The 54,706-nt window shown below is 60.9% G+C and carries 56 protein-coding genes and 1 pseudogene (1 of these 57 running past the window's edge); 24 read left to right on the top strand and 33 right to left on the bottom strand.

Annotation, left to right across the window (positions count from 1 at the left end; all coding sequences use genetic code 11):
* From AC1M7R_RS05085 to AC1M7R_RS05065, 5 genes are all read right to left on the bottom strand, one after another.
* On the bottom strand, window positions 1-154 hold the beginning of the coding sequence (locus tag AC1M7R_RS05085) for a glutamate/aspartate ABC transporter substrate-binding protein (protein ID WP_072395052.1). The gene continues 761 nt to the left of window position 1, outside the view; 154 of the gene's 915 nt are visible here — the first part of the coding sequence; it begins with the start codon at window positions 152-154; its stop codon lies beyond the left edge, outside the window.
* 447 nt (window positions 155-601) lie between these two features.
* Window positions 602-2,140, bottom strand: coding sequence for a glycerol-3-phosphate dehydrogenase (gene glpD, locus AC1M7R_RS05080; protein ID WP_072395457.1), 1,539 nt, complete (start codon window positions 2,138-2,140; stop codon window positions 602-604).
* 340 nt (window positions 2,141-2,480) lie between these two features.
* The gene (locus AC1M7R_RS05075; protein WP_072395051.1) at window positions 2,481-3,236 is read right to left on the bottom strand and encodes a DeoR/GlpR family transcriptional regulator; all 756 of its coding nucleotides are present in this window, start codon (window positions 3,234-3,236) and stop codon (window positions 2,481-2,483) included.
* An 83-nt stretch (window positions 3,237-3,319) separates the two neighbouring features.
* Window positions 3,320-4,825: a glycerol kinase GlpK gene (gene glpK, locus AC1M7R_RS05070; protein ID WP_072395049.1), complete on the bottom strand. Its 1,506-nt coding sequence runs from the start codon at window positions 4,823-4,825 to the stop codon at window positions 3,320-3,322.
* A gap of 70 nt (window positions 4,826-4,895) precedes the next feature.
* Entirely contained in the window at window positions 4,896-5,747 is an 852-nt protein-coding gene (locus tag AC1M7R_RS05065) for an MIP/aquaporin family protein (protein ID WP_072395047.1), read from the bottom strand.
* 320 nt (window positions 5,748-6,067) lie between these two features.
* Here AC1M7R_RS05065 and ybaK point away from each other — a divergent pair, with 320 nt between their 5' ends.
* Entirely contained in the window at window positions 6,068-6,538 is a 471-nt protein-coding gene (ybaK, locus tag AC1M7R_RS05060; protein WP_072395045.1) for a Cys-tRNA(Pro) deacylase, read from the top strand.
* 163 nt (window positions 6,539-6,701) lie between these two features.
* Entirely contained in the window at window positions 6,702-7,484 is a 783-nt protein-coding gene (locus AC1M7R_RS05055) for a PhzF family phenazine biosynthesis protein (RefSeq protein WP_072395043.1), read from the top strand.
* 64 nt (window positions 7,485-7,548) lie between these two features.
* Here AC1M7R_RS05055 and AC1M7R_RS05050 read toward each other — a convergent pair whose 3' ends face one another.
* The gene (locus AC1M7R_RS05050) at window positions 7,549-8,658 is read right to left on the bottom strand and encodes an ABC transporter ATP-binding protein (RefSeq protein ID WP_072395041.1); all 1,110 of its coding nucleotides are present in this window, start codon (window positions 8,656-8,658) and stop codon (window positions 7,549-7,551) included.
* Window positions 8,655-9,575, bottom strand: coding sequence for an ornithine carbamoyltransferase (gene argF, locus AC1M7R_RS05045; RefSeq protein ID WP_072395039.1), 921 nt, complete (start codon window positions 9,573-9,575; stop codon window positions 8,655-8,657). The genes AC1M7R_RS05050 and argF overlap by 4 nt, the downstream gene beginning before the upstream one ends.
* A gap of 400 nt (window positions 9,576-9,975) precedes the next feature.
* Here argF and plzR point away from each other — a divergent pair, with 400 nt between their 5' ends.
* The 3 genes from plzR to grxD all read left to right on the top strand — a co-directional run bounded on the left by plzR (window position 9,976) and on the right by grxD (window position 12,942).
* The gene (plzR, locus tag AC1M7R_RS05040; RefSeq protein WP_072395037.1) at window positions 9,976-10,263 is read left to right on the top strand and encodes a PlzR type 4 pili assembly inhibitor; all 288 of its coding nucleotides are present in this window, start codon (window positions 9,976-9,978) and stop codon (window positions 10,261-10,263) included.
* 132 nt (window positions 10,264-10,395) lie between these two features.
* Window positions 10,396-12,504 carry a molybdopterin oxidoreductase family protein gene (locus AC1M7R_RS05035; protein ID WP_072395035.1) on the top strand — a complete coding sequence of 703 codons (2,109 nt, stop codon included), beginning with the start codon at window positions 10,396-10,398 and terminating at the stop codon, window positions 12,502-12,504.
* A gap of 99 nt (window positions 12,505-12,603) precedes the next feature.
* Window positions 12,604-12,942 (top strand): Grx4 family monothiol glutaredoxin, encoded by a 339-nt coding sequence (grxD, locus tag AC1M7R_RS05030; RefSeq protein ID WP_072395033.1) that lies wholly within the window; start codon window positions 12,604-12,606, stop codon window positions 12,940-12,942.
* 165 nt (window positions 12,943-13,107) lie between these two features.
* On the opposite strand, the gene bfr is transcribed toward grxD, so the two are convergent.
* Together bfr and AC1M7R_RS05020 are read right to left on the bottom strand one after the other, a co-directional pair.
* The gene (gene bfr / locus AC1M7R_RS05025) at window positions 13,108-13,581 is read right to left on the bottom strand and encodes a bacterioferritin (RefSeq protein ID WP_072395031.1); all 474 of its coding nucleotides are present in this window, start codon (window positions 13,579-13,581) and stop codon (window positions 13,108-13,110) included.
* Window positions 13,582-13,780: 199 nt separating this feature from the next.
* On the bottom strand, window positions 13,781-13,999 hold the full coding sequence (locus AC1M7R_RS05020; protein WP_003178704.1) for a bacterioferritin-associated ferredoxin: 219 nt from the start codon (window positions 13,997-13,999) through the stop codon (window positions 13,781-13,783).
* Between the two features lie 296 nt (window positions 14,000-14,295).
* Here AC1M7R_RS05020 and AC1M7R_RS05015 point away from each other — a divergent pair, with 296 nt between their 5' ends.
* On the top strand, window positions 14,296-14,898 hold the full coding sequence (locus AC1M7R_RS05015) for a peroxiredoxin (protein WP_072395029.1): 603 nt from the start codon (window positions 14,296-14,298) through the stop codon (window positions 14,896-14,898).
* A gap of 102 nt (window positions 14,899-15,000) precedes the next feature.
* Here the strand turns inward: AC1M7R_RS05015 and rnt are convergent, their stop codons facing one another.
* Together rnt and pyrC are read right to left on the bottom strand one after the other, a co-directional pair.
* Window positions 15,001-15,678, bottom strand: a complete 678-nt coding sequence (rnt, locus tag AC1M7R_RS05010; protein ID WP_072395027.1) for a ribonuclease T — start codon at window positions 15,676-15,678, stop codon at window positions 15,001-15,003.
* Entirely contained in the window at window positions 15,675-16,721 is a 1,047-nt protein-coding gene (gene pyrC / locus AC1M7R_RS05005; RefSeq protein ID WP_490610271.1) for a dihydroorotase, read from the bottom strand. Before pyrC ends, rnt begins: the two co-directional genes overlap by 4 nt.
* Before the next feature lie 190 nt (window positions 16,722-16,911).
* Between pyrC and AC1M7R_RS05000 the strand changes: the two genes are divergently transcribed.
* Together AC1M7R_RS05000 and AC1M7R_RS04995 are read left to right on the top strand one after the other, a co-directional pair.
* Window positions 16,912-17,907, top strand: coding sequence for a flagellar protein MotY (locus tag AC1M7R_RS05000; RefSeq protein WP_072395022.1), 996 nt, complete (start codon window positions 16,912-16,914; stop codon window positions 17,905-17,907).
* 125 nt (window positions 17,908-18,032) lie between these two features.
* Window positions 18,033-19,250: an argininosuccinate synthase gene (locus tag AC1M7R_RS04995; protein WP_072395020.1), complete on the top strand. Its 1,218-nt coding sequence runs from the start codon at window positions 18,033-18,035 to the stop codon at window positions 19,248-19,250.
* A 326-nt stretch (window positions 19,251-19,576) separates the two neighbouring features.
* On the opposite strand, the pseudogene AC1M7R_RS04990 reads toward AC1M7R_RS04995, so the two are convergent.
* Window positions 19,577-19,850, bottom strand: a pseudogene (locus tag AC1M7R_RS04990) (hypothetical protein); the annotation flags it as partial.
* A 475-nt stretch (window positions 19,851-20,325) separates the two neighbouring features.
* On the opposite strand from AC1M7R_RS04990, the gene AC1M7R_RS04985 reads away from it, so the two are divergent.
* Entirely contained in the window at window positions 20,326-20,952 is a 627-nt protein-coding gene (locus tag AC1M7R_RS04985; protein ID WP_072395016.1) for a response regulator transcription factor, read from the top strand.
* A 55-nt stretch (window positions 20,953-21,007) separates the two neighbouring features.
* Here the strand turns inward: AC1M7R_RS04985 and AC1M7R_RS04980 are convergent, their stop codons facing one another.
* From AC1M7R_RS04980 to metG, 8 genes are all read right to left on the bottom strand, one after another.
* Complete coding sequence (locus AC1M7R_RS04980; RefSeq protein ID WP_072395014.1) at window positions 21,008-21,190, bottom strand: PA3496 family putative envelope integrity protein; 183 nt, start codon at window positions 21,188-21,190, stop codon at window positions 21,008-21,010.
* A 107-nt stretch (window positions 21,191-21,297) separates the two neighbouring features.
* On the bottom strand, window positions 21,298-21,936 hold the full coding sequence (nth, locus tag AC1M7R_RS04975) for an endonuclease III (RefSeq protein WP_072431862.1): 639 nt from the start codon (window positions 21,934-21,936) through the stop codon (window positions 21,298-21,300).
* The gene (locus tag AC1M7R_RS04970) at window positions 21,933-22,466 is read right to left on the bottom strand and encodes an Rnf-Nqr domain containing protein (protein WP_337349614.1); all 534 of its coding nucleotides are present in this window, start codon (window positions 22,464-22,466) and stop codon (window positions 21,933-21,935) included. Before AC1M7R_RS04970 ends, nth begins: the two co-directional genes overlap by 4 nt.
* Window positions 22,463-23,071: an RnfABCDGE type electron transport complex subunit G gene (locus AC1M7R_RS04965; RefSeq protein WP_337349615.1), complete on the bottom strand. Its 609-nt coding sequence runs from the start codon at window positions 23,069-23,071 to the stop codon at window positions 22,463-22,465. The genes AC1M7R_RS04970 and AC1M7R_RS04965 overlap by 4 nt, the downstream gene beginning before the upstream one ends.
* Window positions 23,068-24,054 (bottom strand): RnfABCDGE type electron transport complex subunit D, encoded by a 987-nt coding sequence (locus AC1M7R_RS04960; protein WP_337349616.1) that lies wholly within the window; start codon window positions 24,052-24,054, stop codon window positions 23,068-23,070. The genes AC1M7R_RS04965 and AC1M7R_RS04960 overlap by 4 nt, the downstream gene beginning before the upstream one ends.
* Complete coding sequence (rsxB, locus tag AC1M7R_RS04955) at window positions 24,041-25,057, bottom strand: electron transport complex subunit RsxB (RefSeq protein WP_092180377.1); 1,017 nt, start codon at window positions 25,055-25,057, stop codon at window positions 24,041-24,043. Before rsxB ends, AC1M7R_RS04960 begins: the two co-directional genes overlap by 14 nt.
* A complete protein-coding gene (locus AC1M7R_RS04950) occupies window positions 25,054-25,626 on the bottom strand; it encodes an Rnf-Nqr domain containing protein (protein ID WP_072395000.1) in 573 nt (190 codons plus the stop codon). The genes rsxB and AC1M7R_RS04950 overlap by 4 nt, the downstream gene beginning before the upstream one ends.
* A gap of 120 nt (window positions 25,627-25,746) precedes the next feature.
* Entirely contained in the window at window positions 25,747-27,792 is a 2,046-nt protein-coding gene (gene metG, locus AC1M7R_RS04945) for a methionine--tRNA ligase (protein WP_072431858.1), read from the bottom strand.
* Between the two features lie 354 nt (window positions 27,793-28,146).
* Here metG and apbC point away from each other — a divergent pair, with 354 nt between their 5' ends.
* Window positions 28,147-29,241, top strand: a complete 1,095-nt coding sequence (gene apbC, locus AC1M7R_RS04940; RefSeq protein WP_072394996.1) for an iron-sulfur cluster carrier protein ApbC — start codon at window positions 28,147-28,149, stop codon at window positions 29,239-29,241.
* A gap of 59 nt (window positions 29,242-29,300) precedes the next feature.
* Here apbC and AC1M7R_RS04935 read toward each other — a convergent pair whose 3' ends face one another.
* The gene (locus tag AC1M7R_RS04935; protein WP_072394994.1) at window positions 29,301-30,059 is read right to left on the bottom strand and encodes an SDR family oxidoreductase; all 759 of its coding nucleotides are present in this window, start codon (window positions 30,057-30,059) and stop codon (window positions 29,301-29,303) included.
* Window positions 30,060-30,217: 158 nt separating this feature from the next.
* Between AC1M7R_RS04935 and AC1M7R_RS04930 the strand changes: the two genes are divergently transcribed.
* From AC1M7R_RS04930 to groL, 4 genes are all read left to right on the top strand, one after another.
* Entirely contained in the window at window positions 30,218-30,949 is a 732-nt protein-coding gene (locus AC1M7R_RS04930) for a HugZ family pyridoxamine 5'-phosphate oxidase (protein WP_072394992.1), read from the top strand.
* 101 nt (window positions 30,950-31,050) lie between these two features.
* A complete protein-coding gene (locus AC1M7R_RS04925; RefSeq protein WP_072394990.1) occupies window positions 31,051-31,527 on the top strand; it encodes an FxsA family protein in 477 nt (158 codons plus the stop codon).
* 243 nt (window positions 31,528-31,770) lie between these two features.
* Window positions 31,771-32,064 (top strand): co-chaperone GroES, encoded by a 294-nt coding sequence (locus AC1M7R_RS04920; RefSeq protein WP_072394988.1) that lies wholly within the window; start codon window positions 31,771-31,773, stop codon window positions 32,062-32,064.
* 52 nt (window positions 32,065-32,116) lie between these two features.
* Window positions 32,117-33,763, top strand: a complete 1,647-nt coding sequence (groL, locus tag AC1M7R_RS04915) for a chaperonin GroEL (RefSeq protein ID WP_072394986.1) — start codon at window positions 32,117-32,119, stop codon at window positions 33,761-33,763.
* Window positions 33,764-33,866: 103 nt separating this feature from the next.
* Here groL and AC1M7R_RS04910 read toward each other — a convergent pair whose 3' ends face one another.
* Window positions 33,867-34,610, bottom strand: coding sequence for a phosphatase PAP2 family protein (locus tag AC1M7R_RS04910; protein WP_072395455.1), 744 nt, complete (start codon window positions 34,608-34,610; stop codon window positions 33,867-33,869).
* Window positions 34,611-34,839: 229 nt separating this feature from the next.
* Here AC1M7R_RS04910 and colR point away from each other — a divergent pair, with 229 nt between their 5' ends.
* The 5 genes from colR to AC1M7R_RS04885 all read left to right on the top strand — a co-directional run bounded on the left by colR (window position 34,840) and on the right by AC1M7R_RS04885 (window position 38,546).
* A complete protein-coding gene (gene colR / locus AC1M7R_RS04905) occupies window positions 34,840-35,523 on the top strand; it encodes a two-component system response regulator ColR (protein ID WP_072394984.1) in 684 nt (227 codons plus the stop codon).
* Window positions 35,513-36,790 (top strand): sensor histidine kinase, encoded by a 1,278-nt coding sequence (locus AC1M7R_RS04900; protein ID WP_072394982.1) that lies wholly within the window; start codon window positions 35,513-35,515, stop codon window positions 36,788-36,790. Before colR ends, AC1M7R_RS04900 begins: the two co-directional genes overlap by 11 nt.
* 142 nt (window positions 36,791-36,932) lie before the next feature.
* Window positions 36,933-37,601: a class I SAM-dependent methyltransferase gene (locus AC1M7R_RS04895; RefSeq protein ID WP_072394980.1), complete on the top strand. Its 669-nt coding sequence runs from the start codon at window positions 36,933-36,935 to the stop codon at window positions 37,599-37,601.
* 4 nt (window positions 37,602-37,605) lie between these two features.
* Complete coding sequence (locus AC1M7R_RS04890; RefSeq protein ID WP_072394978.1) at window positions 37,606-38,316, top strand: lipopolysaccharide kinase InaA family protein; 711 nt, start codon at window positions 37,606-37,608, stop codon at window positions 38,314-38,316.
* A gap of 2 nt (window positions 38,317-38,318) precedes the next feature.
* Window positions 38,319-38,546, top strand: coding sequence for a hypothetical protein (locus AC1M7R_RS04885; RefSeq protein ID WP_072394976.1), 228 nt, complete (start codon window positions 38,319-38,321; stop codon window positions 38,544-38,546).
* Between the two features lie 51 nt (window positions 38,547-38,597).
* On the opposite strand, the gene AC1M7R_RS04880 is transcribed toward AC1M7R_RS04885, so the two are convergent.
* The 11 genes from AC1M7R_RS04880 to AC1M7R_RS04830 all read right to left on the bottom strand — a co-directional run bounded on the left by AC1M7R_RS04880 (window position 38,598) and on the right by AC1M7R_RS04830 (window position 51,091).
* Window positions 38,598-41,627: a multidrug efflux RND transporter permease subunit gene (locus AC1M7R_RS04880; RefSeq protein WP_072394974.1), complete on the bottom strand. Its 3,030-nt coding sequence runs from the start codon at window positions 41,625-41,627 to the stop codon at window positions 38,598-38,600.
* Between the two features lie 13 nt (window positions 41,628-41,640).
* Entirely contained in the window at window positions 41,641-42,789 is a 1,149-nt protein-coding gene (locus AC1M7R_RS04875) for an efflux RND transporter periplasmic adaptor subunit (RefSeq protein WP_072394972.1), read from the bottom strand.
* Window positions 42,790-42,942: 153 nt separating this feature from the next.
* Window positions 42,943-44,040, bottom strand: a complete 1,098-nt coding sequence (locus AC1M7R_RS04870) for a DUF1513 domain-containing protein (protein WP_072394970.1) — start codon at window positions 44,038-44,040, stop codon at window positions 42,943-42,945.
* A 2-nt stretch (window positions 44,041-44,042) separates the two neighbouring features.
* The gene (locus AC1M7R_RS04865) at window positions 44,043-45,107 is read right to left on the bottom strand and encodes an imelysin family protein (RefSeq protein ID WP_072394969.1); all 1,065 of its coding nucleotides are present in this window, start codon (window positions 45,105-45,107) and stop codon (window positions 44,043-44,045) included.
* 30 nt (window positions 45,108-45,137) lie between these two features.
* Entirely contained in the window at window positions 45,138-46,565 is a 1,428-nt protein-coding gene (locus AC1M7R_RS04860; protein ID WP_072394968.1) for a di-heme oxidoreductase family protein, read from the bottom strand.
* Between the two features lie 153 nt (window positions 46,566-46,718).
* Entirely contained in the window at window positions 46,719-48,059 is a 1,341-nt protein-coding gene (locus tag AC1M7R_RS04855) for a sensor histidine kinase (RefSeq protein ID WP_072394967.1), read from the bottom strand.
* A gap of 66 nt (window positions 48,060-48,125) precedes the next feature.
* Window positions 48,126-48,560 carry a Spy/CpxP family protein refolding chaperone gene (locus tag AC1M7R_RS04850; RefSeq protein WP_072394966.1) on the bottom strand — a complete coding sequence of 145 codons (435 nt, stop codon included), beginning with the start codon at window positions 48,558-48,560 and terminating at the stop codon, window positions 48,126-48,128.
* 326 nt (window positions 48,561-48,886) lie between these two features.
* Window positions 48,887-49,564, bottom strand: a complete 678-nt coding sequence (locus AC1M7R_RS04845; protein ID WP_072394964.1) for a response regulator transcription factor — start codon at window positions 49,562-49,564, stop codon at window positions 48,887-48,889.
* 7 nt (window positions 49,565-49,571) lie between these two features.
* Window positions 49,572-49,982, bottom strand: a complete 411-nt coding sequence (locus AC1M7R_RS04840; protein WP_072394962.1) for an SH3 domain-containing protein — start codon at window positions 49,980-49,982, stop codon at window positions 49,572-49,574.
* Window positions 49,983-50,193: 211 nt separating this feature from the next.
* The gene (locus AC1M7R_RS04835) at window positions 50,194-50,493 is read right to left on the bottom strand and encodes a YciI family protein (protein ID WP_072394959.1); all 300 of its coding nucleotides are present in this window, start codon (window positions 50,491-50,493) and stop codon (window positions 50,194-50,196) included.
* A gap of 1 nt (window position 50,494) precedes the next feature.
* Complete coding sequence (locus AC1M7R_RS04830) at window positions 50,495-51,091, bottom strand: septation protein A (protein ID WP_072394957.1); 597 nt, start codon at window positions 51,089-51,091, stop codon at window positions 50,495-50,497.
* A gap of 87 nt (window positions 51,092-51,178) precedes the next feature.
* Between AC1M7R_RS04830 and AC1M7R_RS04825 the strand changes: the two genes are divergently transcribed.
* Genes AC1M7R_RS04825 through AC1M7R_RS04805 form a run of 5 tightly spaced genes read left to right on the top strand, consistent with a single transcriptional unit; the run spans window position 51,179 to window position 54,694 of the window.
* On the top strand, window positions 51,179-52,036 hold the full coding sequence (locus tag AC1M7R_RS04825; RefSeq protein ID WP_072394955.1) for a PHP domain-containing protein: 858 nt from the start codon (window positions 51,179-51,181) through the stop codon (window positions 52,034-52,036).
* Between the two features lie 13 nt (window positions 52,037-52,049).
* Window positions 52,050-52,679 (top strand): L-threonylcarbamoyladenylate synthase, encoded by a 630-nt coding sequence (locus AC1M7R_RS04820; protein ID WP_072395442.1) that lies wholly within the window; start codon window positions 52,050-52,052, stop codon window positions 52,677-52,679.
* A complete protein-coding gene (locus AC1M7R_RS04815; RefSeq protein WP_072394953.1) occupies window positions 52,680-53,510 on the top strand; it encodes a segregation and condensation protein A in 831 nt (276 codons plus the stop codon).
* A gap of 11 nt (window positions 53,511-53,521) precedes the next feature.
* The gene (gene scpB / locus AC1M7R_RS04810; RefSeq protein WP_072394951.1) at window positions 53,522-54,457 is read left to right on the top strand and encodes an SMC-Scp complex subunit ScpB; all 936 of its coding nucleotides are present in this window, start codon (window positions 53,522-53,524) and stop codon (window positions 54,455-54,457) included.
* 45 nt (window positions 54,458-54,502) lie between these two features.
* Entirely contained in the window at window positions 54,503-54,694 is a 192-nt protein-coding gene (locus AC1M7R_RS04805; RefSeq protein WP_072394949.1) for a DUF1289 domain-containing protein, read from the top strand.
* The last annotated feature ends 12 nt before the right edge of the window (window positions 54,695-54,706 follow it).

Raw genomic sequence — 54,706 nt, 5'->3', positions numbered from 1 at the left:
AGGAAAACGGAATGGAAGCGTCGCGATGCCCGAGCGTGATGACGCCGGACTCTTTGATCTTTTTCAGCGTGCCGGTCAGTTCGGCCGCGAAGACTGGAGTGCTGATCAGAGCGGCAGCAATGGCTGCGCCCAGGAGATGGGGAACGATACGCATCGATGTTTCCTCGACATTGTTTTTTTTATTTCGGCCGGTACGTCGGCCCTGAGTACCTCTGATGTCCGGTAGCTCCTGTTGTGCTGGCACCCGGACAATCGTCTCCACGAGTGTAGAGCATGACTCGTGCCAGGCCAGTGATGTATAGCTAACTTGTTGTTTTGAAATGAAATTAATGTTTTGTTTCGGATTTTGTATAGCTTGTTTATCCGGTTAGCCGAATTGACTGTCGGGTCGCGTTCGGAAAACCGAATGCGTTGAACCTGCCCTGAGCTATTGTGGGAGCGAACTTGCTCGCGACAGCGGTGTGTCAATCTCCACAGGGTGTTGAATGTGCAGCTCTCATCGCGAGCAAGCTCGCTCCCACTGGGGGCATCGGTGGACGCCGGATAGCAAAAAGCCCCTGAATCGCTGGATTCAGGGGCTTTAGGTTGTGCGCAATATTCGTCAGGCCGCTTCGATTTTGCGGCGGTTGTGTTCGACCTCGTCCAGGTACTGTTGAAGCTTTTGCTGTTCGGCCGCGCTGGTAAACAAGCCCAGTTTGCTGCGGCGCCACAGGATGTCCTGGGCGCTGATGGCCCATTCATCGCTGCACAGGTAGTCGACTTCCCGGGTGTAGAGGCCGCCACCGATGTGTTCGCCCAGGTCTGCCAGGCTGTGCACGCCTTCGAGCATGCGCCAGGTACGGCTGCCATACGTGGTGGCCCAACGGCGGGCGAGCTCGGTCGGTACCCAGTCGAACTTGTCGCGGATCGAAGAGCACAATGCTTGTGGCGTGGTCATGTTTTCGCCACCGGGCAGCGGGTCGACGGCCGTCCAGCTCGGGCGCATCTGGGTGAAATACGGCGCCAGCTGCGCCATGGCCGATTCGGCCAGTTTGCGGTAGGTGGTCAGCTTGCCACCGAATACCGACAGCAGCGGGGCGTCTTCGCCGCCGCCGGACAGCGCCAGGGTGTAGTCCCGGGTGACTGCCGAGGGGTTGTCCGACTCGTCGTTGCATAGCGGGCGTACGCCGGAATAGCTGTGCAGGATATCGCTGCGGCTGATCTGCTTCTTGAAGTGGGCGTTGACCACATTCAACAGGTAATCGGTTTCGCCGTCGGTAATCGCTACCTTGGCCGGGTCGCCGGTGTATTCGCGGTCGGTGGTGCCGATCAGGGTGAATTGGTTCAGATAGGGAATGGTGAACACGATTCGTTGGTCTTCGTTCTGAAGAATGTGCGCATGTTCGCCTTCGTAGAGTTTTGGCACGATGACATGGCTACCCTGGATCAGCCGGATGCCATAGGGCGATTCCATTTTCAGGTCGTCGCGGATGAACTTGGCGACCCACGGGCCGGCGGCATTCACCAGTGCCTTGGAACGGATCGAGAACAGGCTGCCGTCGGCACGTTCCAGGTTCAAGTGCCACAGCCCCTTGCTGCGACGAGCGTTCACGCAACGGGTGCGTGTATGGATGTGGGCGCCTTTTTCCCGGGCGGCCATGGCATTGAGCACCACCAGCCGCGCGTCATCGACCCAGCAATCGGAATATTCGAAGCCCTTGGTGATTTCGCTTTTCAACGCGCTGTCGGCGCCGAACTTCAGGCTCCTGGAGCCGGCGAGCTGCTCGCGCTTGCCCAGGTGGTCATAGAGGAACAGGCCGGCGCGGATCATCCACGCCGGACGCAGGTGCGGGCGATGGGGCAACACGAAGCGCATCTGCTTGACGATGTGCGGAGCCTTGGTCAGCAACACTTCGCGCTCGGCCAGCGCTTCACGCACCAGGCGGAACTCGTAATGTTCGAGATAGCGCAGGCCGCCATGGATCAGTTTGCTGCTGGCCGACGAAGTGTGGCTGGCCAGGTCGTCCTTTTCGCAAAGGAACACCGAAAGACCGCGACCGGCAGCATCCGCGGCGATCCCCACGCCATTGATGCCGCCACCGATGACGGCGATGTCATAAACTTCGGCGAGAGGGGGCGTAGGCAAGGTAGAAGTGGGCATCGGCTGGCCTCGGGGTCTTTTTGAATATTTGAAATCGAACATTAATGTTCATTTGCGAAAAATACTAGCCCATAAAGACAGCAACAGCCAGCCAACTTCGATTGAAAATACTGATCAAAGGAAGCTGAAAGGAAAATTTTCGAACACGAAGATTGCTTGACGCAGGCAGGAGGTATTTGTGGCAAGGGGATTCATCCCCGTTGGGTTGCGCAGCAACCCTGGATTTGCGCGACTCGGTATACCAGGCAAATTGAGTGACTGTATTGGGATTGTTGCGCAACCCGGCGGGGATGAATCCCCTCGCCACAGAATCCTTTCGCCACAGGGTACCGAGAGGGCGTCAGACCACTTCCAGCCGAATCTTGTGCTGGCTCAGCAATTGCGCCAGGGCCGGCACGGGTTGCTGGTCGGTCACCAGGCAATCGATCAGGCTGATGGGGCCCAGGCGAACCATGGCGTTGCGCCCGAACTTGCTGGAGTCCGCCGCCAGCAGCACCTGCCGGGCGTTGGCGATGATCGCCTGGGAGACGCGCACTTCCTGGTAGTCGAAATCCAGCAGGCTGCCGTCTTCGTCGATACCGCTGATGCCCACCAGGGCGAAGTCCACCTTGAACTGGTTGATGAAGTCGACGCTGGCCTGGCCCACCACGCCACCGTCACGGCGTACGTTGCCGCCGGCGATCAGGACTTCGAAGTCGTCCTTGGCGCTGAGGATCGAGGCCACGTGAAGGTTGTTGGTGATGACCTTGAGATGGTTGTGATTGAGCAGCGCCCGGGCGATGGATTCAGTGGTGGTGCCGATGTTGATGAACAGCGAGGCGTGATCGGGGATCTGGGCGGCGATGGCTTCGGCGATACGTTGCTTCTCGTCGCGCATCTGATCGGCGCGCATGGCGTAGGCGGTGTTTTCCACGCTTGAGTCGTAGGCCGCGCCGCCGTGGTAGCGGCGCAGCAGATTCATTTCCGCCAGTTGATTGATGTCGCGGCGGATGGTCTGCGGAGTCACGACGAATAACTGCGCCATTTCCTCGATACTGACATAGCCGCGCTCGCGGACCAGTTCGAGGATTTGCTGCTGACGGGGAGGCAGATTCATGGGGCTTCCTTTGGGCTGCCATACAAAATTTGCCCATGATGCCGCAGGAATCCACTCCCGGCCAGTTTCAGACCCTCAGGGGCTTATTCGGCGTCTTCGTGGGGCTCCCAATCGCGGGTGCGGCTGACCGCTTTTTTCCAGCCTGCGTAGAGTTTTTCCTTGGCTTGTTCGTCCAGTTGCGGTTCGAATTCGCGCTCGATCATCGCTTTGCCGCGCAGTTCTTCCAGGCTGCCCCAGAAACCGCAGGCCAGGCCGGCCAGGTAGGCAGCGCCCAGGGCGGTGGTTTCGCGCATTTTCGGACGTTCTACCCGGGTTCCCAGGATGTCCGCCTGAAATTGCATCAGGAAGTTGTTCGCCACCGCGCCGCCATCCACGCGCAGCGCTTTGAGACGTTCGCCGGCGTCCTGTTGCATGGCGTCGAGCACATCGCGGGTCTGGTAGGCGATCGACTCCAGTGTCGCGCGAATGATGTGGTCGACCCGCACGCCACGGGTCAGGCCGAACAGCGCACCACGGGCGTAGGGGTCCCAATAGGGAGCGCCCAGGCCGGTGAAGGCCGGCACGAGGTACACGCCGTTGCTGTCCTTGACCTTGTTGGCGAAGTATTCGGTATCGAGGGCGTCATTGATGATCTTCAGCTCATCGCGCAGCCACTGCACGGTGGAGCCGCCGTTGAACACCGCGCCTTCCAGGGCATAGGCCACTTCGCCGCGGGGACCGCAGGCGATGGTGGTGAGCATGCCGTGGCTGGACTTGACGGCCTTGTCGCCGGTGTTCATCAGCAGGAAGCAGCCGGTACCATAGGTGTTCTTGGCCTGGCCCGGTTCCACGCACATCTGGCCGAAAAGGGCGGCCTGCTGGTCACCGGCGATGCCGCCGATGGCGATGCCGCTCTTGGTGCGGCCATAGATCTGCGACGAGGGCTTTACTTCCGGCAGCATTTCCCGGGGGATGTCCAGGATGTCGAGCATCTTCGCGTCCCACTCCAGCGAGTGGATGTTGAACAGCAGGGTGCGCGAGGCGTTGGTGTAGTCGGTGACATGCACCTTGCCGCCGGTAAATTTCCAGATCAGCCAGCTGTCTACGGTGCCGAACAGCAGTTCACCGTTGCGCGCGCGCTCGCGGCTGCCTTCGACATTGTCCAGGATCCACTTGAGCTTGGTGCCGGAGAAATACGGGTCGGTGACCAGGCCGGTGGTGTCGCTGATGTATTGCTCATGGCCGTCGCGCTTGAGCTGCTGGCAGATTTCGGTGCTGCGCCGGCACTGCCAGACGATGGCGTTGTAGATCGGGCGGCCGGTGGTCTTGTCCCAGACCACCGTGGTTTCACGCTGGTTGGTGATGCCGATGGCGGCCACCTGGTCATGGTGCAGGCCGGCCTGGGCCAGGGCTTCGACCATGACGGCGCTCTGGGTGGCGAAGATCTCCATCGGGTCGTGTTCGACCCAGCCGGGCTGCGGGTAGTGCTGGACGAATTCGCGCTGGGCGGTGCCGACCACATTGGCGTCGCGGTCGAAGATGATCGCTCGGGAGCTGGTCGTACCCTGATCGAGGGCAATGATGTAGTTCTTGTTCTGGATATCGGTCATGTCGATTGCCTTGGGACGTAAATGAGGGATAAAGCCCACGGTGCACAGCATGCGATGCGCACCCACTGTTTCAAGAGGTTCTGGCCTTGCCGTCAATGGCCGGTGTGGCGTCCTTTGTAGCATGGGTGGCGCTGGGCAGATGTCGGGCAATCAGCCCTCGATAAGCCGCGGCGCCCAGGCATGCACCGACAATGGGTGCAAAAATCGGAATCAGGAAGTACGGGATATCACGTCCACCGGTAAGGGAAATTTCACCCCAGCCGGCGAAGAAAGTCATCAGCTTGGGGCCGAAGTCCCGTGCCGGGTTCATCGCGAAGCCGGTCAACGGGCCCATCGAGCTGCCGATCACTGCGATCAGCAGGCCGATCAGCAGTGGTGCCAACGGGCCGCGAGGCAGACCGTTGTTGTCGTCCGTCAGGGACATGATCACCCCCATCAGGATGGCGGTGATGATCGTTTCCACCAGGAAGGCCTGGCCGGTGGACAGCGCCGGGTGCGGGTAGGTGGAAAACACCGAGGCCAGTTCGAGGCTGGTCTGGGTGCCGCGAATCATGTGGCGGGATTGTTCGAAATCGAAGAACAGGTTGCTGTACAGCAGGTAGACCAGGAGCGCGCCGCAAAAGGCGCCGGCGACCTGGCAAACAATATAGAAGGGCAATCTGCGTTTTTCGAAGTCGGTGAAGATGCACAGGGCGATGCTGACGGCGGGGTTCAGGTGCGCGCCGGAAACACCCGCGCTGAGGTAGATCGCCATGCTGACACCGACGCCCCAGATGATGCTGATTTCCCACAGGCCGAAACTGGCACCCGCGACCTTGAGCGCTGCAACACAACCGGTTCCAAAAAAGATCAGCAGGGCGGTTCCGAGGAATTCGGCCAGGCACTGGCTGGAAAGGGACGGCTGTTGTAGATCGACTGTCATGCAAACCTCGGTTTTGTTGTTGTCCGCGCATTCGGTAAGGCTTCGATCGCGCGTTTTTCACCGAGGCAGGATCCCCATCCTGGGCTCGGGGTGTTGCTTGTAGACACACGATATGTCTTTCAGTTTCGAAAAAATATAGACAAGAAACGCTACTGTCAAAGGTCGAAAATGAACCAGCAGTCACTTTTCAACTATCAATGATGTGAATGACCATGGTGCCGATATCTCTCCTATAGCGTGGTGCCGTGCCCCGAAGCCTTTTGGATGCCGATCACTTAGAATCCCGTTCACTCTTTTTTGATTTCTCGTCAGGAGCGGTCATGACCCCCGCATTGGATCTGCTGAAAAAGGTGCGCGCCGATCATCGTATCCACAGTTACGAACATGATCCCAAGGCCGCCTCGTACGGTCTGGAAGCTGCAGAAAAACTGGAACTCGATCCGGCGCAAGTGTTCAAGACGTTATTGGCGGCGAGCGAAAAAGGTGAGCTGTTGGTGGCCGTGGTGCCTGTAGCCGGTAGCCTGGACCTGAAGGCGCTGGCTCATGCCGCGGGTGTGAAGAAAGTCGAGATGGCCGATCCGGCGGCCGCGCAACGCTCCACTGGTTACCTGCTCGGAGGTATCAGCCCCTTGGGGCAGAAAAAACGCCTGCGGACGTTCATCGACAGTTCCGCCCAGCCCTTCGCCAGCATCTTTGTCAGCGCGGGACGGCGTGGCCTGGAAGTGGAACTGGCGCCTTCGGTATTGGCCGAACACACCGGGGCGAAGTTCGCGCAGATCGGGCGGGCTTGAAAGAGCCGTTTTCTGCCTTCTCGCGAAGTGGGGCAGCGCGTCCGGCACGATGGGACCTGGATCGTCGGTCCTGTTCTGTCGGGTGAAAAATCCGCCGATCTGTCACTGGATAACCGGTGTCCTCAGCCTTCATGCTGGTGCATCAATAACAAGGAGAAGTGCCATGCAGCTCGCGTTTCATCAAGTCGATGCGTTCAGTGACCGGCCGTTTGGCGGTAACCCGGCGATGGTCTACCGACTCGACGCCTGGCTTGCCGATGACTTGATGCAGAAGATCGCCTCGGAACACAACCTGGCCGAGACGGCTTTTCTGGTACGCGAAGGCCAGCGTTGGCATATCCGTTGGTTTACTCCCACCACTGAAGTGCCCTTATGTGGGCACGCCACCTTGGCCAGTGCCTACGTGTTGTTCGAGATCTATCACGAAACGGTGGAGAGGCTGGACTTTATCTGCAAATCCGGGCCTTTGAGCGTCACTCGCGAAGGGGATCGGCTGTGGCTGGATTTCCCTGCCACCATGCCTGGGGAAGTAGGAGCATCCCTGGCGGTCCAGAGCGCCCTGGGCGTCGAGGCGGTGGATGTGCTGGGCTTCAATGAGCTGTTCGTGGTGCTGGAGTCGGAACAGGCGGTACTCGACTGCAAGCCGGACATGGCGGCCCTGGCGAAATTGCCGTGGCCCGGCGCCATCGTGACCGCACCCGGCAGCCGGCATGACTTCGTCTCACGTTACTTCGCGCCTGCCATTGGCATCAACGAAGACCCGGTGACCGGCTCGACCCATTGCAGCCTGATTCCATACTGGTCCAAGCGTCTGGGCAAGCTAGGGCTGACGGCTTACCAGTGCTCGGCACGGGGCGGGGCGCTGTTCTGCAGGCTGGAGGGCGAGCGCGTGAAGATCGGTGGCAATGCGACGCTGGTAGCCAGCGGGACCCTGATGCTGGGCTGACCACTTTCCATGCGCTTGAGGCGAGGGGGCATTTTCCCTCGCCTCAAAGGCGAACACTTGAACATCAGTTGGCGCTGCTGTATCGGCGCACGCCGCTTTCCACTGGCGGGATATGCGCCGCCGTGCTGCCGGAAGCCTGGAACAGCACCAGGTGTTCAGCCGACACCCGGATGCCGACACTGGCGCCGACCTGATGGTCGGCGTGGCTCGGGAAGATCGATTCCAGCTGTGCACCCGTCGGCAGTTGGAGGCGATACAGGGTTGAAGCCCCCTGGAATGTCTTGCCGACGATCGTGGCGGTGAGCGGGCTATCGGGGGAGTAGACGATATCGTCCGGCCGCAGCAGTACGTCCACTGCGCAGCCGATGGGCCAGGTGTAGGCTCGATTGCCGCGCAGCACCCCCAGTTCGGTCTGGACCGATTCCGGGCTGTCGAGTTGGCCACGAATGAAATAACCCTGGCCGATGAAACTGGCAACGAACGGCGTCAGCGGTTCGTGATAGAGGTTGTAGGGCGTATCCCACTGCTCGAGTCGACCTTCCTTGAATACACCGACATGGTCGCTCACGGCAAAGGCTTCTTCCTGGTCGTGTGTGACCAGGATCGCGCTGGTACCGCGGGCCTTGAGGATGTCGCGCACCTCATGACTGAGCTTGCGTCGCAGCTCGCCGTCGAGATTGGAGAAAGGTTCGTCGAGCAACAACAGTTGTGGCTCCGGGGCCAACGCACGGGCCAGCGCCACGCGTTGTTGCTGGCCGCCAGAGAGCTCATGGGGCAAGCGCTTGCCCAGGTTCTTCAGGTTGACCAGTTCCAGGAGTTCTTCGACCACGCGTTCCTTGTCCGGATGCTTGCGAATGCCGAAGGCAATGTTCTCGGCCACGCTCAGGTGAGGGAACAGTGCGTAATCCTGGAACACCATGCCGATGCGGCGTTTTTCCGGGGCGAGGGTGAAGCCGGCGCGGGAAATGGTTCGCCCGTCCAGTTGGATCTCCCCTGCATGCACCGGTTCGAAACCGGCTATGGCCCGCAGCGTCGTGGTCTTGCCGCACCCGGAGGAGCCGAGCAGGCAACCGATATCGCCGGCATTGAGGTGCAGGTTGAGGTTTTGCACGACCCGCTGGTTCTGGTAACCACAGGCCAGGTCATGCAGGTTCAGGAGCAGGGGATGGCTCATGCGTGGTGGTACGCCGGCTCGACGAGAAACTCCAGCAGGGCCTTCTGCGCATGGAGACGGTTCTCTGCCTGGTCCCACGCTACCGCCCGTGGGTCTTCCAGGACATCGAAGCTGATCTCCTCGCCGCGGTGAGCGGGCAGGCAATGCATGAACAGCACTTCAGGTGTCGCCAGGTCGAGCAGCGCCCGGGTGACCTGGAACGGCGCGAAATCCTTGAGTCGCTTGGCGGTTTCTTCTTCCTGGCCCATGGAGGTCCAGACGTCGGTGCTCACCAGGTGCGCGCCGGGCACTGCCAGTTTCGGATCGCGGACGATGGTGACACGGTCCCCGGCCCTGGCCACCAGTTCAGGGTTAGGGTCGTAGCCTTCGGGACAGGCAATGCGCAGCTGGAAGTCGAGTTGCATCGACGCTTCTATATAGCTGTTGCACATGTTGTTGCCATCACCGACCCAGGCGACGGTCTTGCCCTGGATCGAGCCACGGTGTTCGAGGAACGTCTGCATGTCGGCCAGCAACTGGCAGGGGTGCAGGTCGTCGGACAGGCCGTTGATCACCGGTACGCGGGAGTGGGCCGCAAACTCGGTCAGGGTGCTGTGGGCAAAGGTTCGGATCATCACGACATCGAGCATGCTGGACATGACGATGGCGCAATCGCTGATCGGCTCGCCGCGGCCCAGCTGGGTGTCGCGGGGCGACAGGAAGATCGCCTGGCCGCCGAGCTGGATCATGCCGGCTTCGAACGAAATGCGGGTGCGGGTCGACGACTTCTCGAAGATCATCCCCAGCACGCGGTTTTTCAAGGGCTCGAACAGTACACCGCGGTTACGCAGGTCCTTGAGCTCCACGCCTCGACGGATCACGCCGAGCAACTCATCGGTCGTGAAGTCCATCAGGGAGAGAAAGTGCCTTGCGCTCATCATTGACTACCTTTTTGTAACTGACCGCAGATGCTCAAAGCCTTGTTTAACGAAAAAACGGGCGAGACCTGCGGCAAAAGCCGCACGGGGCGACGAAAATAGGGGAGGGCGCGATATTGACATTAAATGTCGCGTATTACCAATAGTGCCCTGGTTTTTAGGGGAATTCAGCGAGGCCGGCGTACGAATACGGAGGCGATTCGAGGCCGGTTTCCTGACAGCGGCGATCCCTTTGTACACTGGCGGTATACGGCTTGGCAATCAAGCAGGGCGGGGGCGAGGTCGTTGGTGGATGGTTTGCGCTCGCGTTTGAGGATCTGCCTGTCAGTTGTCGGATGTGAGCATTTCCTAAAGCAGGGGGCTGGGTTATAAAAGACCTCTTAGAGGCAGGAGCGTCGAAATGGATTCGAAAGAGCAACAACTGATGGAATTGCTGGGGCTGACGGCACGCTCCCTGACGCACCTTACCGCCTCGATGACGTCCATGTCGTTCGAGTTGTTGCGCAGCGACGATGAAGTCATCAAGGCCGCCGGACGGCGCATGATCGATCGCATGGCCACTATCAGCGGAGGGCTCGACGAGCATTGGCGTCTGATCGGCGAGCTGACCGGCGTGCCGATGGCCCAGGAACAGGTGGAGACTGTCGAGGAGATCCAGCTGCTGGCGCCTCCTGTGGAGCAGCCCTGACGCCAACTTCATCGGCAAGCCTGATGCCCGGCAATTCACAGGACGAACGTCGCTGGCGCGGTGACGGTCCAGGCGCCATAGTTTTGTTCCCGCGGCCAAAAGTGCCCGCCACGAATAAAACAGAGACTGGCCATGACCAAGACTCTTCATCACCGTGCGTGCCATCTGTGTGAAGCCATCTGTGGCTTGACCCTGGAAACCACCGAAACCGAAGGCCAGGGCCTGGCGATCACCTCGATCAAGGGCGATTCGCTGGACAGCTTCAGCCGGGGGCATATCTGCCCCAAGGCAGTGGCCTTGCAGGATATCCAGAACGATCCGGACCGACTGCGCCAACCCATGCAGCGGGTGGGCAGTCAATGGCAGCCCATTGCCTGGGAAGACGCCTTCGCGCTGGTAGCCGAACGCCTGGCGGACATCCAGGCGCGTCACGGCCAGAATGCGGTGGCGGTCTATCAGGGCAACCCCAGCGTGCACAACTACGGGCTGATGACCCACAGCAATTATTTCCTGGGTCTGCTCAAGACCCGCAGCCGTTTCTCTGCGACCTCCGTGGACCAGTTGCCCCATCACCTGACCAGCCACCTGATGTACGGTCATGGCCTGCTGCTGCCGATCCCGGACATCGATCACACCGACTTCATGCTGATCCTGGGCGGCAATCCTCTGGCATCCAATGGCAGCATCATGACCGTGCCAGACGTGGAAAAACGCCTCAAGGCGATCCAGGCCCGCGGCGGCAAAGTGGTGGTGGTCGATCCGCGTCGTAGCGAAACGGCCGCCATCGCGAGCCAGCACCTCTTCGTGCGCCCAGGCGGTGATGCCGCGCTGTTGTTCGGCATGCTCAATACCCTGTTCAGCGAAGGCCTGACCCGTGATAGTCATTTGCCGGTGGATGGGCTGCAAGAGGTGCGCCAGGCTGTGGCCGCCTTCACGGCCGAGGCCATGAGCCCGCTGTGTGCGGTGCCCGCAACGCAGATCCGTCAGTTGGCCCGAGACTTCGCCGCGGCCCCGTCGGCTGTCTGCTACGGGCGGATGGGCGTTTCGACCCAGGCATTCGGTACGCTGTGCCACTGGCTGATCCAGGTGATCAACCTGGTGACCGGTAACCTGGACCGAGTGGGGGGCGCCTTGTGCACCGAACCGGCGGTGGACCTGGTCGCCACCACTTCGGGTGGACATTTCAACCGCTGGCAAAGCCGTGTGTCCGGGCGTCCCGAGTATGCCGGGGAGTTGCCGGTATCGACCCTGGCCGAGGAAATGCTCACCGAGGGTGAAGGACAGATTCGCGCCCTGGTGACGGTGGCCGGCAACCCGGTGCTGTCGACGCCCAACGGGCGACAGCTGGAACAGGCGCTGGACGGTCTGGAGTTCATGGTCAGCGTGGACCTGTACATCAACGAAACCACCCGCTACGCCGACCTGATCCTGCCTTCGACGTCGGCGCTGGAAAATGACCACTATGACACCACGTTCAACCTGTTCGCGGTGCGCAATGTGACCCGTTTCAACCGGGCCATCCTGCCCAAGCCGGAAGGGGCGCTGCACGATTGGGAGATCTTTGTCGGCCTGGCCAAGGCCTTCGCCGCCAGGACCGGCAAGGAGCTCAAGCCCACCATGCCGCCCGCGCAGATGATCGATTTTGGTTTGCGGGCAGGGCCTTATGGAGATGCCTCGTCACACAAACTGTCCCTGGCGACCCTGTTCGACCATCCGCACGGCCTTGACCTCGGTGCGCTCAAGCCCAACCTGGCGTCGCGATTGAAAACCGAAAACCAGCGGATACAGGCTGCTCCCGCCGTGATCCTCGCCGATATCGGGCGGTTCGCCGCGATGCAGGCCCCTCAGCCAGACGAATTGCTGATGATCGGTCGTCGACACGTTCGCAGCAACAATTCCTGGATGCATAATTTCCATCGGCTGGTGAAAGGCAAGTCGCGTCATCACTTGCTGATGCATCCTGACGACCTGGCCAGTCGTGGGCTGGATGATGGGCAGCGAGTGAAGGTCAGCTCGCGGGTGGGCGTGATTGAAGTTGAAGTGCAGGGTTGCTCCGACATGATGAAAGGCGTTGTCAGCCTGCCCCATGGCTGGGGACACGCCCGGCCGGGGGTGCAGATGAGTATCGCCAGTGGGCAACCCGGCTCCAGTGCCAATGACCTGACCGATGAGTGCCAGCTCGATGAATTGTCCGGCAACGCGGCCCTCAACGGTGTGCCTGTGAAGGTGGCGGCTGCGTGAATTTGTCTCTGGCGTAGACCGAGCACCTTGCTCGGGTTTCCGTTACAATGCGCCACCGTGTCGACGACTTGAGTCGCGAAGTTTAAGCCGAGGTGCTCCATGGATATCATCGAAACCATCAAAGAACAGATTGCCAACAACACCGTGCTGCTCTACATGAAAGGCTCGCCGAATGCGCCACAGTGCGGTTTCTCGGCCAAGGCTGCTCAGGCCGTGATGGGATGTGGCGAGAAGTTTGCCTATGTCGACATCCTGCAGAACCCGGAAATCCGCGCCAACCTGCCCAAGTACGCCAACTGGCCAACCTTTCCACAACTGTGGGTTGCCGGTGAGCTGATCGGTGGCAGTGACATCATGGTTGAAATGGCTGCTGACGGTTCCCTGCAGAGCACCATCAAGGAAGCAGTCGCCAACGCGACCAAGAAGACCGAGGCCTGATCCAAGGGCGTCGGTTCACCGCACCGGTTGTGGTAAGCGCCAAACCTTGTGGGGCGAGCCTGCTCCCTCCAGGGTGGATGTCGGTACTGCCTGAAATCCCGGCAACAAAAAGCCCCGCCTCTCACAAGAGGGCGGGGCTTTTTGTTGGTTCGCGTTTGCCGGAGGTTATTCGTCGCCCATCTGCGATTGCAGGTAATTCTCCAGGCCCACTTTGTCGATCAGGCCCAGCTGGGTTTCCAGCCAGTCGATATGCTCTTCCTCGGACTCGAGAATGTCTTCAAGCAGTTCGCGGCTGCCGAAGTCGCCAACGCTTTCGCAGTGGGCGATGGCGGCCTTCAGGTCGGCATGCCCGGTGCGTTCGATACGCAGGTCGCATTCGAGCATTTCGCGGGTGTGTTCGCCGATGTGCAGCTTGCCCAGGTCCTGGACGTTGGGCAGGCCTTCAAGGAACAGGATGCGCTTGATCAGCTTGTCCGCGTGTTTCATCTCGTCGATGGACTCGTGGTACTCGTGCTTGCCCAGCTTGTTCAGGCCCCAATCTTCATACATGCGTGCGTGCAGGAAGTATTGATTGATTGCGACCAGCTCATTGGCAAGGATCTTGTTGAGATGCTGGATGACTGTAATGTCGCCTTTCATGGTGAGGCCTGCCTGTAAAATAGCTGTGTATGAGGCAGAGTTTGAGCCGCGCATTTCCGGGTGTCAAACCTAAGTTATTGAATAATAAATGAAAATTAATCGGAATAAGAATGTTTGTGTTCCGCGTCTGGAAGCTAAGCGTTTGATTTACAGGCATAAAAAAACCGGACATTGAGTCCGGTTCCTTGGAAAGCGGTGTTTACGCGGCGGTAAATTCTACAGGGTAGGGGATCGATGCCTGGGCCGTTTGTACTTTGGCGAGGGTTTCACGAACCACTTCCTTGGCCAGGCATGCGCATTTGCCGCATTGGCTGGCTACGCCGGTGGCCTGGCGGACTTCACGATAGCTGCAGCAACCTTCATAGATCGCTTCGCGGATTTGTCCGTCGGTGACGCCAGTGCAGAGGCAAACATACATAAGTAAGAACCGTCGCGGGTTGTGGCTTAAGTGAGACGGATCTTAATGTTAACGAGAATGATTGTCAAAGTGGTTTCTCGACGCTTCCAGGCCAGAGAGATGCCGGGCTGACGAACGGCTTTCCAAGTCGGGCTGTCGATTTTTCGATATCACCAAAAACCGTTGAGAAGAGCTCAAATGGGCGGTGTATGATGGTCGGTCCTTGCGAAGCGGGTTCGTGTCACAGGGCTGTCGCCTGAGGGTGGCAGGCTGGCGCGGACCTGAGTTTTTCACGTTACTACACCAGGAGATATACAATGAGCGTACTCGTAGGCAAGCAAGCCCCTGACTTCACTGTTCCTGCCGTTCTGGGCAATGGCGAGATCGTCGACAGCTTCACCCTGTCGTCGGCCATCAAAGGCAAATACGGCCTGGTGTTCTTCTACCCGCTGGACTTCACCTTCGTCTGCCCATCCGAGCTGATCGCCCTGGACCACCGCATGGACGACTTCAAGGCTCGCAACGTGGAAGTGATCGCTGTTTCCATCGACTCGCACTTCACTCACAACGCATGGCGTAACACGCCGATCAACGGCGGCGGCATCGGCCCGGTGAAATACACCATGGCTGCCGACATGAAGCACGAAATCGCCAAGGCCTATGATGTCGAGTCCGAAGGCGGCGTGGCTTTCCGTGGCGCGTTCCTGATCGACGACAAAGGCGTGGTCCGTTCGCAGATCGTCAACGACCTGCCGCTGGGTCGTAACATGGAAGAGCTGATCCGTCTGGTCGACGCTCTGCAATTCCACGAAGAGCACGGCGAAGTCTGCCCGGCCAACTGGAAGAAAGGCGACAAAGGCATGACCGCTTCCCCGGAAGGTGTTGCTGCCTACCTGGGCGAGCACGGCGACAAGCTGTAAGCGAATCAGGCATAAAAAAACCGGCCCTTGGTGGCCGGTTTTTTTATGGGTATTTCAAGCCGGATCATCGGCTGAAACACAGAGCTGGGTTGACTCTACTCTCTAGTCGTCGAAATCCTGCCAGCCGCCCAGCTCTTTCCACCGGTTGACGATGCCGCAGAACAGCTCGGCGGTCTTCTCGGTGTCGTAGCGGGCCGAGTGCGCCTCACGACCATCGAAATCGATGTCGGCCGCCTGACAGGCCTTGGCCAGGACGGTCTGGCCGTATGCCAGGCCCGCCAGGGTTGCAGTGTCGAAGCTGGAAAACGGGTGGAACGGATTGCGCTTCATGTCCAGGCGGGCAACGGCTGCGTTGAGGAAACCCAGGTCGAAGCTGCTGTTATGACCCACCAGGATCGCGCGCTTGCAACCATTGGCCTTGAGCGCCTTGCGGACGCCACGGAAGATGTCGGTCAGGGCTGTCTCTTCGCTCACCGCCATGCGCAACGGATGGTCGAGCTTGATCCCGGTGAACTCCAGGGCCGCCGCTTCGATGTTGGCGCCTTCGAACGGTTCGACACGGAAGAAATAGGTGTGGTCAGGGAACACGAACCCTTTTTCGTCCATGCCGATGGTGGTCGCGGCGATTTCCAGCAGCGCATCGGTGGCGGAGTTGAAACCGCCGGTCTCTACGTCAACGACGACAGGCAGATAGCCCCGGAACCGTGCAGCCATGGGGTGACGGATGCCGCCAGAACCACCGTTGCCGTCCAGTTCGTCGTCGAAATGCTCTTCACTCACGGTGTTTCCTCCAGCAGGCGCCAGCGCAGTTTTTCACCGGCGCGCAGCGGGATGACAGTCTGCTCGCCGAAGGGCAGGCTGGCGGGGGCGGTCCACTCGTCGCGGACCAGCGTAATACGATCGGTGTTCACCGGCAGGCCATAGAACCGAGGGCCGTGGAGGCTGGCGAAGCCTTCGAGCCTGTCCAGCGCATTACGCTGTTCGAACGCCTCGGCATATATTTCGATGGCGGCGTAGGCCGTGTAGCAGCCGGCGCAACCGCAAGCGGCTTCCTTGGCGTGACGGGCGTGGGGCGCCGAATCCGTGCCGAGGAAAAACTTGGCGCTGCCACTGGTGGCGGCGTCGAGCAAGGCCTCCTGGTGGGTGTTGCGCTTGAGGATCGGCAGGCAATAGAAATGCGGCCGGATCCCGCCTACCAGCATGTGGTTGCGGTTGTACAACAGGTGATGCGCCGTGATGGTGGCGCCGACGTTGGCCGGCGCTTCCTTGACGAATTGCACGGCATCGGCGGTGGTAATGTGCTCGAACACCACCTTGAGAGTCGGGAAGCGCTCCACGACGCGGCGCATATGCTCGTCGATGAAGATTTTCTCGCGATCGAACACGTCGACATCACCGCGGGTGACTTCTCCGTGGATCAGCAACGGCATCCCGACTTCGGCCATGGCCTCCAGCACCGGGAAGATCCTGTCGATGCTGGTGACGCCGGAATCCGAGTTCGTCGTGGCGCCAGCCGGGTACAACTTGGCGGCATGGACGAAGCCGCTGGCCTTGGCGTCGCGGATTTCCTCGGGCTGGGTACGGTCGGTGAGGTAAAGCACCATCAGCGGTTCGAAGCGGCTGCCGGCCGGCCGCGCGGCCAGGATGCGCTGGCGATAACCATCGGCCTCGGCGGCGTTGCGTACAGGCGGAACCAGGTTGGGCATGATGATTGCGCGCCCGAAGGTACGCGCCACATCGGCGACGGTATGGGTCAACACAGCACCATCGCGAAGATGAATATGCCAGTCGTCGGGACGCAGCAGGGTCAGGCGGTCGGACATTGAGGGGCTTCCAGGCGGGTCAAACTCTGGGGAATGCTACCGGAAAAGACTGTTGCAGGCATCCGCTATCAAGTTTTGCCGCAAGTTACCGATAGCCCCTTCAGGTATGTCCCTGATCCGGGACAATGCCCCGGACCGGCGTCACGCCTCGGCGTGTATCGATTTTTGTATAAAGCCAGTGGAGCCTCCCGTGCGCCAGCGTTATCTAGCCTTGCTCAGTGTGTTTGCCAGCCTTCCCGCCATGGCGCTCACTTTCCAGACCCGTCTGGAGAGCATTGAGTGGACGGTCGAAGGCGACAAGTTCGAGTGTCGGCTGAGCCAGCCGATCACCGATTTCGGCAGTGGCGAGTTCGTGCGACGCGCGGGTGAGCAGGCGACGTTCCGGCTCAAGGCCTATAACCCGATGCTCGGCGGTGGCTCCGCGACCTTGCTGGCCGCCGCGGCGCCGTGGCAGCCGGGACGAGGCGATATCAACCTGGGTTCGGTCAGGCTCGGCAGTGGCGATGTGCTGTTCAACAGCTCCCAGGTCCAGGCGGGCCGTTTGATCAGCGGGTTGATGGAGGGGCGCAGCCCGGTGGTGCGACGCAATACCGAGGATGGCCGGGTCTCGGAGGTGCGACTGCTGCCCGTGCGCTTCAGCAAGGCCTTCAACGACTATCAAGGCTGCGTGGCGAAGCTGCTGCCCAAGAACTTCGAGCAGATCAAGCAGACCCAGATTGCCTTCCCTGGGGAAGGGATCGAACTCGACGCCCGGGCCAAGGCCCAGTTGCAAGTGATGCTCGACTTCATCAAGGCTGACCCGAGCGTCAATCACGTCGAGCTGGATGGCCATTCCGATAACAGCGGCAACCGTTTGACCAACCGTGAACTGTCCCGTCGCCGGGCATTGGCGGTCATGGACTTCTTCAAGGCCAATGGTTTCCAGGAGTCGCAGATCACCTTGCGTTTCCATGGCGAGCGTTATCCCCTGGTGGCGAACACCAACGCGGCCAACCGGGCCAGGAACCGTCGGGTGGTGGTGCAGTTGTCGCGTGTCGAGCCCACCGAAGCACCGGCACCGGCACCGCAACCGGCAACCCCGCCGTCACCACCCGCCGCGGCTCCGGCCAGGGCGCCTGCGCCCGCTCCGGCACCTGCCTCGGCTCCAGGCAAGCCTGTGGCGACCACGGCGGCGCGGACATCCTGAAGGGCTGATCGTCGCGCGCTCGACATAATCTGTCGCTTCGTCGTCATAAGCTGTCGCGCCTCTGTAAATTATCCGCGCCGGACGTTAGACTTCACGGCTTTCCGTACAACCCGTGGAGTGATGGCATGGCGGACGTAAACAAGGTCGTTCTGGCGTATTCCGGCGGCCTGGACACTTCGGTGATCCTCAAGTGGCTGCAGGACACTTATAACTGCGAAGTGGTGACCTTCACCGCTGACCTGGGGCAGGGCGAAGAAGTCGAACCTGCACGCGCCAAGGCTCAGGCCATGGGCGTCAAAGAGATCTACATCGATGACCTGCGCGAAGAGTTTGTCCGCGACTTCGTGTTCCCGATGTTCCGCGCCAATACCGTCTACGAAGGCGAGTACCTGCTGGGTACCTCCATTGCTCGTCCGCTGATTGCCAAGCGCCTGATCGAAATCGCCAACGAAACCGGTGCCGACGCCATTTCCCACGGCGCCACCGGCAAAGGCAACGACCAGGTACGTTTCGAACTGGGTGCCTATGCCCTCAAGCCTGGCGTGAAAGTCATCGCCCCATGGCGCGAGTGGGACTTGCTGTCCCGTGAAAAACTGATGGACTACGCCGAGAAGCACGGGATTCCGATCGAGCGCCACGGCAAGAAGAAATCCCCGTATTCGATGGATGCCAACCTGCTGCACATCTCCTATGAGGGCGGCGTGCTGGAAGACACCTGGACCGAACACGAAGAAGACATGTGGCGCTGGACCGTTTCCCCGGAAAAGGCACCCGATACCCCGCAGTATCTGGAACTGACCTATCGCAACGGTGACATCGTCGCGCTGGACGGCGTGGAAATGAGCCCGGCCACTGTGCTGGCGACCTTGAACCGTATCGGTGGCGCACACGGTATCGGTCGTCTCGATATCGTCGAGAACCGCTACGTGGGCATGAAGTCCCGTGGTTGCTACGAAACCCCGGGCGGCACCATCATGCTGCGTGCTCACCGGGCGATCGAATCGATTACCCTGGACCGCGAAGTGGCTCATCTTAAGGACGAGCTGATGGCCAAGTATGCCAGCCTGATCTACACCGGCTACTGGTGGAGCCCGGAGCGTCTGATGCTGCAGCAGATGATCGACGCTTCCCAGGTCAACGTGAACGGTGTCGTACGCTTGAAGCTGTACAAGGGCAATGTGATCGTCACCGGGCGCAAGTCTGACGACTCGCTGTTCGATGCCAATATCGCGACGTTCGAAGAAGACGGTGGTGCCTACAACCAGGCCGACGCGGCCGGCTTCATCAAGCTCAACGCCCTGCGCATGCGCATTGCGGCGAACAAGGGTCGCAAGCTGTTCTGATCCCGATCAAAAAAAGAGGCCTGCCATGTGCAGGCCTTTTTTTTTGCCCATATCTTGCTGGTTGCTCGCGTTCTCGTCGCGGTACGGTCCTCGTGTCGCTTACCCATCCGGCCCATCCAGGGGGACCTGCGCCTCATCGCGGCTGTAAATGATATACACAGTGATTTCACCGGGCCTTGCGGCCCGCTTGGGACCTTTGGATCGAGTGACCTCGCACAGAGGCTCCGGGAGTCCGGACACGAAAAGGACCCCTCGTCGTGGAGCGGGCCCTTCCCGATGCAGATGTATCAGCCAACCCCTGACCTTGCGAGGGCGATGCAATACGCGTTTATGTCTACGGGTTGCGTCATCCATGGTCTTGACGAAGTGCTTGTTCTTGCGAAAGTCCGAGGGAGAGTACAACGAGCGATAGTTGAAGTTGAGCGTCACGAAGAAGAGCAATAGTAGATAGAAGGGGAAGCTGATCAGGAACCACAGGTAATACTCTCGATCCTGGTCATCCAGGAACGGCAATGAAATGGCCGCGGAGGTTTCGGATAAAGTCGCAAATATGGCAATCAGGGTCATCGGGTTGGTTATTGTCTTCAGAGGTTTGTTCATGGTGGATGCTCATATGTTGTTCGGGCTCGATAATGAATGTTGAGTGAAGTTTTATTGGGTTTGAAGTTCATGTGGGAGTGACTGGAAGACCTGTGTCTGATGTATTTTCTGGATTAACTTTGGCTGGTCTTCTTATATAAATCCAGGCGTCTTGATGCGCAATGCGCGCTGTTTTATTGGCAAATAATTCAGTTACTTTTTATGAGCGGAAGGCTTCAATTCCTGTGTGGCGACGTGCTTTTAACAAGTAAAAGCCGTGCTGTTCATGGGGTTGCTACGCTGTCAGAAAAGCGTTCTGCTCTTGCTGGACAAATTCATGGCACATTATTTCCAGGCTAATTTGTAGGAATTTTCTGTATTGCTTGTAGGTTGCGTCTTTCGGTGTGAGCGGTCAGGGGGGGCAGCATGCCAAGGTAGAAATGACTAGGCTATTGTGCGTGCTCTAAAAATTCGAACAGCGAAGTTGGATTTGCCCATGAATAAAGTGCTGATCGTGGATGATCATCCCGTCATTCGTCTTGCTGTACGTTTGCTGATGGAGCGTCATGGATATGAAGTTGTTGCCGAAACGGATAATGGCGTCGATGCGTTACAACTTGCCCGGGAACTGTCACCGGATATCGTTATCTTGGATATCGGTATTCCGAAACTGGATGGGTTGGAGGTTATCGCGCGACTGACCTCCAACCCATCGCCATTGAAAGTGCTGGTATTGACCTCCCAATCGCCGGGGCATTTTTCCATGCGTTGCATGCAGACGGGCGCCGCCGGTTACGTGTGCAAGCAACAGGACCTTACCGAATTATTGAGTGCGATAAAGGCGGTATTGTCCGGCTACAGTTATTTTCCCAACCAGGCATTGCATACGGTTCGCTCGAGTCTTGGCAATGCCAGCGAGTCGGACATGGTGGACCGCCTGTCAGGACGGGAAATGATGGTGCTGCAGCAACTGGCGCGTGGAAAAACCAATAAGGAAATTGCAGATGGAATGTTCTTGAGCAACAAGACCGTCAGTACCTACAAGACCCGGTTGTTGCTCAAGCTCAATGCCCGTTCGCTGGTCGATCTGATCGAGCTGGCGCAACGTAACGGGTTGGTGTGAGGCAGGCGGTGACGCGTACTCAGTAAAAAGCCTCCATCAGGGAGGCTTTTACGTGTCAGAGGTCAAAGTCGTAATCGGCCAATTGCTTCTGCAAGCGACGCTCTTCCAGCAGGTTATCGATGGTGCGCCGTTTGCTCAGGTTGGTCTTGGGCACTTCCACCACCACCGGTTCGACGTCTTCGGCTTCAGCGGTGATGAAATCGTCTTCTACATCCAGTTGTTCTTTACCAGTACTCATGGGTTCGACTCCAGGCTAAGACTGCCTTTGGCGCTCCTTATATCGATAAACCACGAGCGGGTAAAAAAGATTTTTTCAATCGAAGGATCAATAAAAGCAATAGCGCTTCAATCGTCAGAGGTCTTGTGCTTGTACTCGCACAGGTCCTCGATCCTGCAGCTGCCACAGCGCGGCTTTCGGGCCAGGCAGACGTAGCGTCCATGAAGAATCAGCCAGTGATGGGAGTCGAGAAGGTACTCCTTGGGCACGAACTTCATCAGTTTCTTCTCGACCTCCACCACGTTTTTACCGGGGGCCAATCCGGTCCGGTTACTGACCCGGAAAATGTGGGTATCGACCGCCATGGTCAACTGGCGAAACGCCGTATTGAGCACCACGTTGGCAGTCTTGCGGCCGACGCCTGGCAGGGCTTCCAGCGCTTCTCGGGTCTGGGGCACGACACTGCCGTGACGCTCGATCAGCAGGCGGCAGGTTTCGATCACGTTCTTTGCCTTGCTGTTGTACAGCCCGATGGTCTTGATGTATTCGGACAACCCCTCGACGCCAAGGGCATAGATCGCTTCCGGAGTATTGGCCACCGGGAACAGCCGGGCAGTGGCCTTGTTCACGCCGACATCGGTGGATTGGGCCGACAGGATTACCGCGATCAACAGTTCGAACGGCGAGGAATAGGCCAGTTCAGTCTTGGGTTCCGGGTTGTCTTCATGAAAGCGACGGAATATTTCCAGGCGTTTTGCGGCGTTCATGGGCGCGGCATTTCCTTGGGAGGTGATGGGGTTTTCGCAGGTTTCCAGGCCTGGCGGGCCGCTAGCAGCAAGCCGAGCAAAAGGAACCCGCCCGGGGTCAGTTGGGCCAGAGGCGTGCCGTGGCCGATCAGTTCGCGCAGGACTCCCAGGCCGACCATCGACAGGCCGAACAGTCCTGCCAGCTGGGCGTGACCAGGCCAGCGTGATTCGACGAAGACGCGATCGTGTTCCAGTACCACGCAGCTCAGGGCGATCCAGCCCATGTACAGGCTTGACGGTCGATATGATTCTGGCGCCCAGGCCTGTGCGACCAGGTTGGCACAAGCGGTGAGGGCCGCAGCCAGTATGAGGGAGGCCAGGTGTCGTTGATGGATCGTCAGGCGAGGCCGCAAAAGCCCCATGGCCAAGCCGTGGCCAATGCTGATCAGCGTCCATGCCAGCCATAGGCCCAAGGCGTTGTTCAATGAATGGCTCGCACCGATCAGTGGGACGAGCAGCAGGCCACGGGTCAATAACGATGAGTGGGTCATGGGCGCCCCCCTGTGGTCAAGGAAACCTTGTGCTCGTCGAAGTAGCGCAAGGTGTCGTGCACGGCCTGGAGGACTGCCCGGGACGTCACCGTTGCGCCCGCCAATTGATCGAACTGCCCTTGTTCTTTTTTCAGCATCCAGTCCCTGTCGGTGCTGGTCTGGAGCGATTTGCCACTGAAAGCCTGCAGCCAGGCATTGGGCCAATCGGCAATCGTCGCGCCCAGGCCGGGTGTTTCGGACTGTCGCAGGGTTTTCACGCCCAGCAGCCGACCCAGCGGGTCGATGGCGATCAACAACTCGATGGTGCCTTCATAACCCAGGGCCTGAGTCCGTAGCAGGATGGCCGATGGCTGGCCGGAACGTGTCGCGAGATAGCCGCCCAGCAGGGTGCTGTGGGCCAGAGGCACGGGCTCCGTCACGATCGGCTGCGCCAATGGCTGGTTGTCGTACAGGTCGGCCGGCAGTACATCGAGCAGGGTTCTGTTGGCGTCGGCCTGTTGCCGGGCCTCGATGTGCTCGGCGGTGCCGATCTGCGTGAGATAGGCAGCCCCAACGCCCAGGCCGGTCAGCAGTATCAGGGTCGCAACACCGCCAGGATTGCTCATGTCGCCTGCCGCCCTTGTCGTGCCTCGGCGAAACGGTCCAGCGCCGGCACGCCGAGATTCATCAGCAGTACCGCAAACGCCACGCCGTCGGGGTAACCGCCCCAGGTGCGGATCAGATAGACCAGCAGCCCGACGCCTGCGCCGAACAGCAGGCGCGCAAGCGGAGCCTTGGCGCCCGAGATGGGTTCGGTCACGATAAAAAACGCACCCAGCAGAGTTGCGCCGGTGAGCAGGTGGAACAGCGGCGAGCCATGGGAATCCGAGCCCGAACCGTTCCAGCACAACAGGCTGACGATGAACAGGCTGGCCAGCATGCCTACCGGTGCATGCCAGCTGAACACACGTTGTTGCAGCAGAAACAGGCCGCCCGCCAGGAAGGCCAGGTTGACCCATTCGATACCTTTGCCACCGAAGCGTCCGAAGGCCGGATGGCTGGCGAACAGTTCGTCGATGGTCAGGGTGGTGTTGATACGCAGGCTGTCCAACGCTGTCGCACCGGCCCAGGCATCGGCTGGTGGATGAAGGCCGAAGACCTGTTGCAGGCCTTCGAGCAAATCAACGCTGTGGGGAGCCGGCCATTGGCTCATGTGGGAAGGAAACGCCACCAGCACCAGGGCGTATCCAAGCATGGCCGGATTGAAAGGATTGTTGCCGACGCCCCCCCACAGGTGCTTGCCGAACAACAGGGCGCAGGCGGCTGCGGAAACGGTCAGCCACCAGGGGCAATACGCCGGCAGGGCCAACGCCAGCAGCGTGGCGCTGACCAGCGCGCTGCCATCGTCCAGTTCGGGTCTGAGGGGCCGATGTCGCAAGCGCAGGACCAGGGCCTCGACCGCCAGAGCGGTGAGCCCGGACAGCAGCAGGTTGAATGCGATACCCCAGCCATACACCCACATCAAGGCCAACACACCGGGCAGGGTCGCCAGCAGCACGCGTCTCATCGCCTGCCGCAGCGCACCCTGCGAGGCGTCAGGACCGGGCATGAGCGTCCACCTGGTATTCGGCGTCCTTCACCGCTTGCTCCAGCGCCCGCAGCTCCTGGTCCGGGACGGCGGCGGCCCGGCCCTTGCCGAGTTCGGCCCGACGCATCGCCAATTGAATCTTCGCCCGTTTCAGCTCGGCATCCTGCGCTGGTGCTGGTGCTGGTGCTGGTGCTGGCGTGGCGCGTGGTGCAGCGCTTTCCAACTGCGCCAGGGCCTGTTGCGCCGCTTCGAACTGGCGTTGCAGCTGGATCAGTTGCGACTGCTGTTCGAAAGTCGGTGGATGGCCGAACGCTTTCAAGGACTTATTCAGTTGCGCCCGGCTCATGGCCAGGTCGACCTTGGCCTTTTTCAGCGCTGCGTCGGCATTGGCGGCCTTTTGCGCGCGCACCCGCTCCAAGGCGGCCTGTACGGGATCAAGGGGCTGGCTCTGGGCTGGCTGGGTGCGCTGGGTGCGGGCCAGGCGCTCGGCCTGGCGCTGCTCTTCGTCGCGCCGCAGACGCGCATTGCGCTGTTCGAAGCGCCGCCGTGCGTGATCGCGCTTGGCGGTTCGTGCCAGTCGTTCTTCTGCGCTGGAGGCCAGGTCACCGACCACGGGCACTGTCGAAGCCGGCAAGGGTTTCATTTCGATGCAGTCGACGGGGCAGGGCGCGACACAAAGGTCACAGCCGGTGCACAGCTCGACGATGACCGTATGCATCAGCTTGGGCGCACCGACAATCGCATCGACCGGGCAGGCCTGGATGCATTTGGTGCAGCCGATGCACTCGTTTTCGATGATGAAGGCGACCTGGGGCGGCGCCGAGCCCCGGCTGGTGTCCAGTTCCAGTACTGGCACCTTCATCAGGTCGGCCAGGGCCGCGATGGTTTCGCTTCCGCCGGGCGGGCATTTGTTGATCGGCTCGCCCGCGGCGATGCCTTCGGCGTAGGGCTTGCAACCCGGATGGCCGCACTTGCCACATTGGGTCTGTGGCAGCAGGGCGTCGATACGTTGAATCAGGTTCATGTCTTGACCAGCCCGCGCAATCCAAGAAATGCCACCGCCATCAGCCCGGCTCCAATCAGCTGGATCGGCAGGCCACGAAAGGGCTGGGGAATGTCATTGTCGACCGTGCGCCGGCGCAAATCATCGAACAGGCTCGACACCAGCCAGAAACCCAGCCCGGCGCCCAGGCTCAGGGCGATGGCGTGGACCAGTCCCTGGTCGGCCTGGCTGTTGAGCAGCGTGACCCCCAGTATGCCGGCATTGCCGAGCAGCAGCGGCCACAACCCCTCGAAAGACCATGCCGGCAGCCAAGTCGCCAGCAGACGCAGCAGTGGTCCGATCAGCAGCACGCTCAAGGGCAGCCAGGCAAACAGGCGCAACGATGTCAGGCTTGCCGGGACCAGCAGCCAGCGATCGACCAGGTAGCCCAGGGTGCCGACCACCAGCATCAGGCAGGCCGACGCCAGGCCCAGGGCATGCACCTGCCTCCTCCCGTCCACCGCCAGCATCGGATCGACGCCCAGCGGCCAATGCAGCACCAGGTTGCTGATCAGGGCGGTGCCCAGCAGTGTGAGGAAGACGTCTGACATGGCGTGTGGACAGCAAGGAACCTGTTACAAGATTAGGCATTATCTGGCGCGCGGCCAGATACGAAAATCCCACAGCCGCCAGCAGGGCGGCTGTGGGATCAGTGCAGCACGCAGTCGCGTTTACTTGATCCTCTGACCCGGCTTGGCGCCGCTGTCGGGGCTCAACAGGTAGATCTCCTCACCCCCCGGGCCTGCCGCCATCACCATGCCTTCAGAGATGCCGAAGCGCATTTTGCGCGGCTTGAGGTTGGCGATCATCATCGTCAGCCGGCCTTCGAGCTTGGCCGGGTCCGGATAGGCGCTCTTGATGCCGGAGAATACGTTGCGTTGCTCGTCGCCGATGTCCAGGGTCAGGCGCAGCAGTTTATCCGCACCCTCCACGGCCTCTGCCTTGAGGATCAACGCGACGCGCAGGTCGACGGCGGCAAAGGTATCGAAATCGATTTCCGGCGACAGCGGGTCCTTGGCCAGTTCGCCGTTGCCGGCAGGAGCGCCGGTGTCGGTTTGGCTGGCGACCAGGTCTTCCTTGGAGGCGTCGGTCATGGCTTGCACCTTGGCGGCTTCGATACGGGTCATCAGCGGCTTGAATTCGTTCAGTTGATGGTTGCTCAGCAAGGTCTGGTGGTCGTCCCAGGTCAGCGGTGCCACGTTGAGGAACGCTTCGGCATCGGCGGCCAGCAGCGGCAGCACCGGCTTGAGGAAGATCACCAGCTGGCGGAACAGGTTGACGCCCAGGGCACAGATGGCCTGGACTTCATCCTGCTTGCCTTCCTGCTTGTTCAGCGACCAGGGCGCCTTGTCGGCGATCCAGGCATTGGCACGGTCGGCCAGGGCCATGATTTCACGCATCGCCCGGGCAAAGTCGCGGGTCTCGTAGGCCTCGGCGATGCTCGGTGCGGCGGCCAGGAAGGCGTCGGTCAGTTCCGGCGCGGCATTGCCGGCCACCAGGACCCCGGCGTTACCCTTGTGGATGAACCCGGCGCAACGGCTGGCAATGTTGACGACCTTGCCCACCAGGTCGGAGTTGACCTTCTGCACGAAGTCCTCGAGGTTCAGGTCCAGGTCGTCGACGCCGCGGCCCAGCTTGGCCGCGTAGTAGTAGCGCAGGTATTCCGGGGACAGGTGGTCCAGGTAGGTCCGTGCCTTGATGAAGGTACCGCGGGACTTGGACATCTTCTGGCCGTTGACGGTCAGGTAGCCGTGGACGTTGATGCCGGTCGGCTTGCGGAAACCGGCGCCTTCGAGCATCGCGGGCCAGAACAGTGCATGGAAATTGACGATGTCCTTGCCGATGAAATGGTACAGCTCGGCAGTGGAGTCCTTGCCCCAGAACGCGTCGAAGTCCAGCTCCGGCGTGCGGTCGCAAAGGTTCTTGAAGCTGGCCATGTAGCCGATGGGCGCATCCAGCCACACGTAGAAGTACTTGCCGGGTTCGCCAGGGATCTCGAAACCGAAATACGGGGCGTCGCGGGAGATGTCCCACTGCTGCAGGCCGGCGTCGAGCCACTCGGAGAGCTTGTTGGCGACGGCATCCTGCAGGGTGCCGCTGCGGGTCCAGGCCTGCAGCATCTGCTGGAAGTCCGGCAGCTTGAAGAAGAAATGCTCGGAGTCCTTGAGCACTGGCGTGGCACCGGAAATCGCCGACTTGGGGTCCTTCAGGTCGGTCGGTGCGTAGGTCGCGCCGCATTTCTCGCAGTTGTCGCCGTACTGGTCTTCGGTGCCGCATTTCGGGCAGGTGCCCTTGATGAAGCGGTCGGCCAGGAACATTTTCTTTTCCGGGTCGAAATACTGGGTGATCGAGCGCGTGGCGATGTGCCCGGCGTCACGCAGCTTCAGGTAGATCAGGCTCGACAGCTCACGGTTTTCTTCGGCGTGAGTGGAGTGGAAGTTATCGAAGTCCACCAGGAAGTCGGCAAAGTCGGCGCTGTGTTCAGCCTGGACATTGGCGATCAGTTGTTCCGGGGTGATGCCTTCCTTTTCCGCGCGCAACATGATGGCCGAACCGTGGGCGTCGTCGGCGCAGACATAGATGCATTGGTTGCCGCGATGCTTCTGGAAGCGCACCCACATATCGGTCTGGATGTACTCCAGCATATGGCCGAGGTGAATCGAACCATTGGCATAGGGCAGGGCACTGGTGACGAGGATCTTGCGTGGCTCGGACATGGGGCTCGGCTACTTGATGAAACGGAGGTCGGCCACTATAAAGCGCTGGGAAATATATTTCACCCCACCGGCCTGTTTCCGCATGCATCGATTGGGCGCGGTGAAGGGCGCCGGGCCACGATCTGTGGTGAATGGATCGAGCGAAACATCGCACCGCCCCGCTGGACTGCGCAGCAGTCGCAAAAACAGTCGAACCAGACCAACCCGGGCGCGAGGTTCTGGGGCGCTTCGCAACCCGGCGGGGATGAATCCCTCGCCACAAAAGGTGTTCGCCCTGTTGTAATCGGGTCGCCACGCGCAAGCGTGGGGCGTAGGATAGCGGCCTGTTTTCAAGTCCTGCTATCGGAGTTGCCCATGAGCGCCGTCAATTGCGCAACGGTGGAAGCCGTCCTTCGCCAATACACCGACCCCTACCTGAACCAGGATCCGGTCAGCGCCGGATGTGTGCGCGATATCGACGTGCAAGGCGATCGCGTCAACGTTCGATTGGAGATCGGCTATGCCGCCGACCTGTTCAAGGGCGGTTGGGCGCAGATGCTGCAGATGGCGATCGAGGCCCTGGACGGGGTGACGAGCGCCAAGGTCGAAATCACCAGTGTGATCGCCCCCCACAAGGCCCAGGCGCAGGTTCCTGGTCTGGCGAACGTCAAGAATGTCATTGCCGTGGCCTCGGGCAAGGGCGGTGTGGGCAAATCCACCACCGCCGCCAACCTGGCCCTGGCCCTCGCCCGGGAAGGGGCGAAGGTCGGCATGCTGGATGCGGACATCTATGGACCGAGCCAGGGCATCATGTTCGGCATTGCCGAGGGCACCCGGCCGCAGGTCAAGGACCAGAAATGGTTCGTACCGATCCAGTCCCACGGCGTGGAAGTCATGTCCATGGCGTTCCTCACCGACGACAACACGCCGATGGTCTGGCGCGGACCGATGGTGTCCGGTGCCTTGCTGCAACTGGTGACGCAGACCGCCTGGGGCGACCTGGACTACCTGGTGATCGACATGCCGCCCGGCACTGGCGATATCCAGCTGACCCTTGCACAGAAAGTCCCGGTGGCCGGTGCGGTGATCGTCACCACCCCACAGGACCTGGCACTGCTGGACGCCCGCAAGGGGGTGGAGATGTTCCGCAAGGTGAACATCCCGGTGCTGGGCGTGGTGGAGAACATGGCCGTGCACATCTGTTCGAACTGCGGGCATGCGGAACATCTGTTCGGCGAAGGTGGCGGCGAGAAACTGGCGAACCAGTACGGCGTCGAGCTGTTGGCTTCGTTGCCGCTGTCCATGCTGATCCGCGAACAATCCGATGGTGGCAAGCCGACTGTCATTGCCGAGCCGGAAAGCCAGATCGCCATGGTCTACCAGGAACTGGCCCGTCACGTGGGCGCGCGGATCGTCCTGCAGGAAGCGGCGATGCCGTCGATGCCGAACATTACCGTCAGCGACGACTGATCTCACGCCGACCCTCGTGGAAGCGGGCAAGCCCGCTCCCGCAAGGGGACGTGGCGGTTCTACATCCGCAACCCGCCATCCATCTCCAGAATGCGGCCGGTGTAGTAGTCGTTCTCGAAGATATAGGCCGCCGAATGGGCGATCTCTTCAGGCCTGCCCATGCGTCTCAGGGGAATGGCGCTGGTCATTCTCTCCAGCGCCTCGGGTTTCATGCCCAGGGTCATCTCTGTCTCGATAAAGCCCGGTGCGATGCCGGCCACACGGATACCGTAGCGCGCCAGTTCCTTGGCCCAGGTCACGGTAGCGGCTGCCACGCCGGCCTTGGCGGCCGAATAGTTGGTCTGGCCGATATTGCCCGCCCGGGAAATCGAGGAAATATTGATGATGGCACCGCTGTTCTTCAGTTCGACCATCTTCGCGGCCACCTCGCGGGTGCACAGAAACACCCCCGTAAGGTTCACATCGATCACTGCCTGCCACTGGGCCAGGCTCATCTTGGTCATTTCGCCGTCCTTGACCTTGAGCAGCAAGCCGTCACGCAGGATCCCGGCGTTGTTGATCAGCCCGTGGATCGCTCCGAAATCTTCGGCCACCCGGGCGACCATGTCGCTGACCTGTTCTTCATTGGCGACGTTGCACAGGTAGGCGCGGGCCTCGACGCCCCTGGCCTTGCAGGCGGCAACCGCCTGGTCGAGTTTTTCCTGATTGAGGTCCACCAGGGCGAGCTTTGCGCCTTTGTCGGCGAAATACTCGGCCATGGAGCGGCCCAGACCCTGGCAACCGCCGGTGATAATGATTACTTTGTCGGTGAGTTGCATTCTCATGTCCCGGTGGCGCAGCGGTGAAGGGGAGCCCTGTGACGGCCTCTCGATCGGCGACGGTCGTTCAGCTGCGCAGAGAACTGCCCGTTGAGGGGCTGAAACATAGCCCGAACGCCTGACCGTTTTTAGACGGCTTTCACTAAAGGAGTCATAAATTGAGCGTTGACGTTGCCAAGCATGCACGAGAATTGCTGCTCAAGGAATACCGTGGAATGCTCTCCACCCATTCCAAGTCCATGCCCGGCTTTCCGTTCGGTTCCGTGGTGCCTTACTGCCTGGACGAGCAGGGCCGGCCGCTGATCCTGATCAGCCGCATCGCCCAGCACACCCATAACCTGCAAAAAGACCCCAAATGCTCGATGCTGGTGGGCGAACGGGGAGCCGAGGACGTGCAGGCCGTGGGGCGCCTGACCTATCTGGCCGAGGCGCAAAAGCTCGAAGACAGCGCAGCCATCGAGGCCGCCGCCGAGCGCTATTACCGCTACTTCCCCGAGTCGCGGAACTACCACCAGGCCCACGATTTCGATTTCTGGGTGCTCAGCCCGGTGCGCCACCGCTATATCGGTGGCTTCGGCGCCATTCACTGGATCGACCGGATTACGCTTGCGAACCCCTTCGCTGGCAAGGCGGAGGCGAGCATGATCGAGCACATGAATGCCGATCATGCCAAGGCCATTGCTCATTATGTGGAATTGGCCAATCTTCCCAGGACCGAGCCGGCGCAACTGGTAGGCATCGACAGTGAAGGCATGCACCTGCGCATCGGCCAAGGACTGCATTGGCTGGCGTTCCAGGCACCTTGCAACACGCCGACACAAGTACGCGAAGCCTTGGTTTATCTGGCTCACGCCGAACAATGGCCAAAAAATGCAGAGGCCGACGCTTGAATTCACGAAAGGGTGACGTCATTTAGGGTTTCATAGCTGGTGGCCTATGTGGCTGATTCGAGTACAGGCCACCAGGCATTCTTGCGTTGAGGAACCCTTTGATGCGCCCTTTTTTGTTGCTCTTCCTGCTATTCCCGGTGCTGGAGCTGTTTGTATTCGTCAAGGTCAGCGGTGCGATCGGGTTTTTCCCGGCCCTCTTGCTGGTGATTCTCGGCTCCATGCTCGGCGTATTCGTATTGCGTATCGCCGGTCTCGCCACGGCACTGCGTGCTCGTGAAAGCCTGAACCGTGGCGAACTGCCCGCCCAGACCATGCTCGAAGGCCTGATGCTGGCCTTGGGCGGTGGCCTGTTGATCCTGCCAGGCTTCATCAGCGATGTGCTGGGCCTGATCATGCTGTTGCCTTTCACCCGTCGGATGCTGGCCAACAAGATGCGCCAGCGTGCCGAAGAGCAGGCCATGCGCCAGCGTGCCTTTTCCGACGATCTACAGCCTCGTGGCGGCCCGGCACCGCGGGAGCCCCTGGGCCGAGAGCCGAACGTGATCGAAGGCGAGTTCGAACACCGCGACTCCAAGTAGACCCACCGCACGGCACCTTCGGGTGCCGTGTTCGTTTTCGGGGCGCCGGAAGAAAATTTTTTCGTCCCGGCCCTTGTAATCGTCTTGTACGCCCTTATGTATCGGTCACCGCAAGGTTCCCGGTGGCAACACTGGACAGACTTCCGCGGTTCGGCTGACGAACCGCATCCGGCTTTGCCGGCTTTTGTTAAACCCGCCGGGAATACACCGGCCGATGAAAACCAAAATTAGGAGAGATCGACAATGAAGCTTCGTCCTCTGCATGACCGCGTCGTCATCCGTCGCAGCGAAGAAGAGAAGAAAACCGCTGGCGGTATCGTCCTGCCAGGTTCGGCTGCTGAAAAAGCCAACCACGGTGAAGTTCTCGCTGTAGGCCCAGGCAAGGCACTGGAAAACGGTGAAGTACGTGCGCCGGCCGTGAAAGTGGGTGACAAGGTTGTGTTCGGCCCTTACTCCGGCAGCAACACTGTGAAAGTCGACGGCGAAGACCTGCTGGTAATGAGCGAGAACGAAATCCTCGCTGTTATCGAAGGCTGATTTCTCCCGCCCATTTTTCCCGTTACTACAAAGTATTTAAGGAATATCGATCATGGCTGCTAAAGAAGTTAAATTCGGCGACTCCGCCCGCAAGAAAATGCTCACCGGTGTCAATGTCCTGGCTGACGCAGTAAAAGCGACCCTGGGCCCGAAAGGCCGTAACGTGATCATCGAGAAAAGCTTCGGCGCTCCGACCATCACCAAGGACGGCGTTTCCGTAGCCAAGGAAATCGAACTCGAAGATCGTTTCGAAAACATGGGCGCGCAGCTGGTCAAGGACGTTGCCTCCCGTGCCAACGATGACGCGGGCGACGGCACCACCACCGCCACCGTTCTGGCTCAGTCGATCGTCAACGAAGGCCTGAAGGCTGTCGCTGCCGGCATGAACCCGATGGACCTCAAGCGCGGTATCGACAAGGCCACCATCGCCATCGTCAAGGAGCTCAAGGGCCTGTCCAAGCCTTGCGCTGACTCCAAGGCGATTGCCCAGGTCGGCACCATCTCTGCCAACTCCGACAACTCCATCGGTGACATCATCGCTGAAGCCATGGAAAAAGTCGGTAAAGAAGGCGTGATCACCGTCGAAGAAGGTTCGGGCCTGGAAAACGAACTGTCGGTTGTCGAAGGCATGCAGTTCGACCGCGGCTACCTGTCCCCGTACTTCGTCAACAAGCCAGACACCATGGTTGCCGAGCTGGAAAGCCCGCTGATCCTGCTGGTGGACAAAAAGATCTCCAACATCCGCGAAATGCTGCCGGTGCTGGAAGCCGTTGCCAAAGCTGGCCGTCCACTGCTGATCGTGGCCGAAGACGTCGAAGGCGAAGCCCTGGCGACCCTGGTCGTGAACAACATGCGTGGCATCGTCAAGGTCGCGGCCGTCAAGGCTCCAGGCTTCGGCGACCGTCGCAAGGCCATGCTGCAGGACATCGCCGTCCTGACTGGCGGTACCGTAATCTCCGAAGAGATCGGCCTGAGCCTGGAAAGCACGACCCTGGAGCACCTGGGTAATGCCAAGCGCGTGACCCTGTCCAAGGAAAACACCATCATCGTCGACGGTGCTGGCGTACAAGGCGACATCGAAGCGCGTATCGCACAGATCCGTGCCCAGGTTGCCGAAACTTCCTCGGACTACGACCGTGAAAAACTGCAAGAGCGTCTGGCCAAGCTGTCCGGCGGCGTTGCGGTGATCAAGGTTGGCGCCGGTTCCGAAGTCGAAATGAAAGAGAAGAAAGCCCGCGTTGAAGACGCCCTGCACGCTACCCGTGCAGCCGTTGAAGAAGGCGTGGTACCTGGCGGTGGCGTAGCCCTGATCCGTGCTCTGGAAGCATTGACCCAACTGAAAGGCGACAATGCCGATCAGGACGTTGGTATCGCTGTGCTGCGTCGCGCTGTTGAAGCGCCGCTGCGTCAGATCGTTGCCAACTCCGGCGACGAGCCAAGCGTTGTGGTCGACAAGGTCAAGAACGGCGAGGGCAGCTTCGGTTACAACGCTGCCACTGGCGAGTACGGCGACATGATCGAAATGGGCATCCTGGACCCAACCAAGGTGACCCGTTCGGCCCTGCAGGCCGCTGCTTCCATCGGCGGTCTGATCCTGACCACCGAAGCTGCGGTTGCTGATGCACCGAAGAAAGAAGGTGCAGCTGGCGGCGGCATGCCAGACATGGGCGGCATGGGTGGCATGGGCGGCATGATGTAAGCCAGCCTTACCCCTGTACTGAAAAACCCCGTCTGCGTCAGCAGGCGGGGTTTTTTATTCGCTTCAAAAATGTTAGCTCGAAATGGCGGTGTGGCTATCCCGTTCAGGCATTGGCGGGACGCGCCTCGGCTACCGACTCATTTGTGGAAGCTGGCCGGTACAGGATGTAGTAATAACATCCCAGGCAAATCAGCCAGCAGAACACCGCCGTCCACACATTGTGGGAAAAGAAGTGTGCTCCCTGCATCATCCGACCGACAGAAAACACCGTGCCCAGGGCGAAGGCCAATACCAGCGTCTGGCGGGCGAGGCGCGGGCGACGGTCGCGCAGGGCGAAGAACAGCGCAAACAAGGTGAAGCCGGTCGCCGCATGGCCGCCGGGCCAGCATCGGCCAGGCTTGTCGGTGGCAGGGCGAGGACTCAGCAGTTCACTGTAGGCTTCGCTGCCGCCAAATTCCTTCAGGCTCCAGGGACATTGCACCGCCGTCACGGCTTTCATCGGGGTAACGAAAGAAGTCGCCAGGGCCAGGGATAAGACCAGGCAGCCCATCTCGCGTTTGAAGGGTTTGAGTCGGGCGACGAAAAACGTGCCGATGAAACCGAGGATCGCCAGCACGGAAAAACCGATGACCATCTGTTTGGCCCGGTCATGCAGGATGTCTTCCAGAAAAAAACTGTGCCGGCCGATGAAACCACCACCGGCCGGGTCGTAGAACAGCCTGGCCAGGTCCATGTCCACGGTCGTCGCCTCCAGTAGCACCAGAATCAGGGCAACCACGGCGGGCACGCCCAGGGCGATCCGGAAATTCAAGGGTCTGGAAGCGGGACGGATGGCTGTGTGGACCATGGCGGTACCTTCGATGGCAGTGTTCATGAACGGCAATGCGCGCAGTCTGCCCGGCGCTGCGTTGGGGAGGTGTGAATGCCCGGTGAAAAACTCGTCAAGATCCTTTTTCCGGAAAGGTCCCCTCAAGGTTCACCGGCGAGGACCAAAGATGCGCCTCTAGCCGGAAGCGACGCTTGGCCTTAAGCTGCGCGGGCCACGAAGACCGTCTAGCGTGAGCGGAGGAGATCCCATGCGAATTCTGTTGGTTGAAGACAACCGTGACATCCTGGCCAACCTGGCCGATTACCTGGGGCTCAAAGGCTATACGGTCGATTGCGCACAGGACGGTTTGTCGGGGTTGCATCTGGCCGCGACCGAGCACTACGACCTGATCGTGCTCGATATCATGCTGCCGGGGATCGACGGCTACACCTTGTGCAAGCGCCTGCGGGAAGATGCCCGGCGCGACACGCCCGTGATCATGCTCACGGCTCGCGACCAACTGGATGATCGCTTGCAAGGTTTCAAATCCGGGGCCGACGATTACCTGATCAAACCCTTTGCCCTGTCGGAACTGGCGGCACGGATCGAAGCCGTGATGCGTCGGACCCAGGGCGGCGGTCGGCGCGCCTTGCAGGTCGGCGACCTGAGCTACGACCTCGACACCCTGGAAGTGACACGCGAAGGCAAGCTGCTCAAGCTCAACCCGGTCGGCCTGAAGCTGCTGGCAGTACTGATGCAGAAGAGCCCCCACGTGTTGCGCCGGGAAATCCTCGAGGAAGCCTTGTGGGGCGACGACTGCCCGGACAGCGACAGCCTGCGCAGCCACGTTCACCAATTGCGCCAGGTGATCGACAAGCCTTTCGACAAACCCCTGCTGCATACCGTGCACGGCGTGGGTTATCGCCTGGCCGAGGGCCGAGATGGAGTTTAAGCAGAGCCTTGCCCAACGGATCATCATCGCTTTTGCACTGATGAGCGCGTTGGTGGCCGGAGCGTTCGCCATGGGCATCGTGGCGACGGTCCATCTGGTGGAAGAAAAGTTGATTTCCGCCGGGCTGGGAGGCGACCTGCAGCGCCTGTTGCTGATGGACAGCGTGTCGGACTGGAGCCATCGCCCGGAACCCGACCAGCTGTTCTACTTCAGTGGTGGCCCGGGCGACTTCGAGTTGCCCAAGGATCTGCGTCATCTGGAACGCGGTTTCCATGAAGTGTTCCGGGAGCAGTTGTCCTATCATGCCATGGTGGAGATCGTGGACGGTCGGCACTACGTGCTGCTGCAAGACCAGAGCGATTTCGAGGAGCGTGAACGGGTACTGTTCGCCGTGGTGCTGGTGGGGTTCGTGCTCAGCCTGGCGCTTGCAGTGTTCCTGGGTTGGGTCCTGGCTCGTCGGGTGATGGCGCCGGTGGTGCGCCTGGCCCAGCAAGTGCGCCATCGAGACCAGCTCCTCGGGCTCGCCCCGCCGTTGGCCCCCGATTATGCCGCCGATGAGGTGGGCGAACTTGCCGTGGCATTCGACGCCACGCTGGGGCGTTTGCGCCAGGCGTTGACGCGGGAACGGTTGTTCACCAGTGATGTGAGTCACGAGTTGCGCACTCCGTTGATGGTGCTGGCGACGTCCTGCGAGCTGTTGCTGGAGAACCCGGCCTTGGATCAACGCGGTCGCACCCAGGTCGAGCGTATCAACCGCGCCAGTGAAGAGATGCGTGAGCTGGTGCAGACCTTCCTGATGCTCGCCAGGACCCAGCGTGAAGACAGTGGCATGTCCCCTCGAATGACGCTGGGCCAAGTCGCCGATAACCTCATCGGGTTGTGGCGAACCCCGATCGAGTCCAAGGGCCTGGAACTGATCTTCGAGCCCGGGCATCCCCCCGATACCCTGTACAACGCGACATTCCTGACAGCCGTCATGGGCAACCTGTTGCGCAACGCCTTGCACTACACAGACCAGGGGTTCATTCGCCTCACGCTGAATTCCAGCGGGTTCGTGGTCGAGGACAGCGGGGTCGGTATTCCCGAGGAGAAGCGCGAGGCGATGTTCGAACCGTTCGTACGCGGCAACGAAAAACGCGGAGAAGGGCTTGGGTTGGGGCTGTCGCTGGTGCAGCGAATCTGTGAGAACCAGGGCTGGACGGTGAGCCTCAGCACCATGGAGCCTAACGGTTGCCATTTCGAAGTGGACTTGAATCCGCAGCCTTGAACGTTCCCGTCACCTCCTTGCATGTCGAAAAGTCTTGAAAACATTCGGCCGTTTACACGACGAAGTTTTCACAAAGACATGACCTGACGCCAACATGCCCAACCCTAAGGTGGAAGCCATTCAGTAATGGAGGCTTCTCACCATGTCAAATGCCATCAAGCTCGATTTCTCTGAAAAGTACGACGAGCAGCATGCCCAGCAATACCTGCATAAACACCGTGACGGCTTGAGTCGGCGCCTTTCCCATCAGCGTGACGAGCAACTGGCCCGGCGGGCATTGGCGCTTGCGGGGGATCCTGGCCTGGTGCTGGATTTGCCATGTGGTGCCGGGCGTTTCTGGCCCTTGCTGGCGGAAAAACCTAATCGCGTCATCATCGGTGCGGACAATTCCGAGGCGATGCTCATGACGGCATTGAAGGCCCAGCCGACCGATGTCGTAAAACGGGTACGACCTTTGCACACATCTGCGTTCGACATTGCCTTGCCTGATAACGCCGTCGACAGCATTTTTTGCATGCGTTTGTTGCACCACATCGGTGAAGCCGCGCACCGACTGGCGATCCTGCGGGAATTCCAGCGTGTCAGTCGAGACAGCGTGATCGTTTCATTGTGGGTCGATGGCAATTTCAAGGCCTGGAAGCGCAAGCGCCTGGAACGTTCACGTGGGCAGAAAGACTACCAGAACAGATTTGTGTTACCGGCCGCTACAGTCGAGGAAGAATTCCGACAGACTGGGTTCCGTATTCAAGAACGATTGGATTTCCTACCGCTCTATGCCATGTGGCGAGTTTATGTATTACGCAAGAGGTAACAGCATGGTTGCGCAGGCGCAAGAGGTACCGACGGTTCACCTTGGCAATTTCGATCACTTCTGGAACCAGCAGGGGGAGTGGGTCGAAGCACCCAATGTGCGCCGTGGCGGTGAAAGCGGTGTGCAGCGGATCCACAATGATGACGGCAATCTACTGTACGCCAAGCGTCAGATCGGTCATGTGTACCGCAGCTTTTTCCATCCGTTTGGTCGGCCAACCGTACTGCGCGAGCAGGACGCGCTGCTGGCTCTGACTCGGCTGGACGTTGGCGTCCCCCAGATCATCTTTTGCGGCGCCCAGCGCGATCCGGTCCATAAATGGCGTGCACTGTTGGTGACCCATGCGTTGGATGGCTTCGTGGAGTTGGAACAGTGGTATGCCGCAGGCGAACGCGAGCGTCATGGCGAAGCGCTGCATGAGCGTTTCCTCCAGGCATTGGCTGAGAACCTGGCTCGCATGCACAAAGGTCGCTGGCAACACGGCTGCCTCTATATGAAGCATGTGTTTGTGCGGGTCAGCGGCGAGGGCGAGTTTGCCAAGGCCGAGGTGGCCCTGTTGGACCTGGAGAAGTGCCGCCAGCGACTGACTGCCCGAAGTGCCGCCTCCCATGACTTGAAGCAGCTGCGTCGCCATTCGTCGTTCAGCGAGTCTGACTGGAGAAAACTCGTCTACTTTTATGAGGCGGCGTTTGGCAGCGCTATCAAAGGCTTATGACGATGAAATTGGAAATTGCTAGAGGTGTGTTCCTGGTGGGAGCCCTGGCAGTGACATCGATGGCGGTGGCTGTCTGGGAACAGCCTCGTTCGCAGATCCTCAATGCCTCCCACACCGATGCACATTGCCCATTGCCGCGGGTGGCCAAGGCCAGTGAGGCGGTCAGGCCGGATCAGGACCTGTTGCTGTTCATGTTCGGTCTTTCCCAAGGCATGAGGCCACAGAGTTGAGTTTCACGAAACCAGAATGAAAAGGCCTCGCTTGTACGAGGCCTTTTCATTTCATGCAGTCTTGTCCGGCTTGGCCAGCAGCGTGTAGATGCAGGGCAGTACGAACAGGGTGAACAGGGTGCCGATGGACATGCCGGTGGCAATCACCATGCCGATGTCGAAGCGGCTGACCGCCCCGGCACCCGTGGCCAGGATCAGCGGTACCATGCCAAACACCATCGCCGCGGTGGTCATCAGTACTGGCCGCAAGCGAATCGAGGCGGCCTGCTCCACGGCTTCCCTTGGTGCCAGCCCCTGTTCCTTGCGCAACTGGTTGGCAAACTCGACGATCAGGATCCCGTGCTTGCTGATCAGGCCGATCAGCGTCACCAACCCTACCTGGGTATAGATGTTCATGCTCGACCAGCCGAGGAACAGCGGAATCAGTGCTCCGCAAATGGACAGCGGCACTGTCACCAGGATGACCAGTGGATCCCGGAAACTCTCGAACTGGGCGGCCAGTACCAGGAAGATGATTGCCAGGGCCAGGGCAAAGGTGACCCACAGTGCGCTGCCTTCCTGGACGAACTGACGCGATGCGCCTGCATAGTCGAAGGCGAACCCCGTTGGCGCTTCTTCCTGGGCGATCTGGCGAACCGTCTCGATCGCCTCGCCCATGCTGACGATGGGAAAACCTGAAATCGTGACTGCGTTGAGCTGCTGGAACTGGTTCAACTGCCGCGGTCGAGCCCGATCACTGACCTTGATCAGCGTGGACAGGGGGAGCGATTCGCCCTGGGCATTCTTGACGTAATAGTTGTTCAGCCAGTCCGGGTTGTCCCGGTAGGGGCGTTCTACCTGGGCGATGACCTTGTAGCTGCGCCCTTCGATGGTAAAGCGGTTGATTTCCGATTCCCCCAGCAGCGTGGCGAGGGTGCCGCCAAGGTCCTGCATCGATACGCCCATCTGGGCGGCCTTGGCGCGATCGATGTCCACGACGACCTCGGGTTTGTCGAAGGCCAGGTCGATGTCCATGAAGGCGAACTTGCCGGACTCCAGCGCGCGTTTCTTGACCCGCTCGGCAATCTCCAGCAGCGTCGCGTAGTCTTTCGGCGCGTTGATGACGAATGCAAAGGGCAGCCCCTCGCCAGTGCCCGGCAGGGAAGGCAGGTTGAAGCCGAAGATCTGCAGGCCCGGTATCGTCTCCAGTCGTTCCTGGACTTCAGGCAGGATTTCCATCTGGGTGCGGTCGCGTTCGTTCCAGGGCTTGAGGAGGAAACCACCGATACCGGACTGGACGCCGTTGTAGCCATTGATCTGGAACGAGGAGTAGTACTCCGGGAATTCCTTGAAGATCGTGAGGAAGTGGTCGGTGTAGGCGTTCAGGTAATCGAGGTTGGTGTGCTGTGGCGCGCTGGCCATCATGAAGATGATGCCCTGGTCTTCATCGGGGGCCAGCTCGGATTTGGTGAACATGACCAGCACCGGAATCAGCAGCAATACGATCACCGCGAATACCAGCACCGCCGGCCGGGTATTGAGGGTGCCGTGGAGCATGCGCTGGTAGCGGCTTTTCAGGCGTTCGAACATGCCATCCAGGCGATGAGCCAGGCCCGAAGGGTTTTCGTCGCGCCGCAGCAGCATGGCGCACATCATCGGCGACAAGGTCAGGGCAACGATGCCGGATATCACCACGGCACCGGCCAGGGTCAGGGCGAACTCCTTGAACAAGGCGCCTGTCAGGCCTTCCAGCAGGCCGATCGGCGCATACACCGCTGCCAGGGTGATGGTCATCGAGACCACCGGCATGGCAATTTCCCGGGCGCCTTCCAGCGCAGCGTCGAACGGGCTCTTGCCTTCCTCGATATGCCGGTGGATGTTCTCCACCACGACGATGGCATCGTCCACCACCAGGCCGATGGCCAGCACCATGGCGAGCAGCGTCAGCAGGTTCATCGAGTAGCCCATCAACTGCATGAAGAACATCACGCCGATCATCGACAGCGGGATGGTCACCACCGGGATGACGACCGAACGCAGCGCACCGAGGAAGAGAAAGACCACGACGATGACGATCAGCACGGCTTCGAAGAGGGTCTTCACCACTTCATCGATGGAAGCCTGGATGAACAGCGTCGCGTCATAGGCGATCTCGGCCTTCAGGTTCGACGGCAGCTGGGCTTCCAGTTCCGGCATGACCCGGCGTACTTCCTTGATCACGTCCAGCGGGTTGGCGCCGGGGGTGGCCTTGATGCCGATGTAAACGGAGGGGGTGCCCCCGAAGGAGCTGATGGTGTCGTAGTTTTCCGCGCCCATCTCCACCCGCGCCACGTCCCGTAGCAGCACGCGGCTGTCACCCTCGGTCTTGAGCGGAATCGCGGCGAAGGCTTCCGCGGTCTTGAGCTCGGTATTGGCGTTGATGCTGGTGACGACGTATTCGCCTTTCACTTCGCCGGCGGCCGAGAGGAAGTTGTACTGGCGCACGGCAGCTGTCACGTCGGCGGCGGTCAGGCCGAAGCCGGCGAGCTTGACCGGGTCCAGCCACAGGCGCATGGCGAAGACCTGGTTGCCGAGGATTTCCGCTTCAGCCATGCCAGGGAGGGTGGCCAGCTTGGGCTGGACCACCCGCGACAGGTAGTCGGTGATCTGCGGGTTGCTCAGTTCCTGGCTGTAGAAACTGATGTACATCAGCGCCGAGGCATCGGCCGCCTCACGGCTGAGCACCGGGTCTTCCGCGTCCTGGGGCAGCTCGTTCTTGACTTCGTTGGCCTTGGCCAGCAGCTCGGTGAACAGCCGGTCGTTGTTGGTGCCGATGCGGGCATAGACCGAGATCACCGAGAAGTTCTGGCGGCTGACCGAGGTCATGTAGTCGATGCCCTCGGCGCTGGCCAGGCTCTGTTGCATCGGCTGGGTGATATAGCCCTGGATGGTCTCGGCGTTTGCCCCCGGATAGGCGGTGGTCACCGTGATCAGGGCGTTTTCCATTTGCGGGTATTGCCGCAGGGGCAACTTGCTCCAGGCCTGGAAGCCCAGCAGAACGATCAACAGGCTGACCACGGTGGCGAGCACCGGGCGGCGGATGAACGGATCGGTAAAAGCCATGGGGATTCCTTGATCAGTCCGCGCGTGGCGGGCTGTTCTGTTCGGTCAGGGTCTTGTCATCGCTGATGGCGACGGGGGTGCCGTTATCGAGCTTGATCTGGCCGGCGATCACGACCTGTTCACCGCTTTGCACGCCCTTGGAGACCAGCACCTGACCGTCACGGCGCTCACCGGTCTCGACGAAACGCCGTTCGGCGATCAGCACTGGCTGGCCCTTGTCATCCTTTTCAGTGCTGCCGTCGGCGGCTTTCTTCTGCGTCACCACGTACATGGAGTTGCCATAGAGGGTGTAGGTCACGGCACTTTCCGGTACGACGATGCCGGCAGCCATCTCCGGCAGGATCACCTGGAGGCTGGCGAACATGCCGGGTAGCAGCTTGCCGTCGGGGTTGGCCAGGGTGGCGCGCACCAGTACGTTGCGAGTGCTGTCCTCGACCTTGGGGTTGATGGCGCTGATGGTGCCGACGAAGGTCTGGCCCGGATAGGCCGATACGTTCACGTTGACCGGTTGGGCAATGGCAAGCCTGGGCACCGTCTGTTCGGGCACATAGAAATCCACGTAGAGGCTGCTGAGGTCTTGCAGGGTGGCGATTACCGTACCGCTGGCCAGGTAGTCGCCGACATCCACCTGGCGAATGCCGATGGTGCCGCTGAACGGCGCGACGATCTGTTTCTTGGCCAGCGAAGCCTTCAGTTGGTTGACCGTGGCCTGGTTCTTCTTGAGTTGCGCCCCGAGCCGGTCGAATTCGCCCTTGGAGATCGCCTGGCTGCCTACCAGCTGCCGGCCGCGGCCGAAGTCCAGTTGCGACAGGCCAAGGTCCGCCTGGGCGGTTTCCAGCAGGGCGGTTTCGACATCACTGTCCAGTTGCAGCAGGGGCTGGCCGGCCTTGACCTTTTGTCCCGACTGGAAGAGCACCTTCTGCACGGTCCCGGCGATCTCCAGGCTCAGGTCCACGCCTTGCAGTGCCTTGAGGCTGCCAACGGTGGGCAGTCGCGCCTGCCAGGGTTGTTCGGCGGCGGTGGCCACTGCCACGCTGATGGGCGGTTTCGGTGCAGAAAACATCTGGATCTGCTGGTAAACGGAGAAGGCCTTGTAGCCAGCCAGCAACAGCACCACCAGCAGGACAACACCCAACATGATCAGCATGCGGCGTCGCAGCATGTTCCACTTCCTTGGAAAAGCCTAAAAGAAATACAGTCAGGCGGGCACCTTACTCCGAGTGTGCGGGGGATTCCAGATGTTGTCGGGGGGCTGTCGCGTAGGATTATTCCTGAAATTTCAAGGGGCTCGGCCCAGGCGGCTTCGCCCCTTCGATCACACCAGGTGCAAATGGTTGTCCCAGAGCCCCGCTGGCAGGTCCAGCGGTTTTGCAACCAGTTGTGGCTGGCGGCAATCGTAATAGCGGCATCGGCCTTGACCCGAGGTCACGACGAAACCGTCGGCCACCGCACCCACGCCGGCGCAGTCTGGAAGAGGCGCGTCCAGGCGCACTTCGCCGCTGTCCAGGTCCCAGATGAAAAAGCGATTGCCCCGCGGCGCCGTCAGGGCCACCAGGCGCAGCTCGCTGTGCACGGCGACACTGGCGGTGTAGTGCCCCATCGCCTGCAACTGGTGGTCGGCCACCGGGAACGCCTTGAATGGCTGGCCCGGGCGCTTGATTGCCAGCAGCTCTGAGGATTCGTGAGGATCGCCCATGAACTGCTGGCCGGACACGATGGTGCCATCGCTGGCTATGCCCAGGTGGCGCACGCTGTTCATCGGTTGGGCGAGGGTTTCCTTGCTCAGCAGCGTGCCATCGCGCCGCATCAGGACCAGGCTCGGCTCCATGGCGTCGAGGTTCATCTCTACCCGGCTCTCGGCCTCGGTGCGGATGCCGCCATTGGCCACCACCAGGGTCTCGCCGTCGGGCAGCCACGACACCTGGTGCGGGCCGATGCCATGGGTGGAAATCTCGCCGCTGTGCACCAGGCGCTCGCCGTCGAAACGGTACATGCCCAGCAGGCCGCGTCCCGGATCGCTGGTGTCGTTCTCGGTGGCGTACAGCCATTCGCCGCTGCCATGGATCACCGCGTGACCATAGAAATGTCGGTTCGGCAACGAAGCGATCGTCTGCAGCAAGGCTCCGTCGCGCAGGTCGATCAGATAGCTTTCGGTGCCCGGACGCCGGGCGACGAACAGGGCGATGGGCCGTGTCGGATGGTTGACGATGTCATGGCAGCGTTGCCCGACCCGGGTGGCGAATACTTGCGTGCCATCCAGTCGGTAGCCGACGGCATAGTGCTTGCCGTCACCATCGTCTCGTGCCGACAGCAGTAGCGGACTCTTGTCCTTTTGCTTGAACAGCGTCCAGCCGCCCAGGGTAACGGCACCGAGCAGCAAGCTGCCCAGCGCCAGAGCCTGACGTCGAAACATGATCAGTCACCGTCGTTGGCGTTGAAGCCCAGTTGGATGCCCAGCGCCTTGGCCAGTTCACCTTCGTGCAGGCGATGGACGACATTGAGGCTGTCGTACAGATCGTTGAGTTGCTGGCGACCGGCGTCGTCGCCGAGCATTTCGGTCAGCGAACGCTGGCTGCTGGCGAACAGTTTCAGCGAAGCGTCATAGGCGGCGTCGATCTTGTCGGCCAGCGGTTTCTGGTCGCTTGGCAGCAAGCCGCGCAGGCCTTTGTTATCCACGCCTTCCCAGACGGTCCGGGCAGCACTCAGGCTGGCCTCCAGGCCTTGCAACGAGGATTGGCTGCGCCAGGCATCGGCCTGGAAAGGTTGTGGGACGCCCTTGCTCTGACGGCCCATCGGGGTGCCGAGTTTTTTCTTCAGGGTGTCCAGGGCGGTGACCTGGACACGTAGCAGGTCGGCAATGGCCTCATGGGAGTCGGCGTAGCGCTGGTTGGGGAACTTGCTCATCTGGGCGAGCATGCCGTCGTTGGTGTTCCAGCGCGACAGGATCTCTTCGGCGAGTTGTTTCTGGCGTTCGCCAATGGCCATCAGCAGCGGGCAATACTTGGCTTTCTGCGCGCTGTCGGCCATGTCGATCCGGGCGTCGAACAGCAGGTATTCGTAGGCCGACAGGCCCTGGACCACGACGCTGGACTTGGCCAGGCCGGCAGCGTCGATCTGCGGCTGGCTGTTGACCAGTTGCTCGACCTGACGGCCTACCAGGTTCTTCTTGTCCGGCCAGAACTGCACCTGCCAGGCGCGGTTGCCCTCGGCCAACGGGCCGATCAGCAGCGGCTGGAGTTCGGCCCAGGCCTTTTGTGCCTTGAGGAAATCGGCGCGAGCGGTCTCCAGGTTTTCCTTGCCCTGGCAGAACGCCAGGGCGCTGGCTGCCAGTTGTCGGTCGGCATCGACCCAGCGGCTGTAGGTCGGCAGGATCACTTGCTTGGCGATAGCCGCCGAGGTGAGCGCCTGTGGATCCTGTGGCGAGCAGGCACCGAGGGCGAGGGCGGCGAGGCTGGTGAACAACAGCTTGGGACGGAACATTGTCGGGCTCCCGTTTTTCGGAAAATGCGTTTAAAGAGAATTCAGGAACGCCAGCAACGCGGCGCGCTGCTCGGCATTGAACGCCAGGACCTGGCGCTGCGCCGCTTGTGCTTCGCCGCCATGCCAAAGCACGGCTTCGAGCAGGTTGCGGGCGCGACCGTCGTGCAAGAACTGGGTGTGGCCGTTGACAGTTTCGGTCAGGCCGATGCCCCACAGCGGCGCAGTGCGCCAGTCACGGCCACTGGCCTTGAATTCGCTGCGGTTGTCGGCCAGCCCTTCGCCCATGTCGTGCAGCAGCAGGTCGGTGTAGGGCCGGATGACCTGGTTTGCCAGCTCCGGTTCGGCCGCGCTGGCGGAGGTGGTGTACTGCGGTGTGTGACACGATTGGCAGCCGGCCTGGAAAAACAGGTTCTTGCCGGCCAGCACCTGGGGCGAGTCGACATCGCGACGGGCTGGCACGGCGAGGTTGCGGCTATAGAACAGCACCAGCCGCAGGATGTTGTCGCTGACTTCCGGCTCGCCGTCCGGGCCATTGCCACTGGGAGCGCGTTTGCAATCGACCTGGGCCTGGGTGCAATCGTCGAACGGGCGCAGGCTTGTCGTCAGGCCCATATCGCCGGAAAAGGCATGAACGTTCTGTTGGTTCAGGTTGGGCTGGCCGGCCTTCCAGCCGAAGCGCCCCATGACGGTTTTGTGCTGGGCATCGTCCCAGACCTGGTTCGGTCGCCCGGCGATGCCGTTGCTTTCCCGCGCCTGGGCCTCGGCATTCGCCAGGATCGCAGCGTCGGGAATGGCCTCCAGCAGCCCCAGGCCGATCATCGGTGGAGCGACGCGGGCGGAAAAGCGCGTGTCGGGATGCATCGGTCCATAACCGAGCTGGGTGATCCGCAACTCAGGCTTGCGCAACTCCACGACGGTGCCATCTTCGAAGCGCACAGGAACGGCGGAGTAATCGACCCGTACCTTGCCTTCCGGGACGACACCTGGCACGGACATGTCCTGCAGTTGCCCGCCGTAGACGGGCTCGGGCACCACACCCAGTTGTTCGATGACCTTGGCGTACGGCGGTGCGTCGGGTATCGACAGGCGCACCAGCATCGATACCGCACTGGTCGCGCCGGGTTCCGGCGGATGGCCGCGACCATCCTTGATGTGGCAGTTCTGGCAGGCGTTGGTGTTGAACAATGGCCCAAGACCATCCCGGGCAGTGGTGGTGGACGGCGCGATCACCCAGGGGCTGCGGAAGAAACTGTTGCCGACACTGAAATCCACGCGCCGCGAGGGTGGCAGGTTGGCCGAAGGCAGCGAGAAGGCATTCTGATCGGCCTTGCGTACCGTCGCCGCGCCACCGGATCGGGCTTCACCCGGTTCGGCCTGGGTAAAGCGCGGGGCGTCGTCGCAGGCACTCAGGCCCAAGGCCATGAACAGTGCACATAGACGAAGAGGCAACGACAGCATCGGGCGACCTGGGAGATAGGTGAAAAGAGGGCGCAAAGTCTAACAGGGCGGGGCGGTTTGAATAAGAGGAATTATCGTTTGCTCTGATGGCGAACAGCCTCGCCCGACGAGAGCACACTGCGCGGCCACGGATTCGCTGGAATCCTTGCCAGGTCACGGTTGGACAACCGCGCCCGGCACCAACGGCAATTCAAGGCTGGCGATGAACCCGCCCTCGGGGTGATTGGCCAGCACCAGCGCACCACCATGGCGTTCGGCGGCGCGGCGGGCGATGGCAAGGCCCAGGCCATGGCCGGCGGCGGTCTGGCCCGGCGCGCGGTAGAACGGCTCGCCCAATTGCCCCAGGTGTTCGGCTTCCACCCCAGGGCCATGGTCACGCACGCTGATCAGGATCCGCTCCCCTTGGCGCACCGCGCGCATCTCGATCGGTTGCCCGGGCGGGTTGAAGCGCTGGGCGTTGCGCAGCAGGTTGTCCACGGCCCGTTCGATCATGGTCGGCCAGCCCTTGAGGGTCAGGTTCGGCTCAATGTCCAGTTGGACCGTTTGTTCCGGTGAGGCCAGTTGCGCGTCCTTTTGCAGGGCAACCAGCAGGCCGTCAAGGTCTACCTCTTCGGCGCTGGCGTTATCGGCATCGACCCGGGCCAATACCAGGATTTCGCTGATCAGCGCTTCCAGGCGGTCGCATTCGCGTGTCAGGCGCGGCCACAGGTTTTCCCGCTCCTGGGGAGCCGCCCGCTCGGCCAGAGCCAGCGCAATGCGCAGCCGGGCCAGGGGCGAGCGCAGCTCGTGAGAGACATCCCGCAGCAATTGGCGCTGACTGCCGATCAGGCTTTGCAAGCGTGCGCCCATGCGGTTGAAGTCTGTCGCCAGTACCCCGAATTCGTCCCGGCGATTGGCCAGTTTGGCGAGACTGTTCTGCTGATAGGTCGTCTGCCCCAGGTCATGCACGGCACCGCGCAGGCGACTCAACGGGCGAGTGATGGAAAGGGTCACCAGCAGGCTGAACAAGGTCAGCACCACCAGCGCGATTCCCAGGGCGCTCAGCGGCCACAGCAGGCTGCCGCGATGCCAGGCATCCAGCTCGGGGTGGGGGATGCGATAGATGAACAGGTACGTGTCGCCGGTCTTGCTGCTGGTGAACTCATCGGTCAGTCGCCGCCAGGGCAGGCGGCGGTCATCGTTGTTCTGACGTGCCTCGAAGGCCGCGGCGCGATGTGGAAAGGTGCCCCGCACCACGGGGTCGCCGCTTTCGTTGAGTACCTGAACGTCGATATGGTACTGACGCTTGCGTTGTTGCAGGATGCCTTGGGCGGCGTCTTCGCCCTGGCTTTCGTAGGTTTGCGTCCATTCTTCGGCCAGGGTGTTGAGGCCCGGATGACGGCTCAGTATCCAGGCGTCCTGGTTCAGCATGTGGCCCATGAGAATCGAAAGCCCTGCCACCAGGGTAATCGCCAGCCAGAAACTGGCCAGGATGCGCCAGAACAATGAACGCACGGTAAATCCTCGAAAACAAAGAAAGCCCAACGGTCATCAACCGTTGGGCCGGGATGCATCAGCGCATTATTGCGCTTTTTGTGGCTGTTGCGCTTTCCAGGCCTTGAACTCAGCCCATTCGGCGCGACGCTCGGCCTGTTTCTTCTGGATCGCGTCGAACTCTTTCTGCTGTTCAGGTTTGAGCAGGCCGCGGATCTGGGCATCGACTTTCTCGTGGCGAGCCTTCACTTCATCCTGCATGGCCTTCTGGTCGGCCGGCGATAGCTTCGCCAGGTACTTCTCGACCAGCTCCCGGCGTTCGTGGCGCTGTTCGCCCATGATCCGACGGATCTGCTGGCGCTGTTCGGGGGTCAGGTCCAGTTGGCTGTACGGACCTTTGTCGTGCATCTGGCCGTGACGCGGGCCGTCCATCGGCCCCATCGGACCGGCGCCTTCCGGCATGGCCATGGCGACGGTAGGCAGGGCGGTTGCGAACATCAGAGCGATGAGAGTCTTGCGCATGGTGTATCTCCTTGTCTCGTTCCCGGTCAGTTCCGGATGAGTGCAGATTACGCAGATCAAGGTCAGCGGCGGTCAGCGCAGGGTAAAGCTTGGGTAAAGAGGTCCTGGTGACGGGCTTACAAAACGGTCGAAGCGCAAGCTGTGACAAGCAGATGATTGCGGCGAGGGGATTTATCCCCGTCGGGCCGCGTAGCGGCCCCCCTGTGTTTATCCGATACATCGCAAGGCAGGCACGCCTTGGGAGCGCTTCGCCCCCCACCAGGGATAAAACGCCCTCCCCACAAAGGCATCATGGCCTCGGTCCAGGCAAGGAATCGGTGCAGTGTTCAGAGGCTGTAGTAATAGCCCCGACTGCGCAGGGCAACGATGCGCGGCCGGCCGTCAGGGTGGGGACCGATCTTCTTGCGCAGGTTGCTCACGTGCATGTCGAGGCTGCGGTCGTACAGGGTCAGCTTGCGGCCCAGGGCAATCTGCGCCAGTTCCTGTTTGTCCAGCGGCTCGCCCGGCTGCTTGAGCAGCGCTTCGAGCAGGCGGCTTTCGGATACGGTAAGCGTCTGTTCCTGTTCATCGATGCTGACCACGCCCCGTACCGGACTGAACGTCAGGTCACCCAGTTCGATCTGGCTGGATACGGCGGTGGGGTGGCTGCGGCGCAGCACTGCGCGCAGGCGGGCGGTCAGTTCCCGCGGATCGCAGGGTTTGGCCAGGTAATCGTCAGCGCCCAGCTCCAGGCCGAGGATACGGTCCAGGGGTTCGCCACGGGCCGAAAGCATCAGCACCGGCAGCTCGGGATGATCACTGCGCAATTGCTTGAGCAGTTCCAGTCCGCTGCCGTCGGGCAGCATCACATCCAGTACCACCGCCGCCGGTGCGGTTTCGGCCAGGGCCTTGCGGGCACTCTGACCGTCATGGCAGGCCCGTACCAGGAAACCCTCCTGGCCCAGCCAACTGCCCAGAAGCTCGCACAGCTCCTGGTCATCATCAATCAGTAACAGCTCGCTCATGAATCACTCAATTTAGCCATTGCCGACGTTGTCTACGTCCACCGCTGGCAAAGATACCGCAGAGTACGGCCAATAGCGCTACCCCGGCGCCGATGACGAACCACTGCTGCTGGTCGGTCAGCAGGCGTGGCAGCGGGCTGGCCTGGGCTTCCTTGAGTTGCAGCTTCAGGCGCTGGTTCTCCTGGCGCAAGCGGCTCACCAGGGCGCTTTCACGTTCGTTGTTGGCGTTCTGCAATTGTTGGGTAAGCTCTTCGCGTACTCGCTCGCTGTCCTTCAAGCGTTGCTGCAGTTCGGTGAGCTGGCCGCCTGCGCTCAGGGACAGGGGCGTCGAGTGACTGCCCTCGGTGTGGTCTTCCCCGTGGGCGGGTGTCCCGATCGCCAACGTGATCCATAACAGGCACAACGGACCTTTGCGCATTGCCACTCCTGAATTCCAGTCGAGATTAGACAGAATAGGCTTTGTACGAAAAGTCGCCGAGCGCGTGATCAGGCAAGCCCGTTATCAACGCAGCCAGATCGTCGCGAAGGCACTTTTTGTACAAAGCCCAAGCCTGGGCAGGTTGTCGGCAGGCAAACGAGAATAATGAGCAATTGAGCGCAATGAGCCACCAGGCTCACTGCGCGAAGGGTCACGGCATGACTTGCTTGAACGGCTTGACCACGACATTGGCGTAGACGCCGGCGGTCACGAACGGATCGGCTTCGGCCCAGGCCTGGGCATCGGCCAGGGAAGGGAACTCGGCCACGATCAGGCTACCGGTGAAGCCGGCGGCGCCCGGGTCGTTGCTGTCCACCGCCGGGTGCGGGCCGGCCAGCACGACACGACCTTCGGCCTTGAGCTGTTGCAGGCGTTCCAGGTGCTCAGGGCGGGCGGCCAGGCGTTTTTCCAGGGAATTGGCGACGTCGGTGGCAATGATTGCGTAGAGCATGTCAGTCCTCAGTTTTTGGCGTGGTGGGGTCGGCATCGTGCAGATGGCGGGACAGGTAGATACCTTGGCCGACCAGGAACAACAGCGTCATGCCCAGGCTGCCGAATACCTTGAAGTCGACCCAGTATTGCTGGAACGTGAACGCAACGAACAGGTTGGCCGCGCCGCAGAACAGGAAAAAGGCGATCCAGGCGATGTTGAGCCGGGTCCAGATCAGGTCCGGCAGGTTCACGGCGTGGCCCATGATGCGCTTGACCAGCAGGCGATCACCGATGAAGTGGCTGCCGATGAAGGCCAGGGCGAACAGCCAGTTGACCACCGGTGCTTTCCACTTGAGGAAGGTTTCGCTGTGGAAGGCCAGGGTCAGGCTGCCGAAAACCAGGCAGGCGATCAGGGTCAGCCACTGGCTTTTTTCCAGTTTGCGCTGGGACACGAACAGCGCTCCATAGACCACCACGGAGCTGATGATCAGTACCGCGGTGGCGCTGTAGATGCCGCCTACGGTCAATGACTGACCGGCAATGTCGATGGCCCGGGGATCAAGTTTGTAGACGATGAAGAACAGCAGGAGCGGGATGAAGTCGATGAATTGTTTCACAATGGCAGCCAGAAGCAGGATGTGGCGGCATAATAACAAACATCCTTGGCCGCGATAGGGCCAGCTGATTCGAGGTAACACACCCCCGTGAATGTTGATTTGCACTGCCATAGCACGGCCTCCGATGGCGCCCTGGCGCCTGCGGTTCTGGTGGCGCGGGCGTTCGAGCACGGCGTGCGAGTCCTGGCCCTGACCGATCACGACACCCTCGAGGGCCTCGAAGAGGCCCGTGGCGCGGCGACGGCCCTGGGCATGCAACTGATCAACGGCGTCGAATTGTCCTGCACATGGGGTGGGGCGACCATTCACGTGCTGGGCTATGGTTTCGATGTCGACGCACCGTCGCTGGTCCGTGCCATCGCGCAATTGCGCGACGGCCGCTGGCTGCGTGCCGAAGAGATCGGCCGCAAGCTGGCCCTCAAGGGCATGCCTGGCGCCCTGGAGGGCGCGCGGCAGATCCAGCAGGAGCTGGGGGACAGCGGCAACGCACCGGCCCGGCCGCACTTCGCCGACTGGATGGTGCGCGAGGGGTTCGTCAAGGACCGCGCCGACGCCTTCCGCAAATGGCTGGGGGCCGGCAAGCTGGGGGACGTCAAGCAACATTGGCCGACGCTGGAGGAAACCGTCGAAACCCTGCGGGCCGCCGGTGCCTGGGTCAGCCTGGCGCATCCCTGGCATTATGATTTCACCCGTAGCAAACGCCGCCGCCTGATAGCCGACTATATTCAAGCAGGGGGCCATGCCATCGAGGTGGTCAATGGCCACCAGCCGGCCGAACAGGTCGGCAGCCTGGCGATCCTGGCCCGGGAGTTCGGGCTGTTGGTGACCGCCGGCAGTGATTTCCATGGCCCGGGGGGCTGGTCCGAGATAGGCGAGTACCGCCCGCTACCCGAAGATCTGCCACCGCTTTGGTGTAGATTCAAACATGATCCCGTCGCCGTCTGAACAGGTAGAACACGTGAGTCAATTTTTCCAGATTCATCCGGAAAACCCGCAAGCGCGCCTGATCAAGCAGGCGGTGGAAATCATTCGTAGCGGTGGCGTGGTGGTCTATCCCACCGACTCTTCCTACGCCATCGGCTGCCAGATTGGCGACAAGAACGCCGTGGAGCGGGTCAGACGCCTGCGCCAATTGGACGACAAGCACAATTTCGCGTTGATCTGCAGCGATCTGTCGCAGCTGGGCCTGTTCGCCAAGATCGATACCGGCACCTTCCGCCTGCTCAAGGCCCATTTGCCGGGGCCTTACACCTTTATCCTCAACGCCACCCGTGAAGTACCGCGGCTGTTGTTGCACCCGAAGAAACGCACCATCGGCCTGCGCGTGCCGAGCCATCCCATTGCCCTGGCCTTGCTGGCGGAACTGGGCGAGCCGCTGATGAGCGTGACGCTGATCATGCCCGGCGAGACCGAGCCGATGACCGATCCCTATGAAATTCGCCAGGTGCTCGAACATCAGGTGGACCTGATCATCGACGGCGGTTTCGGCGGCATGAAGGCCTCCACCGTGATCAACCTGGCCGACGGTGAGCCGCAAGTGGTGCGCGTGGGCTGCGGCGACCCGACGCCGTTCATGGTCGAGGCCTGAATGTCGGCTGTGGAGACCGTGGTGGACACGACCGACAGCCAGGCAGGCGCCCAGCAGGAGCTGCCGTTCGCCATGGTCTATGGCCAGGCGGTCATGGAAATGCCCCTGGACTTGTACATTCCGCCGGATGCGCTGGAAGTATTCCTCGAAGCTTTCGAGGGGCCCCTCGACCTGCTGCTCTACCTGATCCGCAAACAGAACATCAATATCCTCGACATTCCGGTGGCGGAGATCACGCGCCAGTACATGGGCTACGTCGAGCTGATGCAGTCGGTACGCCTGGAACTGGCGGCCGAATACCTGGTCATGGCGGCCATGCTCGCGGAGATCAAGTCGCGCATGCTGCTGCCACGCTCGGCCGAGGTCGAGGAAGAAGAGGACGATCCCCGCGCCGAGTTGATCCGCCGCTTGCAGGAGTACGAACGTTTCAAGGTCGCGGCCGAAGGTCTCGATGGCTTGAACCGGGTCGGCCGGGATGTGGTGGTACCCAAGCTCGATGCGCCAGAAGCGCGGGCGCGCAAATTGTTGCCGGACGTGAGTCTGGAAGAACTGCTGATGTCCATGGCTGAAGTCCTGCGCCGCGGCGATATGTTTGAAAGCCACCAGGTCAGCCGCGAAGCGTTGTCCACCCGCGAGCGCATGAGCGATGTGCTGGAGCGGCTCAAGGGCGGCGGCTTCGTGCCGTTCGTGGAGCTGTTCACCGTCGAGGAAGGGCGCTTGGGAGTCGTGGTGACCTTCATGGCGATCCTGGAACTGGTCAAGGAATCCTTGGTCGAGCTGGTGCAGAATGAGCCGTTCGCCGCGATCCATGTGCGGGCACGAGCCGAATAACGAGCGAATCGATGAATCTGACTGAACCCCGTGAACTGGCGCCCTTGCTTGAAGCTTTCCTGTTGGCTTCGGGAAAGCCGCAATCGATGGAGCGCCTGTTCGAACTCTTCGAGGAAGGCGAGCGGCCGGAGCCGGCCGTGTTCAAGAAAGCCTTGGCGCTGTTGGGCAAGTCCTGCGAGGGACGGGCCTTCGAACTCAAGGAAGTGGCTTCCGGCTACCGCCTGCAGATCCGCGAGAAATTCGCGCCCTGGGTCGGACGCCTGTGGGAAGAGCGACCGCAGCGCTACTCCCGGGCCATGCTCGAAACCATGGCGTTGATTGCCTATCGCCAGCCGATCACTCGGGGCGAAATCGAGGATGTCCGCGGCGTGGCGGTGAACAGCCATATCGTCAAGACGTTGCTGGAGCGTGAGTGGATCCGCGTGGTGGGTTATCGCGATGTACCCGGCAAGCCGGCGATGTTCGCCACTACCAAGGCATTCCTCGACCACTTCAACCTGAAGAACCTGGACGAGCTGCCACCGTTGGCCGAACTGCGTGAGCTGGAGCCCGAACCAGTGCTGGAGTTCGACGACGCCCCCGTGCCTCCAGGTCTGCAGGAACTGGCCGATGTCAGCGCCGAACCGGAGGAGCCCAGGGAAGAAACCAGTTTCCATTCGCTGTTGCTGGAACTGGACACAATGGAAGAAGGCCTCAAGACCGATTTCGATGACCTGCTGCGTGACGGTCCACCGGTAACGGAAGAGGAGGCGCCTGGCATTGAAAGCGAACCCCAGGCCGAACCCGAGCAGGATATCCTTGGCGTGGCCGAAGCCCGGGAGAAGCTGCTGGCTGCCGTGGCCGCCCTTGAACCGCGCGAGCCCGAACCCGAGCTGAGTGAAGAAGAGGCCGAAGCCCGCGCGCTGGCCGAAGCGATCGAAAACGAGCGGCGCCAGCTCGACGACTGATCAGGCTGCATCCCGTCGGAGCGGCAGTGCCAGCAGGAAATGACCATGAGTTCCACTAAAGACCCCTGCATCAGCCTCTGCAAGTTCGACGATGACATCTGCATCGGCTGTGGCCGCAGCAAGCGCGAGATCAAGGCCTGGAAGAAACTCGACAAGGACGACAAGCGCACCGTGCTCGCCGAGGCGGCGTTGCGGCTGATCAGGTTGGGCAGCACCGGTCGGCGGAAAAAGCGTTGACGGTGTATCGAT

The organism is Pseudomonas sp. MS01C9, from assembly GCF_058202755.1.
Note: the sequence above shows the minus strand (reverse complement) of the source record. Positions and strands in the feature narration are given on the sequence as shown.

What these genes read in the sequence shown, in the direction of transcription:
- AC1M7R_RS04985 (WP_072395016.1), top strand. Translation starts at nt 20,326, where the DNA reads ATGAATAAAGTGCTGATCGTGGATGATCATCCCGTCATTCGTCTTGCT.
- AC1M7R_RS04860 (WP_072394968.1), bottom strand. Translation starts at nt 46,565, where the DNA reads ATGCTGTCGTTGCCTCTTCGTCTATGTGCACTGTTCATGGCCTTGGGC.
- AC1M7R_RS04850 (WP_072394966.1), bottom strand. Translation starts at nt 48,560, where the DNA reads ATGCGCAAGACTCTCATCGCTCTGATGTTCGCAACCGCCCTGCCTACC.
- ybaK (WP_072395045.1), top strand. Translation starts at nt 6,068, where the DNA reads ATGACCCCCGCATTGGATCTGCTGAAAAAGGTGCGCGCCGATCATCGT.
- rsxB (WP_092180377.1), bottom strand. Translation starts at nt 25,057, where the DNA reads ATGAACCTGATTCAACGTATCGACGCCCTGCTGCCACAGACCCAATGT.
- colR (WP_072394984.1), top strand. Translation starts at nt 34,840, where the DNA reads ATGCGAATTCTGTTGGTTGAAGACAACCGTGACATCCTGGCCAACCTG.
- AC1M7R_RS04805 (WP_072394949.1), top strand. Translation starts at nt 54,503, where the DNA reads ATGAGTTCCACTAAAGACCCCTGCATCAGCCTCTGCAAGTTCGACGAT.
- AC1M7R_RS05015 (WP_072395029.1), top strand. Translation starts at nt 14,296, where the DNA reads ATGAGCGTACTCGTAGGCAAGCAAGCCCCTGACTTCACTGTTCCTGCC.
- AC1M7R_RS04960 (WP_337349616.1), bottom strand. Translation starts at nt 24,054, where the DNA reads ATGCCCGGTCCTGACGCCTCGCAGGGTGCGCTGCGGCAGGCGATGAGA.
- AC1M7R_RS04935 (WP_072394994.1), bottom strand. Translation starts at nt 30,059, where the DNA reads ATGCAACTCACCGACAAAGTAATCATTATCACCGGCGGTTGCCAGGGT.
- AC1M7R_RS04920 (WP_072394988.1), top strand. Translation starts at nt 31,771, where the DNA reads ATGAAGCTTCGTCCTCTGCATGACCGCGTCGTCATCCGTCGCAGCGAA.
- AC1M7R_RS04870 (WP_072394970.1), bottom strand. Translation starts at nt 44,040, where the DNA reads ATGTTTCGACGTCAGGCTCTGGCGCTGGGCAGCTTGCTGCTCGGTGCC.
- glpD (WP_072395457.1), bottom strand. Translation starts at nt 2,140, where the DNA reads ATGCCCACTTCTACCTTGCCTACGCCCCCTCTCGCCGAAGTTTATGAC.
- nth (WP_072431862.1), bottom strand. Translation starts at nt 21,936, where the DNA reads ATGAACGCCGCAAAACGCCTGGAAATATTCCGTCGCTTTCATGAAGAC.
- AC1M7R_RS04970 (WP_337349614.1), bottom strand. Translation starts at nt 22,466, where the DNA reads ATGACCCACTCATCGTTATTGACCCGTGGCCTGCTGCTCGTCCCACTG.
- AC1M7R_RS04980 (WP_072395014.1), bottom strand. Translation starts at nt 21,190, where the DNA reads ATGAGTACTGGTAAAGAACAACTGGATGTAGAAGACGATTTCATCACC.
- AC1M7R_RS04925 (WP_072394990.1), top strand. Translation starts at nt 31,051, where the DNA reads ATGCGCCCTTTTTTGTTGCTCTTCCTGCTATTCCCGGTGCTGGAGCTG.
- AC1M7R_RS04995 (WP_072395020.1), top strand. Translation starts at nt 18,033, where the DNA reads ATGGCGGACGTAAACAAGGTCGTTCTGGCGTATTCCGGCGGCCTGGAC.
- AC1M7R_RS04880 (WP_072394974.1), bottom strand. Translation starts at nt 41,627, where the DNA reads ATGGCTTTTACCGATCCGTTCATCCGCCGCCCGGTGCTCGCCACCGTG.
- AC1M7R_RS04885 (WP_072394976.1), top strand. Translation starts at nt 38,319, where the DNA reads ATGAAATTGGAAATTGCTAGAGGTGTGTTCCTGGTGGGAGCCCTGGCA.
- AC1M7R_RS04815 (WP_072394953.1), top strand. Translation starts at nt 52,680, where the DNA reads ATGTCGGCTGTGGAGACCGTGGTGGACACGACCGACAGCCAGGCAGGC.
- pyrC (WP_490610271.1), bottom strand. Translation starts at nt 16,721, where the DNA reads ATGTCCGACCGCCTGACCCTGCTGCGTCCCGACGACTGGCATATTCAT.
- apbC (WP_072394996.1), top strand. Translation starts at nt 28,147, where the DNA reads ATGAGCGCCGTCAATTGCGCAACGGTGGAAGCCGTCCTTCGCCAATAC.
- AC1M7R_RS05065 (WP_072395047.1), bottom strand. Translation starts at nt 5,747, where the DNA reads ATGACAGTCGATCTACAACAGCCGTCCCTTTCCAGCCAGTGCCTGGCC.
- AC1M7R_RS04900 (WP_072394982.1), top strand. Translation starts at nt 35,513, where the DNA reads ATGGAGTTTAAGCAGAGCCTTGCCCAACGGATCATCATCGCTTTTGCA.
- scpB (WP_072394951.1), top strand. Translation starts at nt 53,522, where the DNA reads ATGAATCTGACTGAACCCCGTGAACTGGCGCCCTTGCTTGAAGCTTTC.
- AC1M7R_RS04950 (WP_072395000.1), bottom strand. Translation starts at nt 25,626, where the DNA reads ATGTCAGACGTCTTCCTCACACTGCTGGGCACCGCCCTGATCAGCAAC.
- AC1M7R_RS04845 (WP_072394964.1), bottom strand. Translation starts at nt 49,564, where the DNA reads ATGAGCGAGCTGTTACTGATTGATGATGACCAGGAGCTGTGCGAGCTT.
- groL (WP_072394986.1), top strand. Translation starts at nt 32,117, where the DNA reads ATGGCTGCTAAAGAAGTTAAATTCGGCGACTCCGCCCGCAAGAAAATG.
- bfr (WP_072395031.1), bottom strand. Translation starts at nt 13,581, where the DNA reads ATGAAAGGCGACATTACAGTCATCCAGCATCTCAACAAGATCCTTGCC.
- AC1M7R_RS05035 (WP_072395035.1), top strand. Translation starts at nt 10,396, where the DNA reads ATGACCAAGACTCTTCATCACCGTGCGTGCCATCTGTGTGAAGCCATC.
- argF (WP_072395039.1), bottom strand. Translation starts at nt 9,575, where the DNA reads ATGAGCGCAAGGCACTTTCTCTCCCTGATGGACTTCACGACCGATGAG.
- AC1M7R_RS04910 (WP_072395455.1), bottom strand. Translation starts at nt 34,610, where the DNA reads ATGGTCCACACAGCCATCCGTCCCGCTTCCAGACCCTTGAATTTCCGG.
- AC1M7R_RS04895 (WP_072394980.1), top strand. Translation starts at nt 36,933, where the DNA reads ATGTCAAATGCCATCAAGCTCGATTTCTCTGAAAAGTACGACGAGCAG.
- grxD (WP_072395033.1), top strand. Translation starts at nt 12,604, where the DNA reads ATGGATATCATCGAAACCATCAAAGAACAGATTGCCAACAACACCGTG.
- AC1M7R_RS05050 (WP_072395041.1), bottom strand. Translation starts at nt 8,658, where the DNA reads ATGAGCCATCCCCTGCTCCTGAACCTGCATGACCTGGCCTGTGGTTAC.
- plzR (WP_072395037.1), top strand. Translation starts at nt 9,976, where the DNA reads ATGGATTCGAAAGAGCAACAACTGATGGAATTGCTGGGGCTGACGGCA.
- AC1M7R_RS04835 (WP_072394959.1), bottom strand. Translation starts at nt 50,493, where the DNA reads ATGCTCTACGCAATCATTGCCACCGACGTCGCCAATTCCCTGGAAAAA.
- AC1M7R_RS04875 (WP_072394972.1), bottom strand. Translation starts at nt 42,789, where the DNA reads ATGCTGCGACGCCGCATGCTGATCATGTTGGGTGTTGTCCTGCTGGTG.
- metG (WP_072431858.1), bottom strand. Translation starts at nt 27,792, where the DNA reads ATGTCCGAGCCACGCAAGATCCTCGTCACCAGTGCCCTGCCCTATGCC.
- AC1M7R_RS04965 (WP_337349615.1), bottom strand. Translation starts at nt 23,071, where the DNA reads ATGAGCAATCCTGGCGGTGTTGCGACCCTGATACTGCTGACCGGCCTG.
- AC1M7R_RS05020 (WP_003178704.1), bottom strand. Translation starts at nt 13,999, where the DNA reads ATGTATGTTTGCCTCTGCACTGGCGTCACCGACGGACAAATCCGCGAA.
- AC1M7R_RS04840 (WP_072394962.1), bottom strand. Translation starts at nt 49,982, where the DNA reads ATGCGCAAAGGTCCGTTGTGCCTGTTATGGATCACGTTGGCGATCGGG.
- glpK (WP_072395049.1), bottom strand. Translation starts at nt 4,825, where the DNA reads ATGACCGATATCCAGAACAAGAACTACATCATTGCCCTCGATCAGGGT.
- AC1M7R_RS05055 (WP_072395043.1), top strand. Translation starts at nt 6,702, where the DNA reads ATGCAGCTCGCGTTTCATCAAGTCGATGCGTTCAGTGACCGGCCGTTT.
- AC1M7R_RS04890 (WP_072394978.1), top strand. Translation starts at nt 37,606, where the DNA reads ATGGTTGCGCAGGCGCAAGAGGTACCGACGGTTCACCTTGGCAATTTC.
- AC1M7R_RS04865 (WP_072394969.1), bottom strand. Translation starts at nt 45,107, where the DNA reads ATGTTCCGTCCCAAGCTGTTGTTCACCAGCCTCGCCGCCCTCGCCCTC.
- AC1M7R_RS05075 (WP_072395051.1), bottom strand. Translation starts at nt 3,236, where the DNA reads ATGAATCTGCCTCCCCGTCAGCAGCAAATCCTCGAACTGGTCCGCGAG.